35 protein-coding genes and 1 pseudogene (1 of these 36 running past the window's edge) are annotated in these 44,077 nt (G+C 55.7%); 10 read left to right on the forward strand and 26 right to left on the reverse strand.

The window, feature by feature from the left end; all coding sequences use genetic code 11:
* The 5 genes from NHF56_RS16905 to NHF56_RS16925 all read right to left on the reverse strand — a co-directional run.
* Window positions 1–225 carry the 5' end (the start) of a phosphotransferase enzyme family protein gene (locus NHF56_RS16905; protein ID WP_252806699.1) on the reverse strand. 714 nt of this gene lie to the left of the window's left edge, so only the first 225 of its 939 coding nucleotides appear in the window; the start codon lies at window positions 223–225; the stop codon falls past the left edge of the window.
* On the reverse strand, window positions 222–1,499 hold the full coding sequence (locus NHF56_RS16910) for an aspartate aminotransferase family protein (RefSeq protein ID WP_252806701.1): 1,278 nt from the start codon (window positions 1,497–1,499) through the stop codon (window positions 222–224). Before NHF56_RS16910 ends, NHF56_RS16905 begins: the two co-directional genes overlap by 4 nt.
* Window positions 1,499–2,989: a tripartite tricarboxylate transporter permease gene (locus NHF56_RS16915; protein ID WP_252806703.1), complete on the reverse strand. Its 1,491-nt coding sequence runs from the start codon at window positions 2,987–2,989 to the stop codon at window positions 1,499–1,501. The genes NHF56_RS16910 and NHF56_RS16915 overlap by 1 nt, the downstream gene beginning before the upstream one ends.
* A gap of 7 nt (window positions 2,990–2,996) precedes the next feature.
* Window positions 2,997–3,536 carry a tripartite tricarboxylate transporter TctB family protein gene (locus NHF56_RS16920; protein ID WP_252806705.1) on the reverse strand — a complete coding sequence of 180 codons (540 nt, stop codon included), beginning with the start codon at window positions 3,534–3,536 and terminating at the stop codon, window positions 2,997–2,999.
* Window positions 3,537–3,687: 151 nt separating this feature from the next.
* Window positions 3,688–4,623 (reverse strand): tripartite tricarboxylate transporter substrate binding protein, encoded by a 936-nt coding sequence (locus NHF56_RS16925; protein ID WP_252806707.1) that lies wholly within the window; start codon window positions 4,621–4,623, stop codon window positions 3,688–3,690.
* 121 nt (window positions 4,624–4,744) lie between these two features.
* Between NHF56_RS16925 and NHF56_RS16930 the strand changes: the two genes are divergently transcribed.
* The 7 genes and pseudogenes from NHF56_RS16930 to NHF56_RS16960 all read left to right on the forward strand — a co-directional run bounded on the left by NHF56_RS16930 (window position 4,745) and on the right by NHF56_RS16960 (window position 10,177).
* Window positions 4,745–5,542, forward strand: coding sequence for an IclR family transcriptional regulator (locus tag NHF56_RS16930; protein WP_252806709.1), 798 nt, complete (start codon window positions 4,745–4,747; stop codon window positions 5,540–5,542).
* Window positions 5,543–5,846: 304 nt separating this feature from the next.
* The gene (locus NHF56_RS16935) at window positions 5,847–6,041 is read left to right on the forward strand and encodes a transposase (RefSeq protein ID WP_373456332.1); all 195 of its coding nucleotides are present in this window, start codon (window positions 5,847–5,849) and stop codon (window positions 6,039–6,041) included.
* Between the two features lie 87 nt (window positions 6,042–6,128).
* Window positions 6,129–7,610 carry an aldehyde dehydrogenase gene (locus tag NHF56_RS16940; protein ID WP_252806711.1) on the forward strand — a complete coding sequence of 494 codons (1,482 nt, stop codon included), beginning with the start codon at window positions 6,129–6,131 and terminating at the stop codon, window positions 7,608–7,610.
* Window positions 7,610–8,257 carry an HAD-IA family hydrolase gene (locus NHF56_RS16945; protein ID WP_373456327.1) on the forward strand — a complete coding sequence of 216 codons (648 nt, stop codon included), beginning with the start codon at window positions 7,610–7,612 and terminating at the stop codon, window positions 8,255–8,257. The genes NHF56_RS16940 and NHF56_RS16945 overlap by 1 nt, the downstream gene beginning before the upstream one ends.
* Window positions 8,258–8,261: 4 nt before the next feature.
* A complete protein-coding gene (locus NHF56_RS16950; protein ID WP_252806713.1) occupies window positions 8,262–9,614 on the forward strand; it encodes an aspartate aminotransferase family protein in 1,353 nt (450 codons plus the stop codon).
* A 241-nt stretch (window positions 9,615–9,855) separates the two neighbouring features.
* A pseudogene (locus tag NHF56_RS16955) lies at window positions 9,856–10,041 on the forward strand (DDE-type integrase/transposase/recombinase); the annotation flags it as partial.
* The gene (locus tag NHF56_RS16960) at window positions 9,989–10,177 is read left to right on the forward strand and encodes a hypothetical protein (protein ID WP_252806715.1); all 189 of its coding nucleotides are present in this window, start codon (window positions 9,989–9,991) and stop codon (window positions 10,175–10,177) included. The pseudogene NHF56_RS16955 and the gene NHF56_RS16960, both read left to right, overlap by 53 nt.
* 95 nt (window positions 10,178–10,272) lie before the next feature.
* Here NHF56_RS16960 and NHF56_RS16965 read toward each other — a convergent pair whose 3' ends face one another.
* The 8 genes from NHF56_RS16965 to NHF56_RS17000 are packed head-to-tail and all read right to left on the reverse strand — an operon-like array spanning window position 10,273 to window position 17,491.
* Window positions 10,273–11,238, reverse strand: a complete 966-nt coding sequence (locus NHF56_RS16965; RefSeq protein WP_252806717.1) for a fumarylacetoacetate hydrolase family protein — start codon at window positions 11,236–11,238, stop codon at window positions 10,273–10,275.
* Between the two features lie 49 nt (window positions 11,239–11,287).
* Window positions 11,288–11,863: a cupin domain-containing protein gene (locus tag NHF56_RS16970; protein ID WP_252806719.1), complete on the reverse strand. Its 576-nt coding sequence runs from the start codon at window positions 11,861–11,863 to the stop codon at window positions 11,288–11,290.
* Between the two features lies 1 nt (window position 11,864).
* A complete protein-coding gene (locus tag NHF56_RS16975; protein WP_252806721.1) occupies window positions 11,865–12,680 on the reverse strand; it encodes a cyclase family protein in 816 nt (271 codons plus the stop codon).
* Between the two features lie 7 nt (window positions 12,681–12,687).
* Window positions 12,688–13,833, reverse strand: coding sequence for an MFS transporter (locus tag NHF56_RS16980; RefSeq protein ID WP_252806723.1), 1,146 nt, complete (start codon window positions 13,831–13,833; stop codon window positions 12,688–12,690).
* A 32-nt stretch (window positions 13,834–13,865) separates the two neighbouring features.
* Window positions 13,866–14,996 (reverse strand): FAD-dependent oxidoreductase, encoded by a 1,131-nt coding sequence (locus tag NHF56_RS16985; RefSeq protein WP_252806725.1) that lies wholly within the window; start codon window positions 14,994–14,996, stop codon window positions 13,866–13,868.
* The gene (locus tag NHF56_RS16990; RefSeq protein ID WP_252806726.1) at window positions 14,993–15,349 is read right to left on the reverse strand and encodes a Rieske (2Fe-2S) protein; all 357 of its coding nucleotides are present in this window, start codon (window positions 15,347–15,349) and stop codon (window positions 14,993–14,995) included. Before NHF56_RS16990 ends, NHF56_RS16985 begins: the two co-directional genes overlap by 4 nt.
* A 7-nt stretch (window positions 15,350–15,356) precedes the next feature.
* Complete coding sequence (locus NHF56_RS16995) at window positions 15,357–16,295, reverse strand: VOC family protein (protein WP_252806728.1); 939 nt, start codon at window positions 16,293–16,295, stop codon at window positions 15,357–15,359.
* 35 nt (window positions 16,296–16,330) lie between these two features.
* Window positions 16,331–17,491 carry a S9 family peptidase gene (locus tag NHF56_RS17000; protein WP_252806730.1) on the reverse strand — a complete coding sequence of 387 codons (1,161 nt, stop codon included), beginning with the start codon at window positions 17,489–17,491 and terminating at the stop codon, window positions 16,331–16,333.
* Between the two features lie 177 nt (window positions 17,492–17,668).
* Between NHF56_RS17000 and NHF56_RS17005 the strand changes: the two genes are divergently transcribed.
* Both NHF56_RS17005 and NHF56_RS17010 read left to right on the forward strand, forming a co-directional pair.
* Complete coding sequence (locus tag NHF56_RS17005) at window positions 17,669–18,583, forward strand: LysR family transcriptional regulator (protein ID WP_252806732.1); 915 nt, start codon at window positions 17,669–17,671, stop codon at window positions 18,581–18,583.
* 437 nt (window positions 18,584–19,020) lie between these two features.
* Complete coding sequence (locus NHF56_RS17010) at window positions 19,021–23,346, forward strand: galactose oxidase-like domain-containing protein (protein WP_252806734.1); 4,326 nt, start codon at window positions 19,021–19,023, stop codon at window positions 23,344–23,346.
* A gap of 69 nt (window positions 23,347–23,415) precedes the next feature.
* On the opposite strand, the gene NHF56_RS17015 is transcribed toward NHF56_RS17010, so the two are convergent.
* The 5 genes from NHF56_RS17015 to NHF56_RS17035 all read right to left on the reverse strand — a co-directional run bounded on the left by NHF56_RS17015 (window position 23,416) and on the right by NHF56_RS17035 (window position 32,367).
* Window positions 23,416–24,801 carry a TolC family protein gene (locus NHF56_RS17015; RefSeq protein ID WP_252806736.1) on the reverse strand — a complete coding sequence of 462 codons (1,386 nt, stop codon included), beginning with the start codon at window positions 24,799–24,801 and terminating at the stop codon, window positions 23,416–23,418.
* On the reverse strand, window positions 24,802–26,190 hold the full coding sequence (locus NHF56_RS17020) for an HlyD family type I secretion periplasmic adaptor subunit (RefSeq protein WP_252806738.1): 1,389 nt from the start codon (window positions 26,188–26,190) through the stop codon (window positions 24,802–24,804).
* The gene (locus NHF56_RS17025) at window positions 26,187–27,923 is read right to left on the reverse strand and encodes an ATP-binding cassette domain-containing protein (protein WP_252806740.1); all 1,737 of its coding nucleotides are present in this window, start codon (window positions 27,921–27,923) and stop codon (window positions 26,187–26,189) included. The genes NHF56_RS17020 and NHF56_RS17025 overlap by 4 nt, the downstream gene beginning before the upstream one ends.
* 492 nt (window positions 27,924–28,415) lie before the next feature.
* Complete coding sequence (locus tag NHF56_RS17030) at window positions 28,416–30,986, reverse strand: autotransporter domain-containing protein (protein ID WP_252806741.1); 2,571 nt, start codon at window positions 30,984–30,986, stop codon at window positions 28,416–28,418.
* A 178-nt stretch (window positions 30,987–31,164) separates the two neighbouring features.
* Window positions 31,165–32,367, reverse strand: a complete 1,203-nt coding sequence (locus tag NHF56_RS17035) for a hypothetical protein (RefSeq protein ID WP_252806743.1) — start codon at window positions 32,365–32,367, stop codon at window positions 31,165–31,167.
* Window positions 32,368–32,606: 239 nt separating this feature from the next.
* Here NHF56_RS17035 and NHF56_RS17040 point away from each other — a divergent pair, with 239 nt between their 5' ends.
* Window positions 32,607–33,521: a helix-turn-helix domain-containing protein gene (locus tag NHF56_RS17040; protein WP_252806745.1), complete on the forward strand. Its 915-nt coding sequence runs from the start codon at window positions 32,607–32,609 to the stop codon at window positions 33,519–33,521.
* A gap of 348 nt (window positions 33,522–33,869) precedes the next feature.
* Here the strand turns inward: NHF56_RS17040 and NHF56_RS17045 are convergent, their stop codons facing one another.
* From NHF56_RS17045 to NHF56_RS17080, 8 genes are all read right to left on the reverse strand, one after another.
* Complete coding sequence (locus NHF56_RS17045; protein ID WP_252806747.1) at window positions 33,870–34,844, reverse strand: TAXI family TRAP transporter solute-binding subunit; 975 nt, start codon at window positions 34,842–34,844, stop codon at window positions 33,870–33,872.
* A gap of 2 nt (window positions 34,845–34,846) precedes the next feature.
* The gene (locus NHF56_RS17050) at window positions 34,847–36,979 is read right to left on the reverse strand and encodes a TRAP transporter fused permease subunit (RefSeq protein WP_252806749.1); all 2,133 of its coding nucleotides are present in this window, start codon (window positions 36,977–36,979) and stop codon (window positions 34,847–34,849) included.
* Window positions 36,972–38,636 (reverse strand): sulfatase-like hydrolase/transferase, encoded by a 1,665-nt coding sequence (locus NHF56_RS17055; RefSeq protein ID WP_252806751.1) that lies wholly within the window; start codon window positions 38,634–38,636, stop codon window positions 36,972–36,974. The genes NHF56_RS17050 and NHF56_RS17055 overlap by 8 nt, the downstream gene beginning before the upstream one ends.
* Before the next feature lie 100 nt (window positions 38,637–38,736).
* Entirely contained in the window at window positions 38,737–39,651 is a 915-nt protein-coding gene (locus NHF56_RS17060) for a LysR family transcriptional regulator (RefSeq protein ID WP_252806753.1), read from the reverse strand.
* Between the two features lie 633 nt (window positions 39,652–40,284).
* Window positions 40,285–41,118: an SDR family NAD(P)-dependent oxidoreductase gene (locus NHF56_RS17065; protein WP_252806755.1), complete on the reverse strand. Its 834-nt coding sequence runs from the start codon at window positions 41,116–41,118 to the stop codon at window positions 40,285–40,287.
* 311 nt (window positions 41,119–41,429) lie between these two features.
* Window positions 41,430–42,308 carry an NmrA family NAD(P)-binding protein gene (locus NHF56_RS17070; protein ID WP_252806758.1) on the reverse strand — a complete coding sequence of 293 codons (879 nt, stop codon included), beginning with the start codon at window positions 42,306–42,308 and terminating at the stop codon, window positions 41,430–41,432.
* Window positions 42,309–42,406: 98 nt separating this feature from the next.
* Entirely contained in the window at window positions 42,407–42,970 is a 564-nt protein-coding gene (locus tag NHF56_RS17075) for a VOC family protein (RefSeq protein ID WP_252806760.1), read from the reverse strand.
* Window positions 42,971–43,244: 274 nt separating this feature from the next.
* Window positions 43,245–43,940 (reverse strand): hypothetical protein, encoded by a 696-nt coding sequence (locus NHF56_RS17080; protein ID WP_252806762.1) that lies wholly within the window; start codon window positions 43,938–43,940, stop codon window positions 43,245–43,247.
* Window positions 43,941–44,077 lie beyond the last annotated feature (137 nt).

A 44,077-nucleotide genomic window follows, 5' to 3' on the forward strand; every position in this document is an offset into this window, starting at 1 on the left:
CAGCGGCAATGGCACGTGAAGGCCGGACTTTTCCATAGCGTCAAGCCACTGGAGCTCAGAATTGAGTTCGCTCATCTCCCGATAGCCAGGCCGCTTGATCCGGAGCGCAAAATCACCTTGAGAAGTACGCACCCGATAAACGCGGTTCTCGCGGCCTGCGACAAACTCGCAGTCGTTGCCCGTCACGCCCCAAAGCGCCAGCGCCGCCTCTACAAGATCACTCATATTGACTTCACAGCCTCGCCGATGACCTCATCGAGAGCAGTAATCAAAAGATCCAGATGTTCTTCAGCAAACGGCATCGGTGGCCGAATCTTCAATGTATTCTTGTGCCGGCCTAATTTGGAAAGGATGAAGCCACGGTGCCGCATCTTATTGACGACACGGTCCGTGAAGGACACGGCCGGTTCCTTACTGTCATGATCAAGTACGAATTCAGCGCCGAAAACCATCCCAGACTGTCGGACATCGCCAATTACAGGATACTTTGCGGCCAGTTCCATCAAGCGATCGTATGCGAGTAACCCCATTTTGCGAGCATGATCCTGAAGCTGCTTCTCTTGTAGCTCTTCCAAAACGGCCATTGCGGCTGCACAGCTGACCGGATTTCCTCCAAAAGTGTTGAAGTAGCGGAATGATTTGCGAAACCGCGCCATAATCTCTGCGCTGGTGACCAGTCCTGCAACAGGATGGCCATTGCCCATTGGTTTGCCCATCGTGACGATATCCGGGATAACTCCCTGCTTTTGATGTGCCCAAAAGTGTGTTCCGCAACGCCCGAAACCCGACTGTACTTCGTCACAGATGACAAGGCCGCCAGCGCGACGTGCAGCCTCGGCTGCCGGCTTTAGCCAGCCTTCCTTTTGTGTCGGAAATCCCTCGTTCAGGAAGAGTGGGCAGACAATCAGAGCAGCAAATCCAATCCCGCTTTGTTCCAGATCGTCGATTGCTTCTTGCACTTTCGCTGCAAAATGCTGTCCGTCAGGATCGGAAATGCGAAGGCTGTCTGGAGCCTCAACGTGGCGCAGATATTGATCCAGGCCGAACCCGACTTCAGGAACATTGCTTTTTGAAAGGTGGCTCACCAGCGTAGTATTGCCGTGATAGGTGGCATCCGTTGCGATGATGCCGCGTTTTCCCGTCATGGCCTCAGCCATGCGAAGAGCGATGTCATTTGCTTCGGACCCTGTGCAGGTCAAAATCGCGGTTTTCAGTGGATCGTCAAAGGTCGCCGTCAGGCGTTCGACATAGTTGAGAATGCCTTCATGCAGATAGCGTGTATGCGTGTTCAGAGTGGAAGCCTGCTTGCAGATTGCTTCGACGACGCGCGGGTTGCAATGACCGACATGCGGGACGTTGTTGTAGCAATCGAGATATTTACGCCCATCAGCGTCCCAAAGCCAAACACCTTCTCCGCGTACAATATGAACCGGTTCATCGTAAAAGGTCGAGACGTTTGGGCCAAGGAGAGCGCGACGTCGAGCAACGAGGTCTTGCATCAGCTTTTTTCTCCGGTCGTTTTTCTATCTTTTATGACGGTCCAGATTTGCGCTCCGAGGGCGAGAACGATCATTGAGAAAAGGATGAAGGCAATTGGGCGGTCAATGAAGTCCCATGGCACTCGTACGCGTGCCATTGCGGTTCTCAACCGGTCCTCCATCAATTTACCAAGGACAATGCCCAAAATGATGGGTGATGTGGGAAGGTCGAGCCGTTTAAGGATGAAGCCGAAAAATCCAAATGCTGATGCTATAGCAATATCTGTCAGCGAGTTGCGCAGTGTGTATATGCCAATCAGACTGAAGGTGAAGATCATAATACCCAAAAAGCGATCGGGAATAAGCATCACTTTCATGAGTGTCTTGGTGGAAAAGAAGAGAAATGTCACCACAATGACGTTCAACAAGAACAGGCTGATATACAACGCGTAGATGAAGTCCAGATGCTGTGCAAAAAGTTGCGGACCGGGAATTACGTTATGAACGTAAAACACTGCCAACATCATGGCGGTCAGTTCCTCACCGGGAATTCCCAGTGCCAGAAGCGGAATCATGGCAGCAGCCGGAACAGAATTGTTCGCTGCTTCAGAGGCGACAATACCCTCAGGGTTCCCCTTGCCGAACAGTTCTGGCGTCTTGGAAGTACGTTGAGCATAGGCATAGGACATGAACTGCGACATGAACTCACCTACACCGGGGATCATGCCGCAGATAACACCAAGCGCAGACGCAACCGTTGCAATGCGTCTGAACACCCACAAATCACGCATTTGGGTGAAGAAGCCGATTTTTTCTACTTCAGGCAACTTTACCGGTTTGTCCTCACTCATAACCAGTACGAGCGCTTGGCTGATGGCAAAAAGCCCCAAAACAACGACAATCAGGTCAATGCCGGATTGAAGCCATGTCTGGCCGAAAGTGAAGCGTTGCGAATATGCGGAAGGTTCAATGCCGATGGTCTGCAGAAATATACCAAGGCAGGCAAGAATTGCCGCAGGTAAAACCTGCCCGCGATGGGTGACAATCACGAGGACTATACCGAGCAATGCCGCAAGGAAAATTTCGCGGGCACCGAACATTGGCGCAATCTTTGCGAGGACAGGCGCCAAAAGCAAAAGTGACACAATGGAAATGACCGCGCCGTAAAATGACGCCGAATAGGCCAGACTCAAGGCGCGCCGTGACTCTCCGCGTTTTGTCATCGGGTAACCGTCATAAGTGGTCAATGCATTCACGGGTGTGCCAGGTGTGTTGACCAGGATTGCCGGAATGGCGCCGCCAAACATGGATGAACCATAAATGCCCAGCAGCGCAGTCAGGCCAACGATTGGCTCGAGCGAAAAGGTGACCGGAAGGACGATTGCAATCGCCACGGCTGCACCAACACCTGGCATAGCGCCGACGAGAACCCCGCCAATCGAACCAATCAGAAGCGCAGCGATCACATCCCAGCGCGCCAGCATTTCTATACTTGAAAGAAGCGTGTCCATGGCGACCTCAAAAATAGCGGAGAAGGAAATAGCGGAACGTATCAGGCGCGAATTCATAAATCGCACCGCCTGGGATCTTCACGTTCATCGCCGTTTTGAAAAACAGAACCACAAACACGCCGAAGAGTCCGGCAACCATAACTGAACGTCCGCGATATCCCAGACGAAGAGCCATTCCTGTGGTGAACAACACGGTCGCAATTAAATAGCCAAGGAGTGGTATGGCTGCGACATAGAGCATGTACCACCCGACAAACTCGAGCGACCGCATCCAGACAGTTGCCTCCTGCCAACGGCCAGGTGTACGGGTAATGCGCATTCGCGATAATGCGTTCAACAATCCAAACAGAACCACTCCGCCGAGTGATAACATCGGCCAAAAGCGAGGTTGCGCCGCAAAGCCCTTGCCCGGCAACCACGTTGTTTGCCAGGGCGCCAGTGCAAGCAACGCCACGGCGACAAACATTGTAATGGTTACAAAAAGCATCTCTCCCGGCTTGCGGCTTTCTGGGAAAACATGCGGATGGTCATCTTCTTGATAGCTCATCTGGTCGGCTTCTCTCTCAAATTTGATCGCACCCGATTGCCGGCCGCGCAAAGCGCGATCGACGATCGGAATCCATGAAAAGTGCGGAGATACAGAATATCCGTGTCAGGTCCGCACGACAGCGCGGACCCCATCAATATGAGTGATTTGTTTATTGGCCGAGCAATTTGGAAACGCGTCCTATTGCCTCAACATCAGACTTGATACGTGCCGTGGCAGCATCAGCATCAGCCCAATAGACAATGGCGCCGGTCTTCTTGGCAAGCTCCAGAGCTCGTTCGGAAGACATGGTTTCCTTTGCCGAGGCGATGATTTTTTCGCGTACATCTTTCGGCGTGTCCTTGTGAACGAACAAGCCATTCCACAGCGAAATGTTCAATTCTGGCGCTATTGACTTCAGCGTTGGAGCCTCAGGAACGACGGCAATGGGCTCGTCTGTGATGGTTGCAAGAATTTTAACCTTGTCCAGGCAAGGAAGAAGCTGCTGGATCGTCGTGTTAATCACGTCAAAATCGCCGGATGCGATCGAGTTGCAATCAAGAGCCGCAGCAGACGCTTCTCCACCCCATTCAAAGCCAAGCACTTTTGCGGCCGCAAACGTCGCCTGCGTAGGAAGCAGGAAGGCTCCAAAATGACCGAGAAGCTGTGGCTGCGTTTTGGAATATTCAGCAAGTTCAGCCATGTTGGAATATGGAGACTCGATAGATGTGGCAACCACGAAGGGGTAGGTAAGGAAAATGCCGAGCGGCTCAAACGGATCCGGGTTCAGGCCTGGTACCCCGACTTCAGGTCCAACCACAGGGATATCGACGACAAAAGAGCCGATCGTGTATCCATCAGCTGGGGCCGAGGCGACTTCAGCAGCGCCAGGAAATGGACCGCCTTCTGAAGGCTTGTTTACAACGGCAGCAGCAACCCCATACTTTTTCTCGAAATCTTCTGCAATCATGCGTGTGAGAACATCTTCGAGGTCGCCAGGAGGAAACGGCACTACGAAGCTGACGGGGCGGTCCGGGTATTCCGCATGTGCCGGAGTGATGAAGCTGGCTGCGGCCAGCATGAGAAGCGCAATTTTTGATTTCAGCATTGACTTTTCCCTCTGTGGTTCATTATTATCACCATCGGTTTAAAGATAGCTCGCTGCTTACTTCTCGTCAACTAATTTCGAGGTGCGGCGCGCCTATTCTACGTCAGGATTGAAAACATACATGTCGACAACAGTTGCCAAAGCCCTGTCTCTTTTGAACTTTTTCTCGGAGGTGGAGCCGGAATTAGGATTGTCCGAACTTGCCCGCCGCTCGGGCTTAGATAAAGCCACTGTGCATCGGATGCTGGTTACGATGTGCGATCAAGGGCTTCTGGAACAGCGGGGTAATGCTCGCCTTTATAGACTGGGAGCTGGCGTTTTGCGTTTGGCGCGCATACGCGAAACGGCCTTCCCTATGACTTCGGTTTATCAGAATTCCATTGATGTTCTTTCATCAACAATTGGCGAGACCGCGCATGCATCTTTAATTTCAGGTCGGATACTCGCGACAATTGGCATTTCGGAAAGCAATAGGGGGAGCCGTGTCTCGCTTGTTGCGGGCGAGATATTGCCGATGCACAGTACGGCATCCGGGCTGGCTTTTCTGGCCTATGCCAAGCCGGATTTTGTGGAGCGTGTTTTGAGTGAGCCATTGAAGGGGAAGACCGCGCGAACGCTGACTGATCCAAATGTAATTCGTGCGCGGCTTCAGGAAATACGCCTGACTGGTTACGCCGAGGCGGACCAGACAAACGAAGACGATGTCTATGGCATTGCAGTTCCTGTTTTTGATGCGGACGGCGCTCCGGGGGGAGCTATTGCTGTTGCAACGCCCGCACATAGAATGACGAACGATTTGCGCACTAAGACCATTGCTGCCTTGTTCCGTGAAGTTGAGGCCGTAAGTAGCCAAATGGGTGGACACCCCCCGTCCGAATTTCTGCAGGCGGTTACCCGATTCACGCAATCTCGCGCCTAACCGAATAGCCGCGCTGACTCGCAATATCCAACAACGCGGATTGGGCAACGGACACGTGATAAACGCCTCCTTTGGGGGGGGGCACAGTCACTACAAACATTGAACGTGTTTGTAAGCAAATCGCTGCCTTCTCTTCTTGGCTAGACAATTTACTCTCTCAAAGGGGTGCTTGATTGAAGGCGCACATGTTGTCGCGACGATCCGCGTCGCGACCGTCAACGCTGGCCACTCATGCACGTCTGCAGTAGACGGCGCCGGCGGTGAAATCGAGCGCCCGCGCGAAGCTCAACGCAGCGGTAAGACCCTGACGCGCGGACAACCGGCACTGCGATCCATCTCCAAGGTCGTAAACTCATACCGTCAGCGCAATCTGGTGGAGCGTTTCTACCGCAAACTTAAACAATTCAGAGGCACCGCAACACGATGTGACAACGGTCCCGCAAGCTTTCTCGCTGTCGTTAAACGCGCAGCAACGAGAATTTGGATCGGGTCGCTATGAGTTTGCAGCCCAGTTGACAGAAAATCTCGCATAGAACATTATATAAACCGGTGGTGTAAATAATAAACCGTGACAGGTTGGGGATTCATGAATCAGGATCGTATCGACGCGCTTCGCGCGGTTCCGCTCGCGCCGTTTCAACATGTGATCAATGGTTGCCGCGTTTCAGCCTCGGACGCGGGCGTTCTTCCCGTTGTGTCGCCAGTTAACGGAACCACCATCACCACAATGGCGCGCGGCACCCGAAAAGACGCTATTTCCGCGATAGCGGCGGCTCGGGAAGCGTTCGACAACGGTTGCTGGTCTGAGATGGCTCCATTGGCCCGCAAGAAGGTCCTGCTAAAATGGGCGGAGCTGATCGAAGCGAACGCTTTGGAACTTGCGGTGTTGGGCGTTCGTGAGAACGGCACGGAAATTTCGATGGCCCTGAAAGCAGAGCCAATGTCTGCAGCCGCCACGATACGTTTTTATGCAGAAGCGATTGACAAGCTTTTTGGTGAAGTCGCACCGACAGATCCAGCTTTTCTTGGGCTTGTGCATCGCGAACCTGCGGGTGTCGTGGGAGCTATCGTTCCTTGGAATTTCCCTCTCATGATCGGAGCTTGGAAAATAGGGCCGGCTCTAGCTGCCGGTTGCACTATGGTGCTCAAACCCGCTGAAACGGCGTCACTCAGCCTGGTGCGGCTCGCAGAGCTGGCTCTGGATGCAGGCGTGCCGCCTGGCGTATTCAATGTTGTGACCGGTGAAGGGCATGTTGTCGGCGCACAGATTGCTGAATCCATGGATGTGGACGTGCTGGTTTTTACCGGGTCCGGAGCAACCGGGCGAAGGCTGCTTGAGGCGGCTGCACAGTCGAATATGAAACGGGTCTATCTGGAGCTCGGTGGCAAATCGCCGAATATCGTCTTTGCTGACGCACCTGATCTGGACGAGGCGGCAAAAGTCTCTGCCCATGGCATATTTCGTAATTCCGGGCAGGTCTGTATCGCCGGCTCCCGTATTCTGGTCGAGCGTCGCATTCATGAGCTTTTCGTGGAAAAGCTGACGGCCCACGCTGCATCCATCAAGGTTGGCGACCCGCTGGATGTGACGACCCAGTCCGGTGCGGTCAATTCAGAGAGGCAATTGCGGCAGAACCTGCAATTTTTGGAGGAAGCGCGCAGCTTAGGGCGCAAGGTTATCGGGGGGCAGCAAATCCTGCAGGAAAGCGGTGGATTTTATATGGCGCCTGCGATCGTCGCCGATACAGCCCGCGATGACAGGTTGTTTCAAGAAGAGGTTTTCGGTCCGGTTCTGGCAGTGACTCCGTTTGATAGCGAAGAAGAGGCCGTGAAGCTTGCCAATGATACGCGCTACGGCCTTGCTGCTGCTGTTTGGACGTCGAACTTGTCGCGGGCTCATCGTATGGTTCGCAAGATTCGAGCGGGATTGGTGCATATCAACACCTATGGTGGCTCCGACCTCACAATTCCTCTGGGCGGCGTTAAACAGTCGGGCAACGGGCATGACAAGTCCCTTCACGCCTTTGACAAATTTCTCGATCTCAAGACTGCATGGATAAAACTGTGATGCGCGCCCTCGTTCTCGATTTTGGTGGAGTGATCTCCAAGACTTTGTTTGAAACGCATGCGCTGTCTGAAGCAGCGCTTGGATTGCCATCCGGTACGCTCAAATGGCAGGGCCCTTTCAATCCCGAAGGGGATGACGCCTGGCGGGCGATGCAGGCGGGCGAGATGACAGAACGAGAATATTGGGCCTTGAGAATGCGCGAGACAGGTGCGCTTGTCGGAGAAGAATGGACCGAGTTTCCCCAGTTTGTTGGTCGCTTGCGCGGCGCGGAACCGGAGGCGGTTATACGTCCGGAAGCGCTTGATGCAATCCGGCAAGCCAAGACTTCGGGTTATAAACTTGCCATTCTGTCTAACGAGCTCGACCTTTTCTATGGCAAGGATTTTCGCAGCAGATTGCCATTTCTTGCTGATTTCGACCTGATTGTTGATGCTACTTATACCGGTATCCTCAAGCCGGACCCGCGAGCTTTCCAGTTCGTAACCGATGGACTGAAAATAGAGGCGGAAAACTGCGTATTCGTGGATGATCAAGCCAAGAATTTGGAGGGTGCCATAGCGGTCGGTATGCCTCATGTTCACTTTGACGTAACGCAACCAGGCGACAGCTATGCCAAAGCGCTCGGTATGCTCGCAGGAGTAAAATAATCAAATGAGAACGTCTAACTACCTGAAAGAAAACAATGCAAAGCGCCTTTGGCATCCAATGGCGCATCCTGCCGACAGCCTTGCCAATCCGCCGGACATCATTGTCGAGGGAGAGGGTGTGGAAATCGTGGATGTCGACGGACACCGGCTGGTCGATGCTGTAGGAGGTCTGTGGAATGTCAATCTTGGCTATTCCTGCGAGCCCGTAAAGCAAGCCATTTCTTCACAGCTCAATCGCCTGCCTTATTATTCGATTTTTCGCGGGACAACCAATGACAACGTCATTGAACTGGCTGAAATGCTGGCTACGTTCTTCGCTCCCGATGGCTTGTCGCGCGCATTCTTCACTTCAGGTGGATCAGACGGTGTAGAAATCGCCTTGCGTCTTGCTCGTCAGTACCACAAAATTCGTGGCGAAGCAGGCCGCGTCAAATTTCTCAGCCTGAAGAAGGGATATCACGGGACGCATACACTCGGCGCTTCGGTGAACGGCAACGCCAATTTCAGAACGCAGTATGAGCCCTTGATGCCGGGCTGTTTCCATACACCGGCACCATATACCTATCGAAATCCGTTCAACGAAACTGATCCTGAGCGCCTCGCGCAGCTATGCCTTGCAGCTGTTGAAGACGAAATCAAGTTTCAGGATCCCTCAACGATTGCAGCGTTTATTGTAGAGCCGGTACTTGGCGCGGGCGGTGTCATTCCTCCGCACAAAAGCTTTATGCCTGGATTGCGTGCAATTTGTTCCAAATACGGCATATTGTTGATCGCCGATGAGGTTATTACTGCATTTGGCCGCACCGGCAGCTGGACAGGTTCAAGGCATTGGGGCGTTCAGCCGGACCTGCTTTGCTCTGCAAAGGCCATAACCAATGGTTACTTCCCGTTTGGCGCGGTCATGGTGTCGGATGCTGTTGCCGAGGTGTTTGAAAATGACAAGTCGGGTAAGGCTGCAATCGGTTCAGGCTATACGTATTCCGGACATCCGGTTGGTGCAGCTGCCGCCATTGCATGCCTTAAAGAAACCGAGAGGCTGAATGTTGCCGCAAATGCGGCTGTGCGCGGTGATGAGCTGTTTGCCGGCTTGCAGGCCCTCAAAGCCAAGCACGACGTCATCGGTGATGTGCGTGGTGGTGAGGGACTTATGTGTGCATTGGAACTGGTCTCCGACCGCGTATCCAAGGCCCCGATCGACAAGAAGACAATCGGCAAAGTGCATCGTGTTACATACGAGGCTGGCGTTATGATTCGCGTTTCCGGTAACAACATCATTCTTTCGCCGCCGCTGATTATCTCTGCAGCGGATGTCGCAAAAATTCTTTCGGCGCTGGACAAGGGCTTTTCGGAGCTTTGAAGCTGTTTAAGCCACACTGTGTGTATTGAGGTTGCTCATTTGAACCGAAGGGGCCAACTCAGAGCAGCAGAACATGCCGTATTCAACAAGTCGCGGCTATCGCAGGGCAACTGAGCCAGCGATAGCCGAGCCTTCGACTTTAATGAAAATCTGCGACGGAACCCAAGAGCCACGATAGTTGCAATGTAACGGTGACCCAATCAGCTTGTAAGCGAGACGTTGGCTTCCGCGTTCTTGGGAGCGCGCCATCAACAACTACGGCAATCCGGTGGACTTTCTGCCGACAGCAAAGCGTGACCTTGGTGTCGCTAAGCGCTTCTTCCGCAAGATGTTGACGGACGAACCGTTGCCCTCACCCGGCAAGATCGGCACCGATGGCGGGGGAACGTTTCCGCCTGCAATCGGGAACCGTGTGGAGGACAGACTTCACAGGCGGCTGGACAGTCAACGGGCTTGGCAAAGAGTGCGTCCAGATATTGCTGGTCGGTCAGGTCACCGCAGCACCACTCGACCAGATCACCCGAAATGGCGCCGGACCGCAGGTCGGCGAGCACGAGCGATGATAGAGGCGTACCCAATGCCTTTGGGTTGCAGGCAAGGTGGCCGGCCAGTCCTTCGCCGAGAAAACCCTCGCCCCCCTAATGACAACCCGCATGGTTCAGGCCTTCACGACTTTCTGATCGATGGCGCCGAAAAGCGGTGTGCCATCCGGCAGCTCGGCTTCCATTTTCACGGTGTCACCAAATCGCATAAAGCCGGTTTTGGGTTCGCCCTGATCTATCATCTCGATGCCGCGCCGCTCGGCAATGCAGGAGGAACCGACCTCGCGGAAATTTTCATTTGAGACGGTGCCGGAGCCGATCACGGTGCCGGCGACGAGATCACGCGAATAGGCAGCGTGGGCGACCAGTTCGTCGAAGCCTACGCTCATTGCATAACCGTTGGCGGCTCCAAAGCGCACCTCGTTCCAATAGACCTTGAGAGGCAGATCGATGCGCGCATCGCGCCAATGGGCTCCAAGCTCGTCGGGTGTCACTGCAACGGGGGCCATGGAACTGGCCGGCTTGGCATGAATCCAGCCGAACCCGGTTTTCATTTCAATCGGTGCCAGTTTGCGGAGACTCCAGTCGTTGATCTGAACCAGAAGCCGGATATGGGCTCTTGCTTCCTCCGCCGACGTACTCATGGGCACTGCATCGACAATCACACCAAACTCGCCTTCAAAATCGATCCCGTCTTCTTCAGACGGAAGACGAACGTCTTGGCAGGGGCCATAAAAGCGGTCGGACATACCCTGGTACATCAGTGGTCGCCCGCCAGTGTCGTGGGGTGGCAGGTTGAAGACCTTCTGCATCAGTTCACCGTGGCTGTCATAGGCCGAACCATCCAGCCACTGCCATGCGCGCGGCAGTGGGGCCAGAGCATTTTGGCGGTTGAACACTTCGCCACCACCAGCATTCAAGCGCTCGTATTCGGTTTTCAATTCCGCCTCAACATCACGCCAGCGTTCAAGCGCTGCCTGCATCGTTTCGGCGGCCTTCGCAGGCATGCAGCGTGTGTGGTCACGGCTGACAATATGCAGGCGTCCGTCCGGCGTTCCATTGGGCAGTGTTGCAAATTTCATATTTCAGCTCCCGTCAGAGATGGTTGTTCCGACGTCAGTGTGACCAAGGTCACGGACCCAGTTTATTGGCGATATCCGGTGCGTATTGGCCGTCCACCAGAATGAATAACATTCGACAGGGTTTGCCGGAGCGGTTGGCCCATGCATGATTGGTGCCGCGTTGAATGACGACGCAGCCGGGTTTCAATTCCACCTCGCCTGTATCCAGAACCAGGGTCAGCTCGCCTTCCATCACAATGCCGTAGTCGATGCTTTCCGTGCGATGCATCAGCGGGTGCGGTGAATCGCCAGCAGCCGTTGAGGCTTTGGAGTCGCCGATTTCCGAGAAAGCGTCGTGCATTTTGGACGCTCCCGCTTTCAGGAAATCCTCGGTGTCCGGTGGAATGTCGACAAAGCGGATACGGGTGCCATTTGTTGGCGGCGGCAAGATGATCGGTCCTGCCGCTACGTCAGCGCCATTGTCGATGAGCGGATTTGATCCTTGCGTATTCCACACTTCGTGGAAAGTGGTGCCGGGAATAGCCTCGAGCTCTTTCACCACCGGCAGCGGGCCCATCGAGGCGACAATGGATTTCCCGTTCTCGTCATGGCCTGTCACGATCCGTTGTATTTTCGGAAATGTCATGTCACTTGCCCCAAGGATCGAAAATGGCGACGGCGCGAGTGGAGCCGGCGGAGCCGCCCCTCACCTTCTGCGGGAAACAGGCAATTGTGAAACCGGTCGGCGGCAGGGTTTCCAGATTGTGCAGCTTTTCCATGTGGCAATAGCCAATATCGCGCCCGGCCTTGTGGCCTTCCCAGATCAGCGAGCGATCGCCCGTTTCGCGAAATCTTTCAGCAGCAAATGCCGTCGGCGGATCCCAGCTCCAGGCGTCCGTGCCGGTTACGCGGATGCCGCGCTCCAATAGATACATGGTGGCTTCATAGCCCATCCCACATCCCGAATTGAGGTAGTCGTCATGCCCATAGCGTTCGCCGGCACGGGTGTTGATGACCACGATTTCCAGCGGGTTCAATTCATGGCCGATGCGTTTCAGCTCCGCTTCAACATCGGCGGCGGACACCCGATAACCATCTTCGAAATGGCGAAAGTCGAGTTTAACGCCAGGCTGGAAACACCAGTCAAGCGGCACTTCGTCGATGGTCATGGAGCGGCGGGGGCCGCCGATTTTGGCATCCATGGTAGAATGATAATGCCAGGGTGCATCAAGATGCGTGCCGTTATGTGTGGTCACTTCCAGCTTTTCGGCCGCTCCGGCCTCGCCATCGGGGAAATCCTCCGGCTTGCTGCCGGGATAGAGCAACATGAACTCGTTCAGTGTATCCCCATGTCCCTGATAGGTTATCTTTGGTGCCAGCGGCAGTGGATCGGACAAGACGTCGTTTTCGAGATAAATCGAGAGATCCACAATCCGCGGTGCAGGCGTGCCGCTATTCGACATTGTCACATTACTCCGCTGCTATGAGACTTTCTTGCTGCTTTGCCTGCGAGAACATCGCAACCGCGATCACTGCGACCACGCACGCTGCAAAGCCAATCGCCGGGTAGCCGGAAAACTTGATCAAGGTGCCGCCCAAAACGGGGCCAACGGCCGAACCGATCATGAGCATGGCAGGCGTGGAGGCCACAGCGCGCCCGCTGGGGTCAAGCCTGGAAAGCAGGCCGAAGGCAAATGTGTGGGTGAAGATCATCACCGCAACATAAACCGCACCGGCCAGCGCGTAGGGCATGAACGTGCTGCTCAGCATGATTACCAAAGCAAGCGCCGCCTGCACCACCGGGCCAGTCATAGCGACCTTTTGCGCATTCAACCGCTTTTCCAGAAACGCAGCCAACGGCGCCGGGAAAAGATTGACGAAGCCAAGCGCGACGAGAACGCCCGTGACGGCACCCAGTCCGAAACCACGATCTTCGCCCAGTTGCTGGAAGAAGGCAAAGACCATGGATTGGTTAATCGCCATCAGCGAAACACCAATAATGCCAGCCCAAACGGCCTTGCCAAATTTGGTTGTAGGTTCCAGCGTGGCCGTTTCGGCCTGAACGGAGGGCCGGGGGAAAAAAGCCAAACTCACCAAGGCGGCTATCGCCATGAGCCCGGCGAAGATGACAAAGAGGATTGACCCACCTTGTGCCTTAATCACCTGCGGCGCTGCGCCGAGAAACACAATGGCGAATACGCCAAGTGCCGTGCCAGCAATGGCAAACATTCTATGCGGGTTGAGGCTGCGGCCCATAGTTCCATGGACGAATGAGAGCGCGGAGCCAACTGAAACACCGGCCAACAGATGCGCAATCGCCAGTGGACCGAAAGCTGTTTGCGTGGAGGCAAGGCCCATCACCACTGCAGCGGCGACAAAGCCGATTGTAGCAACGGCGCGTCCACTGAAACGGTTGAACATGGGTGCCAGGATAATGGATGCGATCACTGCACCAATCAGAAATAACGTTACAAGCCCGCCCGCCTGCTGCGTGTCAAAACCGTATGTTGAAATCAGCGCGGCGATCCAGACCGGCAGGGCAACCAGATCAACCATCCCCGCCACATGGGCAACGGTCAGGGCAAACCGACCTGAAACCTTTTCTTTAGACGCCATTTCTCTCTCCTCCCCAAAGATTTGATCGCGTTTCAGACGGGCTGTGCCAATGCGATCATTGAATCCTTCATGATTTTTCCATGCTCTTCCTTATCGCCGTCGTTGATCTCGATTTGACCGAGGCGAAGCGAGTTCTCGACAACCATGCGGCAGCGTTCGAAACGCCGCTCCTGAAAGGCCGGCAACGCATCATCCAGGCTTTCGGCTTTCTCGATTTCCTCAGCCAGAACGATGGCGTCTTCGATGCCGATGCAGGCACCCGACGCAAGGTGTGGTGTGGTTGCATGAACCGCATCACCAATCAGAACCACACGGCCTTTGTGCCAGGGGCCACGAACCAGCATACTCTCAAGCGGCCTATAGACAATGGAACTGTGGTTGCCGATTTGCGCGCGCATGGCCTGGACGATCGGATCGGAGAAAGGCTCCATCAAGGCCTGCATTTTGGAAACAAGTTCACCGTCATCAAAACGCTGCCTGGCTGGCACGTCTTCCGTGATGAAGATGTAGGACTGTGTTTTTGAGGTTGGGTTAACGCCGACCTTCACATTGGGTCCGAGCCACATGATGGCTGTGTCGATACCTTCTGGCGTGTCAACCACCGCGCGCCAAACGGCCTGCCCGGTATAGGTCGGTTTGGGCGCATCAGGCATCACCGCCTCACGCATGGCGGAATAGAGACCATCAGCACCAATTACCAAGTCGTAGCGTCGTGTTTCACCGTCACTTGTTTCAACGCTCACCCCATCTTCATCCTGATTGATGGATCTGAACGTCACACCAAGGCGAACATCCGCACCTGAGGCGCGTGTCGCATCCGCCAGAATTTCAGCGAGAACAGGCCGCATGATTGCGCCGCTGCCGGGCACATCCGGACCCGCCACACGCGGCGTCGGGATTGTTGCGACTTGCACGCCATGCGGAAGCCTGATGTGCGCACCGTCTGCCGCGTTGCCGCGCTCCAGAAACGCATCAAGAATGCCGAGCGTGCGAAAAGCTCGAAGCGTTGCACCGCCGATCGTAATACCCGCGCCATAGGAGCGCCAACCGGGATCAATTTCCACGAGGTCGACATCGATATTGCGCTTGCGCAACTCGATTGCCGCCGACATGCCGGAAAACCCGCCGCCGACGATCAGAACCTTCTGAACTGCTTTATTCATGCCATCTCCTCCCGGCAATCATCAAACGCCACGTCTATGCCGCCATTCTCATTGAGGCGGACAGGAACGCGCGTCAGTGCCTGGCCAAGGCATGGACCAAGCACACATTCCCCTGTTTCAATTTCAAAAAGTGCACCATGCGAATGGCAGGCTATGTATTCGCCCTCGCCATCCAGATACCCATCCTTCTTCCAGGCCATCGGCGTGCCGCCTTCATAGTGCGGGCAGGAATCGAGGTAGCCGAATACCGCACCATTCTTGCGAACCAATACAACCTTCTGCGGCAGGCCGGGGACTGAAAATCCCCGCGCCATGCCTTCCGCCAGCTCCGAAAGCTTGCACAACTCCATCATGACTGCATCACTTGCCACCGGGACCCGGTCCGGGCGCCCATTTTTCGCGATACTGGAAATGCAGGATCTGCGAGGCTTCCGGCCCCATGGGTGCTTCGCGCGCAACCCATTCGTCGTCATGCTTGTCCATATCGGCGTCGTATTCGAAATGCGTGCCAAGCGGGCTATTGAAATACCAAAACCAGTTAGAGCCGAATTTGTGGCGACCTGGCCCCCAGAAGCTTTCATAACCGGCACGAACAAAGCGCGAGCCTGCAACCATCAACTCGGTGGGGCCGCCCATGTGGAAGGCAAGGTGTTCAAGCCCCTGCATGTAGTCGGGTGCGCGAATGAAGAAATGTGTGTGGTGGTCGTCATTGGCCTTGGGGCGCAAAAACGGCCCCGCACCTGTCAGTACATCCGTGATCACAAATCCAAGGCGCTTTGTGTAGAAGTCGATCATCTTTTCCATATCCGGCACGAACAGCACGTGGTGGCTGAGCGAGCGCGGCCGGGCGGGCATATCTTCCCAAACACCAATCTCGTTGGCCTTGCGCTGTGCCGGGGCACCAGGTGCATTGATCTTTTCAGCCGGCATCTCGAGCTTGCGGCGTTTGGTGACCTGAAACTTGAGGGCAAATCCCAGATCATCGACAGTTTCAATGGAACCATCCGCAAGGCGGTAGACCTTGCGGTCCTTGCCAAGCTCTTCGGCGATCGCGTCAATATCAGACGCCTCAACCACACCCAGCACCTGCTGGCGCAGCATGGTGGCCGTTGGCAGTGGGGGCGGTAGGTCCGGATGGTCCTTCGCACGGATAATCACGCCGGTACCGTCCAGCGCTTCAAACAGGCCGCCGGCCTCATCCACATCGACCGGCGTGAGGCCAAAAGCGGTTAGATATTCCGCAGACGCCTTCAGGTCGCTTACGCCAAACACCAGATAATCGGGTCCAATAATTTTCATGTCTTTCTCCGTATGCATCGCAGTTGCGCCTGTCGTCAGAATGCTGTTCGTCCACCCAGCATTTCGGCAACCCAGTCAGCGATGTAGGCGCCCGCATTGGCGGAATTGTCGAAACTGGAATGCTGAACGCCGCCCGTTGTCTCATCGAAAATTTTCAATTCTCGGTTCGGGCTGTTGGTTAATTGGTTATAGGTTTCGTGGGCCCATTTGAGCGGGATTTGGCTGTCTTTCTCCCCGTGGGTCACGAGGAACGGCACCTTGATGCGATCGAGCACACCGTTGAGATGCACGTACTCGGCAATCTCCATGAATTCATCCATGTCCTTGGCGCCCCAAACCCACATCACGTGGTTCCAGTAATGGGGAACCGGGAAATCGCCTTCGCGCTCAAGACGGCGTTTTTGCACGTCGCGCCAATCGTGGTTGGCACCCCACACAACACCGCAGGCAAAACGCGGCTCAAAGGCCACTGCACGCGGACAGTAGTAACCGCCGAGAGAGACGCCTTCCATGCCGATGCGCTTGGGATCAATGTCGTCGCGCGCCTCAAGCCAATCGACGACGCGTGAAGCCCAATGTTCTGAATCGTAACGTGCCTTCAGCCCCTGAAGACGAAGCGCCTCACCCGTGCCGGGCTGGTCAACGATCAACGAAGCAATGCCGCGCTTGGCCAGCCAATGGGGAAGGCCAACCCGGTATTTCATTTCCTTGGTACTATCGAGCCCATTGACCTGAACGAGGATGGGCATCGGCCCTTCCACATTTTCAGCCGGAACGAACAAAGCGGAAAGATGCGTACCTTCATAGGGAATTTCAACGCGCGTGCAGGGTTCGCCCGCGAGTTGGAGCCCCTTTTCAAAGGTCGCCAGAAAGGTCTTGTAGAGTTCGAGGCGACCCGGCGCATCATGGGCCTGCAGCCGCTCAGCCGACAGCAAATAGGTCGCGGCACGACCCAGCTTGTCACCAGCTGAAATCATGCGGCCACGGGCTTCATCCTCTTCCGCGAGTTTCAGGAGCTTCTCCGCACCTGTCTGCCAGGTTTTGCGAAAAGCGGCCACGCCCTCCTTGTCGGGCGATTTAGATGCCTCGATCAGCGGAGCGCACATTTCTTCGATTTCGCCCATGCGAGCGCCCATTTCAATGGCCAGATCGACGCCTAGGTTCCATGGATAGTTGGTGGGAAAATATTTGAACATATCGCCCTTTGCTTCATTTCAACGCGAGAAAAGAGGACGATCGAACGCGCAAGTTCCACTTACGATCCGTCACTCCTCCCATTTGTCAAAACGCTAGCGATTGATAATGCATTTGCAAAATTTCTTTTTTCAATTCTATATATTGATTTTGCAAATTCCTTGGATGTGTGAAAAGCCATGCGCTTCAAGAAACTCGACATGAACCTGCTGGTGGCGCTGGATATCCTGATCCGCACCCGCTCCGTCACGCGGTCGGCGAATGAAATCGGCATCACGCAGTCGGCCATGAGCAACGCGTTGACGCGGCTTAGAACCTTCTTTGACGATCCGCTTCTGGTGCAGGTTGGCCGCAGGATGGAGCTTTCACCTTTGGCCGAAAGTCTGGCGGATCCCGTGCGCGACATTATGGTGCGTGTGGAAAGCGCTGTGCTGGTCAACCCGACCTTTGATGCTACGCGTTCGTCGCGGGCCTTCTCCATCGTGCTCTCGGATTACTCCCTGCAAATGCTGGGCGCGCACCTTTCCGAGCTGGTGGCGCGTGAGGCGCCTAACATCCAGCTCAACTTCCGCCCACAACACATGACGCCTTACAAGCTGCTTGAAAGCGGCGATATCGACCTGCTGATTGCGCCCGAATTTGTCTGTTCGGACAGCCACCCGCGCGAGGCTGTCTTCAGCGATCCCATGCGTGTGCTGGCATGCATCAATGGTCCTTTTGCGCAAGAATTGACAGTCGATCAATTCAGGCAGGCACAGCATGTCATGATGGTTCCGCTGGAGGCACAGCAAAGCTATGCTGCGATGCAGCTTCGCCAGAAGGGCGTTGACGTAGAACTAGCAACCACAACCTACGCCTTTTCATCCATCCCGGCGATGGTCCGCAACACTCGCAGAATTGCTGTTGTTCAGGGCGAAATTGCACGGCATGCCGTTATCGCAGGCGGACTGGCGGCCCATGAACCACCCATTCCGATTCCACCACTCGTCCAAGCCATGCAATGGCACAAGATGCGTTCCCGTGACGCCGGCCTCGAATGGCTGCGGGCCGCCATTCGCAGCTGTTTCAAGACAATCGAGAGCGAGCGGAATTAACTGTGCCCGGATTTGGGTACAGCTAATTCCGCACGAATCTTGCCCTGGTTGTTGCAAAAAGCAAGTGCGTGTAGATGATCCGAAATTGGTGATACCAATTCCGTAGTGCCGCAAGATGGCCAGAACGGGCGTACTTGGCAACAACCGTCGCCGCCATCTGCGGCTCGCACAAGCCCCACCAAAACAAGAACATCCTCGAAAGCCTGATGTATTATATTTTTGGCACTGTAATTTAATCAAACAAAATCAAAACAGAAACGCTCAATTTTTAGCGGTTAATAGTTAACTCACCAATTTGTTGAACCTATTCTTTTCTTTCGTATTCTAAATCCCTGAATGACATCGTGCCTGAGGCATAAACTGGGACATCTGACAGGTTTTGGCGAGCCGGGGAATTAGGATGTCGCCCATGAATACTAATTGGGGGTGAGTTTTTAATGGCTGGTAATATGAATATGGGCAACGTTCAGTACAATACGGGTGAACGTGGTGCTGTTGTTATTTCTGATACAGATACCGAGGGTAATGGCGAGTGGAGCAATGTGGTCGCGCTCACCATCATCCCGCTTCATTCGATTGTTCTGCCGGATGGCAAGATCCTGTCCTTTGGCTCGACCGAAGAAGGCATGCAGGGCGGCGATTTCGTTTACAGTATTTTCGATCCGACAACCGGCGTTGAGAAGGTGCTGGAAAACACCACTGCGACCAATATTTTCTGCTCTAACATGGCGCTTGATCCCGAAACGGGTAATGTAATCATCTTTGGTGGCGATGGTAATCGCAACGGTGGCGGCGTCATTTCCGGCATCGATTCCGTGACGGTCTTTGATTATCGGACCCAGACGATGAGCGAAGCGGAGCCGATGGAATATGCTCGCTGGTATCCAAGCAATATCACGCTTGCCAATGGAGACATTCTGGTGCTCGGCGGTCGCGACCGTGACTATAACGGCTCAACGATTCCGGAAGTCTATGATGGTGCAACCGGCACATTCCGCCAGCTCACCGGCGCGGAAATGCCGGACCTTTTCGGTGGCGGCGGTTCACTTTATGAGAGCTGGTGGTATCCGCATGTGTGGCAGAACAGCAAGGGCGAAGTCATTGTTGTGGAAGCGCAGGGCGATGATATTTATCGTCTGAGCACCGAGGGTAACGGTTCGGTTGAAAAGATCGGCAAGACGGGGTTTGAATCCTACAAGCTCAATACAGGCAGCATGTATGACACAGACAAGATTGCCATCATTGGTGATGATGGCGGCATCTATGTAGCCGATATTTCCGATCTCTCGCATGCGCCTATCTTCGAAAAGGTGGCCACGCTTGAAAATGCACGCACCAATGCCGCGATGATTTCGCTGCCCGATGGCCGCGTTCTGATCGTGGGTGGATCGACACCTTATGGCGACAATACCGATCAGGGCAACGGCCTGACAAACGCGGTCTATACGCCCACCGTATGGGACCCCAGCGACAATTCCATCACCCAGATGGATGAGCAGGCGATGGCGCGCCTTTATCACTCATCCGGCCTGCTTTTGCCCGATGGTTCTGTATGGTCCGGCGGCGGCGGTGCGCCTGGCCCGCAGGTCAATACGAATGTTGAGTTCTTCAACCCGGACTATCTGTATGGTCCTGATGGTGCCCTCGCCGAACGCCCTGAGATCACCGGTGCGCCAAAGAATATCGAGGCGGGTGACACTTTCAGAATTACTGTTGACGACACATCCGATATCAGCATGGTGAGCGCCATTCGCTCCGGTGCAATGACCCATGCGCGCAACCTCGACAGCCGCTTTGTGAAGCTCGACTTCACCATCATTGACGGCACAACCATTGAAATCAGAACACCGCATGAAAACGTGATGGGGCCCGGCGCCTGGATGACTTATGTGGTTGACACAGCAGGCGTGCCGTCCGAAGCCTCCATCATCGGCGTCAACATGGTGGAGATTTTTGACACGCCGCCGATTGAGCAGACCACACTCACCTATTTCGATATCGATCAGGAACAGATCAACGGTGCGTTTGAACTTACCGTGGATGCCCGCTTTGATGATCTCGGCGCCGGTATCTGGCAGCGTGTTTTCGACTTCGGCAATGGTCCGGCAAGCGACAATATTTGGCTTGGCCAAGCGGGAGGCAGCAATGATATGCGCTTTGAAATTTTCGTGGGCGACACCGCCTACGCCATCACAGCCCAAAATGCCATTGAACAGGGCGTGCGCGCCGAATGGAAAGTGTCTATCGACGAAGATGGCATGATGCGCATGTGGAAGAACGGTGCACTCGTGGCCGAGGGACAAGGTGCCGTGCCGCGCGATGTGGAGCGTGTACAAAACTATATCGGTGATTCCAACTGGGTGGCCGATACGCGCCTTGTTGGCGAGGTGCGTAACCTTGAAATCGAAAACGCGCCCGAGCCACTCACCGTTTACAACATTGAGGAAGAACAGATTGACGGCGCGTTTTCCATCACCGTTGAAGCGCGCTTCGATGACCTTGGTGCCGGCAACTGGCAGCGCGTGTTCGATTTCGGCAACGGCCCACAGCAGGATAATATCTGGCTCGGTCAGGCCGGCAATAGCGATGATATGCGCTTTGAGATCTTCGTTGATGGCCAGCGTTATGAGATCACCGCAGCCGATGCCATTGTTGAGGGCGTCCGTGCCGAATGGAAAGTGGCCATTGACGATGCTGGCATGATGCGCCTTTGGAAAGATGGTGCGTTGGTCGCTGAAGGCCAAGGCGTGGTGCCTGCCGATGTGGAACGCACGCAAAACTATATCGGTGATTCCAACTGGGAGGTCGACACCACCCTTGTTGGCGAGGTGCGCAATCTTGTGATTGAGAACCACAAAGCAGAACCAGAGCCGACGCTCGTCATCGAAAATATCGAGGATGAGCAGATCGATGGGGCGTTTTCCATTACCGTTGAAGCGCGCTTCGATGACCTTGGTGCCGGCAACTGGCAGCGCGTGTTCGATTTCGGCAACGGTCCGCAGCAGGATAACATCTGGCTCGGTCAGGCCGGCAATAGCGATGATATGCGCTTTGAGATCTTCGTTGATGGCCAGCGTTATGAGATCACCGCAGCCGATGCCATTGTTGAGGGCGTCCGTGCCGAATGGAAAGTGGCCATCGACGATGCTGGCATGATGCGCCTTTGGAAAGATGGTGCGTTGGTCGCTGAAGGCCAAGGCGTGGTGCCTGCCGATGTGGAACGCACGCAAAACTATATCGGTGATTCCAACTGGGAGGTCGACACCACCCTTGTTGGCGAGGTGCGCAATCTTGTGATTGAGAACCACAAAGCAGAACCAGAGCCGACGCTCGTCATCGAAAATATCGAGGATGAGCAGATCGATGGGGCGTTTTCCATCACCGTTGAAGCGCGCTTCGACGACCTTGGTGCCGGCAACTGGCAGCGCGTGTTCGATTTCGGCAACGGTCCGCAGCAGGATAACATCTGGCTCGGTCAGGCCGGCAATAGCGATGATATGCGCTTTGAGATCTTCGTTGACGGCCAGCGTTATGAGATCACCGCAGCCGATGCCATTGTCGAGGGCGTCCGTGCCGAATGGAAAGTGGCCATCGATGACGCTGGCATGATGCGCCTTTGGAAAGATGGTGCGTTGGTCGCTGAAGGCCAAGGCGTGGTGCCTGCCGATGTGGAACGCACGCAAAACTATATCGGTGATTCCAACTGGGAGGCCGACGCCACCCTTGTTGGCGAGGTGCGCAATCTCGTCATCGACAACACCGTGCCGGATGTTGAAATCCTGCCGACGCTATCCATTGCCGCTGATGGTGATGCGAATGAAGGCGATGCCAATACGCAAGGTGCGCTGTTCTACACCCTTACACTGGATCAGGCATCTGATGCCGATGTCACGGCAGATGTGACGATTTCGGGAGGCGCAACGGGTCCATCCACAATCACCATTCCTGCCGGTCAGACCTCCGGTCAGATCGAACTTACCTTTAATGGTGACGATGATGTGGATGGTAATGAGACTGTGGTCGTTTCGCTTGTCAACCTCGTTGGCGCGACAGGCTCGAACCTCAGCGCAGCTGCGACGATTATTGATGATGATGAAGCCCCGACGGGCTTGGTAATCTATGCAGGCGATCAAGGAGGCCAGTTCTATGGCACCACGGGGGATGATGTCTTCAATGGCGGTGCCGGCCTCGATGTGTTTATCGGTGACGGCGGTAATGACTATTATGATGGCGGTGGCGGCTATTACAATCAGGTCGACTATTCCGGTGCCGCTGCAGATTATTCATTTACCCGCAACGTAGACGGCACGGTCACCGTTTCGCACCCAAGCGGAGGCATCGACACACTAAAGAACATCGACGGCCTCTGGTTTGCCGGTGAATCCAAGTGGTATGCGCTGAACGATCTCGTGCCGGTGCCCCCGGACAGCAATGGCGATGAAGAAGGCTATGTGATCGATGCCGGCGACAATGGCGGCTACTTTTACGGCACCACTGGCGATGACATTTTCAATGGCGGCGCCGGCGTTGATGTCTTCCATGGCGGTCTCGGTGATGACACCTATGACGGTGCGGGCGGCTACTACAACCAGGTCGATTTTGACGGCAACCGCGCGGATTACCAGTTCACCGAAAACGCCGACGGTACGATTACGGCCATTCACGCAACCTATGGCGAAGATGTTCTGAAGAATATCGACGGCGTTTGGTTCACGGGCGATGAGGCCTGGGTATCTGTTGATGACCTGACATCCAGCAGCTAAGCGCGCCTTGAGGACCATTCCAAAATAGTGAGGAAACGCCACGCATTGCCGTGGCGTTTCCTGTATGGCTCAATGCCCCGTCAGCATGCCATCGTGAAATTTGCCGGAAACCAGAAGCAGCTGGGCTGCCGTAATGCTCTCGCGCACGAAAAATTGCAGGGCTGTTCGTTCAGCGCTCGAAAGTGCGGTTTCCGCGCTGATCGCATCTTCCAGCGAGCCGAAGCCTTTTTCAAACCGGTTGAGCGTTGAATTCGCGCTCTTCTTGCGAGCATCCACCTCGCGCTCGGCCTCACGACGGGTGCGCAGCGTCGTTTGGTAATCGCTCCAAAGATCATCGATCTGTGTTTCAACGGCGTTCAGCGTGGCCGCTTCACGATAAAGGGCCGCATCCGTGCGCGCCTGCTGTGCGGAGCTTGCGGCGACCGAGGAGAGGTCAACCAGCGGTACATTGAGCTTAATACCAACCCGCCAGCCCTGATTGCCCGTCGAGCCCGGTGATCGGTTCATATAATGGCGAAACTCGCCCGAGAGGCTTACGGAAGGCAGGAACCGGCTCATGGAAGAGCTGGTTGAGTAAAGCTCGGTGCGATATTGTGCGGAAGCGGCGCGCAATTGCGGATTGTTCCTATGTGCGCTTTCTATGAAGGCCTGCTTGCCGCCCTTCAAATAATCCGCAAACCGGTTGAGTGTTGCCCCGCTAGCGGGCTTGCTGCCCGCCTTGCGGACGAGCTGGTTACCAAGCTTTTCAATCATGCCTTCAATCGAGACCAGCGCCTGGCGCGCCGCTGCAATATCAGCGTCAATCTGCGAAATATCAAAGACGCTGGCAAAGCCTGAATTCTGGCGGGCAACGACTGCGCGTCTTAGGCGTTGAAAGCGCTCGACAGCGCGGCGGGCAAGACGCCGGTCTTGCAGGGCGGCCACGGCTTGTGTCCAGGTTTCAATGAAATCCATCTTCGCCTGGTCGCGAACAGCCAGGGCCTCATATGTCATCATGTCACGATGGCTGCGCGCGGCTTTCACGCCATAATATCGCCCGCCGCTCGTCCAGACCGGGAGTGAGGCCACAACCGCCAGATAGCTGTCGCGGTTTTTCAAATCCAACCCGGAACTGCCCGCTGGCGAATAGGCATTTGTTTCCACACTGCCGGTAATGACCGGCGCATATTTCAAAAGCGCACTCCAGACCTCGCGGTCCGCTGCTGTCACATCGCTCAGTGCAGCATGCCAATTGGCATTGCGCTCTACGGCGGTTTCAAGCGCACCGCGCAAGCCGGGCGTCGGGCTCACAAAGCTCTGCAGGCCCGCGCGCAGTTCATAGGATTCAATTGTGCTGGGGCTGCTGACGGTCGTGCGCAGCGCCCAGCCATCTTCCGCATAGGCGTTGCCGCCCAGCGCCATTGCAGATGCCAGGCTCAAGGTCGCAATGCGCGAGAGGAAGGCCAGCCCGTGCATCTAGTGCACTTCCCTGAATGTGCGGGCCAGGCCGTCGAGCAAAGGTTGCAACATATAGGTCGCAAAGGTGCGCGTTTCGCCTTCAATGAAAAGCTCACCGCTCATTCCCGGCAGAAGCGCAACCTCTAGATTTTGAGTGGTGGTTTCATCGAGCTTCGCATGCACTTCAAAGAAGCGCTCGCCGGTTGCGTCATCTTGGCTTGCGTCTGCGGCCACATAGGTGATTGTGGCGTTGATTGGCTCGTGGACGCGCGGATTCAATGTGCTCAGTTTCAGTTCCGCGCTTTGGCCCATGCGCACGGCGGAAATCTTGTCCAGCGCCACACGGGCCTTCACCTCAAGCGGTGCATCGGCGGGCACGATTTCACCCACCACATCGCCCGGTTTCACAACACCGCCGAGTGTCTTGGCCGAAAGCCGTACCAGATAACCGCGTACAGGCGCGCGCAGTGCTGCATTGTCCATGGCGCTTTCAGCAGCCGTCAGTTCATCACTGATCTGTTCCAGTTCCGCCAGCACATCCGTCAGCGTACGTGATGTTTCCATGCCGTCGGCCATGCGCACGCGGTCCATTTCGGCTTCGGTCTCGCCAATCAGGCTCTGGGTGGAGGTCAATTGGGAATGCAGGTCGGTGAGGCTGCTTTGGGAATCGAGAAGCCGCGTTTCGATCTCCCAAACCTGATTGCGGGAAATATGGCCTGCCTTGGCGAGGGTCTGTGCGTCGCTGAGTTGGTTCTCTAGCAGCTCGGTTCGCCGTTTGGCATTTTCAATCTGCGTTGTCAGCGAGGCGAGACGCTGGCGCTGCCCTTCGGCGCGATCGGAAAGACCTCTCAGTTGCGCGCCAATTGCAAGTCGCCCTTTTTCATATTGCCGACCCTGTTCCGCATTTAGCGCTTTGGCAATCGTCGTTTCGGCAATGCTCGCAGTCGTGTTGAAGTCAAGAGCCTGGCTGCCGCGCAACGCGAACGCGGTAACATTGATCCCAGCAAGGTCCAAATCGGCTTCTGCCAATCCGCCGGCTTTTTCGGCCTCGAGCCGCGTGCGCAGCGCCTCCAAGACAGCATGACGGGCCTGCAACCGTGTCAAATTGGCCTGATCGATAGCCGGATCGAGCGTCACGACCACACTGCCCTCTGGCACCAGATCGCCTTCTTTTGCAAAAATGCCGGTCACCATGCCGCCGCGCACATGCTGCAGTTGTTGGTTGTGACCGCTTGAGGCCAGTGTTGCGGGCGCAATAACCGCTGAACCAAGCGGCACCAGAAAGGCCCAGGCCAGCATGATGGCGAGCGCAAACAGGATGAACTTTCCAGAAAGGCCGGTCACGCCACGCACCGAGGTTTCGACTGCGGCCAGCGGATCGGCTTCGTTCAGCTCCGACGCGCTCATAACGCCATCTCCGCTTTGTCTTTTGTACGTGGCTCGGTGGGGCCGGAGGTTCTGATCGCCTGCCCGCGTTTGGGAAGGTCGGCAGCTGTTACAACCCCGTCTTTTATCACCACTGCACGCGTCACAATGCGCATCATCATTTGTGACCGGGTTGCCATCACCACCGCTGCACCATCCTTCAATGCATCGGCAAGTGCATTTAGCAAAGCGCCCTCACGCCGTTGGTCGAGAAATGTGGTGGGTCGATCAAGCAGGATGACCTTCGGGCTTCCGTAGAAAGCCCGTGCCAGAGCAATCTGCTTGCGCACACTGGCAGGGATGTGATCAGCGGAGTTGGAGATCACGGTTTGATAGCCTTGTGGCAGCTCCATGATCAGCTCATGCAGGCCAAGCATCATGGAGACGCGATAGACCTCTTCGAGTTCACCTGCCGGGTCGAAACGCGAAATATTCTGCGCAATTGTTCCAGTCAGAAGGCCTGCCTCTTCACCGCAATAGCCCATGGAGCGACCCCATTGTGCCTGTGGCCAGCGTTCGCGCGGCGCGCCATCCAGCGCCACGAGGCCGTTTTCGGGCAGACGCGCGCCTGCCAGAATGGAGATAAATACGGATTTGCCCGCTCCCGGCGCACCATTGACGATCACCGCCTCACCGGGCTGCACATCAAATGACGCGCCCGCCAGCACCAGACGCCGCCCGTAGTCTCGGAAGACCAGGTTGCGCGCCTGCAAATTGCCCTTTGGCGCCGGCAGATCAGGACGTCGTTGCAGGCCCTTGTCCGCGCCGGTCAGCTCTTCAACATTGTTGAAGGACTCGATAGAGCGCACAATTGTTTCCCAGCCGCCAATAGCCTGTTCAATAGGGGCAAGCGCACGGCCGGAAATCATGGAGGCGAGAAAGATCAAGCCGCCCGACATATCGCCTTCGAGCACCAGAAACGCGCCCCATGCCATTGTGATCACCTGAATGGACTGGCGAATGCCTTTGCTCAAAGCATAAAGGGCGGACGATACCGCAGCTGCCTCTTCCGCAGCACTCAGCGCTTCCGCCATGCGCTGGCCCCAGGTCGTGAGCAAATTGGGCACCATGCCAAGCGAGCGCACCTCGCCTGCGCGCGCAAAGGCACTCTGGGCAAAGCCAACCGCTTCACCCTCGGTTTTGCGGCTGGCGTCCCTGCCAGCACCCGTGAGTTTGTAATTCATGTAACCCGCGATTGTCATAGCAGCCAAACCTGCAATGGTCAGAAGGCAGATTGTCGGGTGCACAAACAATAGCAGGAACAGGTAAAGCGGCACAAAAGGCAAATCAAACAGACCGACAAATACACGCGATGCCAGAAAATGCCGTGCGGAGGCAAAGTCACGCAGATAAGAGGCCGCACCGCTTGCCGCTGTCGGGTCGCCCAACCGGGCAAAAAGCTTGCGCGACACCGAAACGGCGTAAACGGCGGAAAGTCGCTGCGCCACCTTGCCACGTACCATTTCGCCAACCACGAAAACGCAAAGCACGAAAAGAACAATGGCCGTGATGGCAACCAGTGTGCCTTCAGAACCGGACGAGAGCACGCGGTCATAGACCTGCATCATATGAAATGAAGGGGCCAGGGCACACAGGTTCACAATCAGGGAATAGGCAAAGAGCGTTCGCGCATGTTCAAAGCCACGACGTCTCAAAAAACCCGCCATGCCCGACAGAAACCCGCCAAGCGCCAAATCGGATTTGCCGGCTTTCAACGCACCGCACCCCACACTGACTCAATACTGATCAAGTACTATACGCATCTGCATTAAATTAAGGTTAAGTCTATGTTTTAACCATTCATAGACATTGAATACGGTGGGATGAGATAGGCAAATCCGATGCGTTGCATATCTTCTGTGTTCACGCTCGAGAAATCTCTAGGGCATCGCCGATAACAGTTGTTTGTTCAACAGATGGCTGCTTTCGGGGCTCAGATTACAGACCACTAACGTCCCAAATGGTGTGGCCGAACCGATCATCGTCAGGGGCGTCGTCGTTATGGGCAAGCTTCAGCCGCGCCGTACACTGCAACGAGCGTACCACGCTCACCGGCCGTTCTATGTTCTAGAAAATCGCCACGAGAAGAACCAAAGCCTGATAATCAGCGCGCGTCCCGTTTTGAGCGACCCAGAACACGAAAACGATTTGCGCAAACTCCAGCACCATATTGGCGGAGCACGGGAGATCCTGGAGGGGAAGCTCTTCTAAAACGCAAGCCTGAGCTTTGCCGTTGCAGTGTGCTCGCGCGCGGTTGCACCGAACCGGCCGCCATAACCGATGCCAAGTGTTGCCGATGGTGAGAGCGTGAAGTCGAGCCCTGCTTCGATGACCATCGCCTCTCTGTCGAAGGGTGTGTTGGTGATGGTGAAGCTGTTGCCGCTGGCAAAGCGTGCGGTGGATTTCGTGGCCATATCCCCGAAGCCGTGCTGCCAGCCGACCATGCCGCGCGCGACCCCCGTCGCACCGCCAATGTCAAAACCCGCGGCTGCCCGCAGGCCGAGCGTGGTCAAGGTCGCATCATTGCTCTGGCCGGAGACGGTAAGCGCTGCATTGCCGCCGGTTTCCGTAAATCCGTCGGTGTGGGTGTGCACATGCGACAGATTGAGAAAAGGCTCAAACTCAATCCGACCTGCCCTCATTTTATAAGCGAGCTCACCGAACAGGGAGACGTTTCCGGCCTTATAATTTGCCTCGAGCCTTTGGCCGAGCGTGGTGACGTTGCGGACAGCGTCGATTGCAGAAAACGTGTAACCGAGGCCCGAGCGGAAGGATAGCGGGCCGAACTCGCGCCCTCCATAGAGGCCGAGATGATAGTTTTTGCTCATCGCCGATTCTGTTTCGGTGCCGACCGAGGCACCCGAATAGCCGCCGTAAAAGCCGACCACCCAGTCGCCCGCCATGCCATCAAGACCGATCAATGTGCCCGCGGAGCGGAGGTCGCTGCCGCGCATACCGCCGGAGCCGTCTATGCTGCCGCGTGAGCCAAAGCCGCTGGCCCAGAAGCCAAAGGGGCTGGGGTCGGAAGCCGCCGAATTGTCAAAATCGGAAAAGCGTTCGGATGCCACATTCTTTCGTTCCGGCGCATAGGCAGAAGCGACCCCTGCCCGACGCTGTAACGAACCACTAGCATTGCCACGCAAGCGCGCCCCAAGCGTGCCATTGATCGCCTGGGTCCCTGCGGTTAGAAGCGGCGCTGTTGAGGCATAGACCTCGCCGGAGAGTTGACGGAACGTCGTTCGGGCGTTTTCCGCATTCATCGGCAGCACGCTGTTATAAAGTGCCAGCGACGCGCCGGATTGCTGCAAACTGTCAAGAGAATGCGCTACGGCGCGCTCGTTGCCCGTCTCAGCAACCTTGGAAAAGGTGCCGCCATGAGAGTCGCGATTGACTCCAACAGTAAGCCGCACATCGTTGCCTGAGATTCCGGAGGCAACGTTGAGGAAGGCAGACTGCGAGTGCACGTTGGCAAAGTCGCCGGTAATGCCGCCAGCGGCGCTGAGCACGGTATAGGTCTGGCTTTCCTGATAGCTGGTGGCGGCATCGAGCGCCATCACCTGCATCGTCGCGCCGTTGATCGTCGCAGTGCCCGCCACATTGGTACGGTCCGCCGCCGTGGTCGAAACATCGACGGCATAGGTCGAGCCCGCGTCAAGCACCAGATTGCCGGCGATTGTCAGTGTGCCGGACGAAAAGCCCGGCGCCAGCGTGCCGCCGCTGCCGATGGTGACGGTGCGTCCCGCCGTGCCGAAGGTGCCGGTGCCGCCGAGCAGCGCGCCGCTCGTCACATTGATTGCGCCGCCGAGCAGCGCGCCGTCCGACAGCATCAGCTTACCGCCGGTCACATCCGTGGTGCCGGAAAAAGCGGAATTGTCGGCTTTGAGCGTGGTCGTGCCCGAAAGTTGGCGGATCGCGCCATTGCCTGAGATCGCGGGCCGGAAACCGTAATCGACATCGGTGTGATTGAACACCAGCGTGCCGTGGCCGGCCCCGAACACCAGCCGCGCCGCATCGAGCGTCCCCGCCGCAACCGCCGCGTCCCCCTCGGCCGCGCCGATCGACACGGTGCCGTTGGAACCGCTGCTATCCGCAACCGTCGCCGTGCCGTCATGGCTGCCATCGCCAAGCAGCGCCCCGACCGTCACCAGTCCGCCGTCGCCGATCGTCAGCGATCCACGAGCCTGGTACCCGATTTTGAGGTAGTTGCTGTTGTTCCAGCGTGAACCGTCGCCGGTGACGCTGGCAAAGCCCGTCGCCGCCGAGATCTCGCCAATCCTGCCGAAGTTGCTGCTGACCGTGCCCCCATCGGCAATGGTAAGCCTCCCGTTTTTCGAAAACCCGACGATGATGGTATAACTGTCAACCCAGGTGGATCCCTCACCGGTAACGGTGATGCTGCCGGAAGCAAGATCGGAACGGCCAATAACTGTGCCAGCACTGCTCATAAAGCCACCATTGGCGATCGTCACGATGCCTGTACCATTGGCGCCGACGTAAAGATATCCGTTGCTCTCCCAACGCGAGCCATCTCCCGTGACGGTCACCTGACCTGTACCGCCCTGCACACCGACGTACGCGGCTCGATTCACCACACGCCCGCCGTCCGAAATCGTGAGAGAGCCTGGCGTATTGTAGCCAACGTTGATCAATGTCGATGAGGTCCAACTCGTTGGAGGCAAGGGCGAGACGCTGCCAGTTGCCTCGATCGATTGTGCGGCAGCCATCGAGGGCAGAAGGGAGAGGCTGGTTGTAAGGAGGAGATATGATCGAATTTTCATCACGCGTTCAAACGGGTAGAAGGTCCAATATGCCTAATCGAGGTGTAGCGTTCGCGGCGCTCTCTACGCAGATCAGCCTTTATTGATGGAGGCGCAAAAATGCTGCTGAAATACACCCATAATGGCCGCCTTGTCGGTGGCACGTGCCGCAAGGACAGCCCAAATCGGGAATGAAATTTCATCGGTAAGTCCCTAGAAACAATCGACCAGCCTCTGCTTTCGCGGCTCTATCGAGAGATGCTGCGGCGGCGTCCTTGTCACCGAGTTTTGTTTGAAGGCTGGCGCGCTGAAGATGGAGCGGCGCCCATTCCGGGTCCTGCTCGATTGCCTCTGCCAATAGCTGGTCTGCCTCTTCCAATTGAAAAGCGAGAACAAGCAATTCGGCTTGTGAGGAGAGCACGGCACTGTCTTTGGGCGCGATTTCCAAAGCGTCCTCGACAAGGGCTGCGGCTTCCTGCAGATCGCCGCGCCGCCGCATAATGTCGGAGAGCAGAGCCATCGCTCTTGCTTTCAACATCCCCGGCTCACTCTCTATCAGTGATCGAAGAATGCGGACCGCCTCGGTCTTCTGATCATTCTTGGAAACTAGTATCTGCGCAAAATAGAGGCCGGACCAATCGTCACTGAGTTCCCAGCCGATGCGATAATGGGCGGTCGCTGCGGCTGGATCGACCGGCAGACCAAAGGCGCCATCACGATAAAAATGCCCGAGAATGCGATGGGCAAAGCCTATCCCGGCGTCAGCTGCCTTGACATAGGCTTCAACGACGGGAGCTGGATCATCTCCCTCTCTCCAGGCATGCTGAAGCGCCTCCGCCAATCCGCCTGCAGCTTTCTCATAGCCCGCGTCAATTGCCTGGCGATAGAGCTCGGCGGCACGCACAGGGTTTTCCGGCACACCGACACCGTCAAGATAAAAGCCTGCAAGGTTGAAAAGGCCGACGCCAACACCTTGTTCGGCCGCCAATTCATAGTGCCTGCGCGCCTCTTCCAGGTTCTGGCCGACGCCCAACCCTCTTTCAAACAGAATGCCGAGCCCGACTTCCGCCAGCGGATAACCATTCTTGGCAGCTTCGGAAAAATGCACCCGCGCCGCGTCATAATCTTCAAGCCTTTGTTCTGCGCGCGCAAGCTGGAAGGCAAAGCGGGGTTCGTCAGGCGCGCCCTCATAGGCCTTGCGGCAGGCGTCAAGCGCGGCAGCACCCTTGATGTCAAGCTGCTCGACGCCCTTGGAACCGAACAGCGGATCGTTTGGACTTGCCGCCAGGCGATCACAGGCGGCCCTGCTTTCATCGCTGGCAATAGACACTCCCACGAATACAAGGATGCAGCCACTCAGAATCGTAAACACTTTGAAGCTCGTCGGCGCAGTGAAGAACATAGCGGCCTCCCATTTATTTAGCGTCGGCAAAATTAGCCGCTCGCCGCCACCGCGCGTTAACGTTTGCGTTTCGCAAGATCGCGAACTTCTTGCGTTTTTGTCCCAATCAGTGGAAATGTGCGCGCGATGGGAGAATTGATGATCCGATGAACCATTTGACAAAACGCGTTCAGACATTTTCGACGGCGGTTTTCGCAGCGGAAGAACAGTTCGAGCTGTTCAGCATGCGGATTGGGTCGATGTTTGATATGGAGCGCTCCAAGGTCGTCGAGGCGTTTGACGCGTCCATTGAGAGCATCAATTTCGGCTCCATGCTGGTGAGCCGGATGCGCACCCAGCCATTTGTCTACGAGCGCGTGCGGCGCCGGATCTCCGGTGATTTGATGGATCACTTCATGATCCGCGTGGATCTGGAAAATGTCGAGGCACGAAGCGCCCGGCCATCAGCAATTGTGGTCATAGACCTTGCGCAAGTCTCCGAGCGCAACATGACCCCTTCTCACAATATTTCGGTGGTGCTGCCGCGGCGTGTATTTGGCAAGGATGCTGACGCACTTGCCCGGCTGCATCAGTTACCGCTGACGCACGCCAGTGCCCTCTTTCTGGCGGACCACCTTGTGTCTGCCATGCAGCACGGCGCGCATCTGGACGGGGAAGTTCCCCGCGCGATCGGCGCCATGTTGCCGACGCTGGTCGTCAACTGCCTTCTTGACGAGCGTCGATTCGCCGACGAGGAACTCAAGGCGGACCGCGACCTTATGTTGTTGTCGAAGGCCAAACAGATAATCAACGACCAGCTCTGTTCACAAAAGCTGAATCCCAACAATCTGGCGCGCCAGCTCGGTCTCTCCCGGTCATCGCTTTACCGTCTGTTCGAGCCTGCTGGCGGCGTGGCCAAGATCATTCGTGAATCGCGGATGCGCGCAGCCGCAAGGGCGATCGCCGAAGGCGATATCCACGTACGAATTGGCGACGTTGCCGATCGCTATTGTTTTTCAAGTGACGCCCAGTTTTCCGCCAGCTTCAAGACTTATTTCGGCTGCACACCGTCCGAGTTTCGTGCTTCCACCTTGGAGACCAACCCAGCAGGGCCAGCAAGAACCCGCCAATCAAGCAATGACCGGGTTTTCCCCGTGTGGCTCGCCAATCTTTAGCTTTTCAATCGCCACCTTTGACGTTCATCGAACCAAGCCGCGTCGTGCAAAAGACAATAGCCGGCATTGCACCGACCGAATTCGCTCGAACCAAAGAACCGCTACGTGATGCAATGCCGCATAGCCGAAATGACTCCGCATCGTAATCCGGCGCTTAGCAATCAAGTCTTCTGCCCTGCGCAGGCGTGACCTTGGCCGAAAAACGGCGGCGTCTATATTGAACGGAAGCATCTCCAGTCATGCCAATAAACTTTTGCCTGACCCGATCATCTGGTTAAGGCGACGCTTACGTTCATACTCTTGGGGGTTGGCTGCTGCAGGGTAGCTTACCCGTTGGCTAGGGCATCCTTATTGCAGTACGCCCGCTTCTCGATAATAGCGGGCCGCGCCTGGATGGAGCGTGATATCGCCGAGCTTCTGGACGGCATATTGCTTGCTTAATGCCTTTGCCCAAGGCGCTTCCGTCGTAATTTTATCGACATTCTCCCAGAAGGCCTTGGTTATGCTGTATACGGTTTCTTCGTCCAGATTGGCACGCACGCCAATGCCGACTGCTGTATCATGCGACATAACCGGTCCATCATTGACCTGGTTTTTGTACATGCCAGCAGGGACTTCCGACAGTTGTCGGTAGTTGCCGAGGAATTCCGTGACGGCATCGCCCGAGTAATCCTGCGGACCTATGAAACGAAGCTCTTCGGTTTCGGAAAACTGGATAAACTGCTGACACGGATCAAGGCAGCCGTTTGCATACATGTCGATCTTACCGTCGAGGAAAGATTGAAAACCGGTCGCCCAGTTGGATGTGATCGCCTGATAGTCTTCTCCGGCAACAAGGCCGGTTGTTGCTTCAATCCAATCCTTGGCCGTGCTGAAGGCACCGCCACCAGCAGGACCGAGGAAAACCGTGGTGCCCTCCAAATCGTCCAGTGTGCGAATGCCGCTGCCTGGCCGCACGGTGTAGTGATACTGTCCATACGGAAACCACATCAGCAACTGCACGTTTTTAGACAGTTCGGCGGCGTCGGGTTCGTTCGCATACATGCCCTTGCCCGCCTTCATGAACTGATAAACCGTGGGCGATACCATCGCCATATCCAGATTTCCACGCCCGACTTCCAGCATGTGAAGCGTGGCGGCTCCCCCTCCAGCCACCTCGATTTGGATGTTCTTGAGTGTTTCGCTAACCAGATTGGCGAACGTCGCCATAGTAATTGCCTGGCCCAGACTTGGTTCAATTGTTGCCATTTTGAGGGTTTCTGCATGAGCGGTTGTCAAGCCTAAACCCAAGGCTGCTGCCGCCGCAAAGCTACTGTATTTCATGGTCATTTTCCTCCCATTTCGAATTTTATCTGCTGTGCGTCCATCGTGCCTTGGCGCGCCATCATCCACTCGCGTGCAACCAGAGCAATTCCAACCAGCGCTGCCGGCACGGCAATGAACATCTGTGGAACAAGGCAGACAAAGCCGACAACGACTCGCAAGATGCGTTCTGTCGGCACAAGCCTTCCGCGGTCAAACCCGGCAATCCCCGATGCAATGAGCCACATTGCAAGCGCGAATGCGGCGATGATCCAGAAAAAATCACCCCAGCCAACCGTGGTGATGTCGATCATGGCGCGTGAGGTGACGGGCGCTTCACCGAACCATTCGAAAAGCACCTGCAACTTGTACAACACGGCAGGGTGGTAGACGAAGACGAAAGGTATGATGAAGCCGGCGATCGCTATTCGTGCCGCTTGAAAACCCGTCTTGATCGGGTCGGCGTTGGCGATCGGAGCCGCAGCAAAGGCCGCCAGCGCCACCGGTGGCGTCACCGTTGACATCATGGCAAAGACGACCACGAAAAGATGCAGCGTCAGGGGCGCGATGCCGACCGTATCGATGCCCGAGCTGAGCGCAATTACGATGATGAAATAGGTAGCGCCGGGTGGCAGTCCCATGCCCAGAATGATCGCGCCGAATGCAACAACAAGCAAGACAATGGGCAGCGGCCCTGCAGCGATCTGCGCCAGCAGCAGGGACAGTCTTCCGGAAAACCCGGACGTCTGGATCAGCCCGACAATGAGGCCGATGGCCGTCACGATCACCACAATGGAGGCTGACATGCGACCGGCGCTGACAAAAGCACTCCAGAGTCTTTTCGATGAGCGAAACTCGGGAAACAGCACCAGCGATGCTGCGAGCGCAGCGATCAGGCCATAAAAGCCAGCTTTTGGCACCGAAGGCTGCGCAAAGAGGAAATAAGACAGCGTGCCAAGCGGAACGATGAAAACCAGCGTCTGAAACCACTCGATACGCGTCAAATTTCCGCGCTCGCTTGCAGGCAGGGCACCAATGCCAAGGCGCCGCGCTTCGAAATAGACCGTCAAGAAGGTGCCGAGGTAGTAGAACGCCGCGGGCAAGATCGCGGCGACAACAATGTAGCGATATTCAAGACCGATCTGACCAGCCACGAAAAATGCGACAACGCCCATCACCGGCGGCATGATCTGGCCACCCGTCGAGGCCGCAGCCTCCACGGCAGCTGCAAATGCAGGTTTGAAGCCCGATTTGCGGATCACGGGAATGGTCATGACGCCGGTTGATACGACGTTGGAAATCGCCGCTCCTGACAAAGTGCCGAAAAGTGCGGAACTCGCGACAGCTGCGTGTGCCGCGCCGCCGGTCAGCCCGCCAGTCAATCTGTTGGATATCTTCATGAGCAGGTCGCCCGCGCCAGACGCCATGAGAATGGCGCCGAAGACGATGAAGATCAGCACATTCCCGGCCACAACCTGAACCGGCTGACCGAACATCCCACCGGTCTGCGCCCAGAAATTGAGGATCATGCTGCGAAAATTCTGTTCCACAGTTGCTTCCGAGCCCGCCAGAATGCCAGCCCATTCCGGCAACCAGCCGCGCACAAAGAAGTAGACAAGCCAGAAAATGCAGAAGGCCACAATGAAGCCACCAAACATCCGGAATGTGAGGTAAAGCGTTATCAGTGTCGCCAGCGGAAATGCGACATAATCGATGTCATTCGCTACCGGCAAAGCGCCTGCATCTGAGGCAAAGATTTTGACGATCCAGATGCCGAAAACAATAGCTGCAAGAATGGCAATCGACACGTTGAAAAGCGTTGTTTTCCAAGATCCAACACCTTTTGAAGGACTGAGGCTCAGCGCGGATATGGCAAAAGACAGGATGATCGGCAGGCCAATGATGAGGCCGGTCGGCAGCAGGAAGCCTTGCTCGAAGCTGCGGTAAACGCTGCCAAGCCAATGTTCGCGCAGGAGAATGCGCTGATCGCGGCGGGAAAGCTCAAAGAAGCCATCTGTGGTATTGGCAATGATCCAGTGAACAAGTTCTCCTATGGGACCCGACGCGGCATAGAGCGCGATGACCAACGCAAAGACCACCGCCAGACCATCAGAGGTGCGCCAAACGGACCTTTGCACTGGAGCCGCGTCAGACATGTTCACCACCCCCTGTTTTCAAGAAGTTCTGCCGGGCTGGCCCACGGTATTTCTCGGTCAGTTCCTCCGGCACTTCCGAACCGTCAACCAGGAAGGGCAAGATGCCCTTGCGCAGCGAAGCACCACGCATAGCGTTCAAATCAGCCTCTGAACGCGTCACCCGCTGCGCATCACGCCGGCCCCAGCTAGCCAGCATTTCATACAGCGAAGCGCACACCTCCGCATAGGCATCATCAGCACCAAGGTCGTGAAATTCGTCCGGATCGTTTTGCAGATCAAACAGCATGGGCCGGAAGCCGCCTTCTGCATGGATCATCTTATACCGACCGTCAAAGACCATGAACAGGCGGGCGTCTTTAGACGACACACCAAGCGCGGTGCGCATTGGCGTGATCGAATAGTTATATTCACTGATGACGAATTTGCGCCAATCCATCGGTTGTTCGCCTCTGATCCAAGGCAAGAGCGAACGCCCTTCTATGATGTGGCTCTGCGCCTCGCCTCCGGCTGCATCCACAAAGGTTGCCGCCAGGTCGATCGCCTCCACAAGCGCATCGCATGTCGTGCCGCGCGTTGCATCAGCCGAGGCGCGGGGGTCATAGATGATCAATGGGACCTTGACGGACGGATCGTGAAACAGGTCCTTGTCGCCCAGCCAATGGTCACCCAGATAGTCGCCGTGGTCAGACGTGATCACGATCATCGTGTCTTTCAGACGATCTTCCGCTTCGAGATAATCGAGCAATCGGCCCAGTTGATCATCGGCCTGTTTGATGAGGCCCATATAGGCCGGGATGACCTTTTCGCGCACATCGTCGCGTTGAAACGCCTGACCAAACTTGTTGCCCATGAAGGCGCTGTAGACCGGGTGCGCATCAATGCGCTCGCATTCGTCGCGGCGCACGGGCTTGATATGCTGAGGCCCGTACATATTGTGATAGGGGGCAGGCACGATATAGGGCCAGTGCGGCTTGATATAGCTGACATGGGCCAGCCAAGGGCCTTGCGTCGCCTCCATGAAGCGTATTGTTTCGCTTGTCAGCCAAGGGGTTTCGCTGTCTTCCTCGCGTATATTGGCAGGCCTGTCGGCATTCTTGAACATCCAGCCGGTGGCCATGTTGTTGTTGTCGTCAATGCCCGCATTGGCATAGTCCGCCCACGGGTTTTCACCGTCATAGCCCTTGGATTTCAGATACTCATTGTAAGGCGAGCGCCTGGTATCGTAGAAGCCATCGGGCCCCTGACCCCAGAGACCATCGTCGCGCGCCCAGGCATCAAAGCCGCATTCAGACTGGCGCGCGCCGATCACGCTGTCCGGACTCAAGCCGAGACGCGCCATGCCTTCCGCATCCACTCTCATATGCGTCTTGCCAAGCAGCCAGGCGTCCATGCCGAGCTTGCGCAGATGATCGCCCAGTGTCACTTCGCCCACCCGCAATGGGAAGCCATTCCATTGGGCACCGTGTGAGGAACTATAGCGTCCGGTATAGTAACTCATGCGGCTTGCGCCGCAGATCGGCGATTGCACATAGGCATTTGTGAAGCGCACGCCCATGGCGGCCACGCGATCGAAATTCGGGGTGTGAAGGTGCGGATGTCCCGCGCAGCTGAGATAATCAAATCGCAGCTGATCGTACATAACGAACAGAATATTCAAAATTTCCTCCCATGCGCAGACGTCCTGGCGGCCGCCTCTGCATAAGGAAGAATATCAAGTCCGTTTATAACCGAAAAGAAATTAAACTTTATAGATATAACTAGAGGATATCGGAGTATTCCTGTTGCAACGCCTTCGCCCGGTTCACAATGGCGTCGGCGAGAGCCTGTCCAGCGGGGGTCAAGGGACGGTCAGCAGCAAGCGTCAAACCGAGCTGCACCGGTTTAATCAAGTCGAGGATCGGAATTTTCCTGATTTGCCAGCGCGGCAGGATTTCGTCCAACATCAGTGATGGGAAAGAACAGACACGATCGCTGCCCTCGATCATTGCCAGAAGTGAATTGATTGAATCGGATGTCGTGATGGGTTCCGGAGGCTTCAACCCTGCGGCCTCAAAATCTTTGGCAATGCCGAAACTGCGCCTGCGCTGACCGATCATGATCCATTCGGCATCGACCAGCTCTTTGAGTTGCTGTGCACCGGCATATCGCGAGTTCATTCCGGTGATGATCGAGATCGGCGTTTTCAAGAGCGGCAGCACCGTCAGTCCCGTCCTCTCTTCCGGCCCCGGAACCGGGCCAACGAGGAGGTCGGTTTCGCCCGAGCGCAAATCCGAAAGCGCCGCCGGTGACTGGCCTGCAGACACTTGCAAATGGACCAGCGGAAACTGTCTCCGGAAGCGGTCCATGATGTTGGGAATGATCCTGACTGCCGCCATGGGGGAGACTGTTACATGCAATATGCCGGTTTCTTCGCCCTGCAACTGACGGACATCTTCATTCAGCTTGCGGAATTCCGAATGAATGGCGCGTGCACGGTCGATAATGCGCTGGCCGATCTCCGTCGGTTCGACCCCGCGGGCTGCACGCGTGAAGATTTTCGCGCCGAGTTCACTTTCGGCCTGTTTGAGCAGTTTTGTCAGCGCGGGCTGCGATTTTCCCAAGGTCTCTGCCGCAGCGCGCAGGCTTCCCATATGGGCGATAGCCACAATCGCTTCAACATGATGAAACTTCATCTCGCCGACTCCAAAATTACAGTGAGAAATAGCATAGGGGCTTGAAATACTACGTGGCAAAGTTTTTCAGGGGAAAGGCTGTGCAGCCGTCAGCGTCCTAAAGCCTCGCTCAACGGACTGGCTCAGTTCCAAATTTCAGAATACATGTTACAGCTCCTCAACAAACCAGGATGTGTTCCTATCATTTGGGACTCGGTATGAGAGCCAGTCTTCCTGCGTGAAGAGCAGCGCGTGATATTTTCTTCTGCCCCATCGGGTACCGTCTTCGCTCCAACTCTCCAGGCGCTTTTCTCTATGTTTTGGTGAAGAAGCATGCTCAAGTCGGTGCTCGCGCCGCAAGAGCAAACCATGTTGCACATTATCGCATCGGCGGTTCTCGTTAATCTCCTCAATCCAAAGTTTTTGATTTTCTTCTTCCCTCCCCGCCTCAAATTATCGAGTCAATATCGCCTGCCTACGCATTGAATACGTTTGGTTTAAGCTCGGCCTTCGTGGGGGCTTACTTTAGCGGTATTCGTTGCATACGGTCTGATTGCAACCCTATGTCGAGGGTACGTCATTTCGTCCGTGGAGAATACGCGGTTTCGCGTCAGCGTTTGCCGGGCTCGCTTCGAAGCTTTCGCTTACCCAACGTTAGACTCTTTGCTGCAATGCTGAACAAAGCTTGTGCAGATCCTCCGCCAAGCGCCAGATGGCGAGATGGTCAAGTGCCTGGGGTGCCAATGGCTTGGGTCGTCCCCGATACCAGTTGCTTCCGCTCGTTTCCATGAGGTCACCTGTTAGCAGTAGTCTCAATACATCTTCTGCGACGTCCTCCGGTCTGCGCATAAAGGGCCGCCAGATCACCGACATCATGCGATAGAACCCGCAAAAATGACGCGCAAACGCGGTTCGGGTCATGCCCGGTTCAAGAGCGTGGACTGGAATCCCCTTGACTTTCAGCGTTGATGCAAAATAGCTCACAAGCTGCATCTGACACAGCTTGTTTGCATAATAGGTTTGGTTCGGATCGAAGTCTTTTCCGGACGCAAGAGCTTCGAATTCATAGTTGCCCCAACGATGTACCAGCGAACCGGTAACCAACACCAAGGGGTACTGCGAACTGGCCAACCACGAGGTTAGGCCGTCGATCAACAAATAGGTGGATACCACCTCTGTGGCAAAACCGAGTTCCAGTCCTTCAGGCGTTATCTTGCGGTCCCAGGGCTGAACACCAGCGTTACAGAAAAGAACATCGAGCGATCGGTGTTTTGCGCGCACGCGCGCGATCAACTGCGAAACGTCGTTGGGTCGCGCCAGATCGCAGTACTCGAACGAGACCGGACTGCGCCAGCCTGTAGGGCAGTCTGCCCCGGGCCGGAGCACAAGAACGAGTGAAAAGCCCTCCGCATCGAGCCTACGGGCTGTTGCCAGGCCGATGCCCGAACCTGCGCCAGTGATCAATACCGTTCGCGTTCCAAAATCCATTTGCGAAATCCTCACAAATGACTGCAAAAGTCCCAAAGCCCAAGTGCGTGCGCCTCATCGTCTTTGGGCCCACCACTTATGCAAAGCAGTTCATCTCTTCGCATGAATTGAGCCGAAGATCCGCACCGTCAAATTTACCAGCCCTGGACAAAATTGCCCCACCGGAACAGCCGTCGGACAAACGCAGTGAACCGAGCAATAACGACCGTGGCGTTCTTCGGCCTTCCGCTTCAGTCAGAGCCTCGATCACAAAACAGAAAGTCCATTTGACCTCCTTTTGATAATTCAATCAGTCAACATGCCTGGCATGTTCACGCTGCGGCAAGTTTCGGCAGAATCGATAGCTGGACAAACTCTTCAAGTGTGGTCGGTGTCGGGTTCCTCGGTTCCATCCGGCGCACCATGCCGGAGCGGATGCCGGCATATAGTCCGTTAACCAGCTTTGCCATCTGTTCAGGCATGCCCGTTGCCACCATTGCGCCAACCATTGTTGCGTCATCAACCTGAACAAAGCGGACCGGTTTTCCGATAACCCTGCCAATGATGGAGGCGGCTTCGTTGTAGCTGACATCTGCCGGCCCGTGCAGCCCGATTACATGGTGGCCGCTCCAAACGGTATCCATTGCCACGCGAGCGGAAACTTCCGCGATGTCGCGCGTCGCGATCATCGGGATAGGCTGATCGGCTGCGTGCGAGCTGTAAATCGTACCTTCAGCTTTGATGGTCGGGAGACTGAAGAAGAAGTTCTCCATAAAATGGCCGGGCCGCAGGGAAACCATATCAGGAAAGGCTTCACGGAAGCTCTTTTCGATCGCAGGAAGGCAGGCAATTGGCCCCACGCCGCTGTCGTGTTGCGCTCCCACGCTGGAAAGCAGGATCGCGCGCCGGACCCCGGCGTTGCCTGCGATATCTGCTATCCTTTGCCCACAGTCACGGGCCCATTTCAGGAAATCAGGCTGGTCGAGTACCAGTGGAGGAAGCCAAAACAGGAGATCCGCCCCGTCCACCGCTTTCTTCAACACATCGGGATCGTCTATTGATCCTTCCACAAGGCGTGCGCCCCTCGCAACGAAATCCGTTACCTTTGCCGGATTGCGGCTTATCATGGTCACGTCATCGCCATTTGAGAGGACATGCTCCACGAGCGCGTGACCAATATTTCCGGCAGGCGTATTAACGATAATGCGCATAGAATACCTCTTGAGGTTCCCTGAAACCGTGAAGCATCGCGAAGGCGCGCTCCTAGCCAGTCCTGAATCTGAGTTGATTGCGTTGAAAGTGGTAAGGGTCAGAGCTTGTGGCGCGTCTTGTCTGCGTCAAACGACACAGCAGTCATGACTTCAAAAGCCAGCCGACCCGCTGCTACGCCGGGATCTTCCGCCAGGATTTCCGCGACTTCCTCACGGCTGTCCGCCAGCATAAGACCAAAACCGAGTATGGACGCCCCGCCAGGCAAGGCGCTGACATGGGTGAGCTTTCCCTCGCGCATCAAATTGAACATGTTGCGTGCATGCTCCCATTGAAGATTCGCAAGTTCAGGATCCTCGAAACGCGGTCCCCGCGTCAGCACAAAGGCGAAGCCGGGTTTCTGTCCTGCCAGGAGACCTTGCATCGTCTGGTCGGAGACGGGACCGGTGACGGGACGCTGCAGGGGGGAATGCAAACCGAGGCGGTTGCCCTCTGTATCCCGAAAGAGGACGATTTCTCCGCCTTCTTCGGACACATAGGTTCGGGGCAGTATTATTTCTCCGCCAAGCGCCTGCAACTCGGCTGAAAGCCGGTCCAGCTTGCCCGTTGCGTCAAGGTATACCAGAGGGCCGTCGCTCGAAGGAGAATAACCATCGCCCTCCACCAGCGCCGTGTCCGCTAAAATCGTTTGACGGGAAAACAGCGTAATTTATGCCGTTGATTGCAAATGGCTGAAGTTCGACGGACAGCAATGATTGATAGAATTTCTTGGCACGAGCCATGTCGGTAACCGGTATTTCGACCCAATTAAAGAGAGCTGTCATTGCTCATATCTCCTGTTGTTCCAATAGAAGAATAGGGGATCGGAAGCGTGGATGATTGAATGAAATTGCAGCGAGCGTCTGCACTGCCTGGCTGGTATTGCTTTTCGCGGAATCTCATTTCGCCAAGCGAAGGACGCTTTCAGGATCAGGAGGGTCTTCGACAAGTTCCATGAAACTTTTCTCCCTCAGCAAAAGTTCAACCGCAAGCTGGTAACGGGTATACAAGCCGTTTTTCGGATCCATCTCCGGGGCACCATCCTGCAGCGCCTTACGGCTGTCGCCAATATCGAGATTTTTGCCTTTGCCAATATGATCGGCATATCCTTCAAGCAGCCATGCCGGCGTCTGCAAGTAGCGTAAGACACCGATGAACTCGACCTGCTGGATGTGCGTAATTTCATGAGCAATGAAATAGGAAAGCGGACGATCGGCCATCGAAAACCGCCACGAAGCCGGTGGAAGAACGGAATTGCGGCGAATATCTGCTGGGCGAATATAGATATTCCGACTTAAGTATACGTCCGAGACTCCTCCAAAATTTGTTGAGGTCCTTCGACCAAAAAAGCTGAGTTTCCAGGTCTTGTTGCAAATATAAACCTTATAAGGTCCGTCTAACGGCAATGCCGAACGCTCCAGCCGCCGCTCGACGTCCTTGAGAACATTTATCGCTTCGGGTGGGATCGGTTCGTCAGAACGCAAGATAATATTCTCATCCCTGAAATCGTAGAAAAACAGGAGGTCGGGCCAGATTGTCAAAGTGAACAAAACTGATGCCACCAGTACCGCCAGAGTTATACCAAGCTTGAACATTTGCATTTTCAAATCGTTTCTGAAGATCGAGATGAACCTTAGGTCACGGACTCATAAATGAGGTTGTTTTGGTAAGCCAAATTTGGTCAGCAACTAGGCGCAAGGGCGCAGGAAATGCCGATCATTTTCAAGCCGTT

Origin of the sequence: Rhizobium sp. L1K21 (assembly GCF_024055895.1) — a bacterium.
In the GTDB taxonomy this organism is placed as follows: domain Bacteria; phylum Pseudomonadota; class Alphaproteobacteria; order Rhizobiales; family Rhizobiaceae; genus Ensifer_A.

What these genes read in the sequence shown, in the direction of transcription:
- NHF56_RS16910 (WP_252806701.1), bottom strand. Translation starts at nt 1,499, where the DNA reads ATGCAAGACCTCGTTGCTCGACGTCGCGCTCTCCTTGGCCCAAACGTC.
- NHF56_RS16915 (WP_252806703.1), bottom strand. Translation starts at nt 2,989, where the DNA reads ATGGACACGCTTCTTTCAAGTATAGAAATGCTGGCGCGCTGGGATGTG.
- NHF56_RS16920 (WP_252806705.1), bottom strand. Translation starts at nt 3,536, where the DNA reads ATGAGCTATCAAGAAGATGACCATCCGCATGTTTTCCCAGAAAGCCGC.
- NHF56_RS16925 (WP_252806707.1), bottom strand. Translation starts at nt 4,623, where the DNA reads ATGCTGAAATCAAAAATTGCGCTTCTCATGCTGGCCGCAGCCAGCTTC.
- NHF56_RS16930 (WP_252806709.1), top strand. Translation starts at nt 4,745, where the DNA reads ATGTCGACAACAGTTGCCAAAGCCCTGTCTCTTTTGAACTTTTTCTCG.
- NHF56_RS16940 (WP_252806711.1), top strand. Translation starts at nt 6,129, where the DNA reads ATGAATCAGGATCGTATCGACGCGCTTCGCGCGGTTCCGCTCGCGCCG.
- NHF56_RS16945 (WP_373456327.1), top strand. Translation starts at nt 7,610, where the DNA reads ATGCGCGCCCTCGTTCTCGATTTTGGTGGAGTGATCTCCAAGACTTTG.
- NHF56_RS16950 (WP_252806713.1), top strand. Translation starts at nt 8,262, where the DNA reads ATGAGAACGTCTAACTACCTGAAAGAAAACAATGCAAAGCGCCTTTGG.
- NHF56_RS16960 (WP_252806715.1), top strand. Translation starts at nt 9,989, where the DNA reads ATGGCGGGGGAACGTTTCCGCCTGCAATCGGGAACCGTGTGGAGGACA.
- NHF56_RS16965 (WP_252806717.1), bottom strand. Translation starts at nt 11,238, where the DNA reads ATGAAATTTGCAACACTGCCCAATGGAACGCCGGACGGACGCCTGCAT.
- NHF56_RS16970 (WP_252806719.1), bottom strand. Translation starts at nt 11,863, where the DNA reads ATGACATTTCCGAAAATACAACGGATCGTGACAGGCCATGACGAGAAC.
- NHF56_RS16975 (WP_252806721.1), bottom strand. Translation starts at nt 12,680, where the DNA reads ATGTCGAATAGCGGCACGCCTGCACCGCGGATTGTGGATCTCTCGATT.
- NHF56_RS16980 (WP_252806723.1), bottom strand. Translation starts at nt 13,833, where the DNA reads ATGGCGTCTAAAGAAAAGGTTTCAGGTCGGTTTGCCCTGACCGTTGCC.
- NHF56_RS16985 (WP_252806725.1), bottom strand. Translation starts at nt 14,996, where the DNA reads ATGAATAAAGCAGTTCAGAAGGTTCTGATCGTCGGCGGCGGGTTTTCC.
- NHF56_RS16990 (WP_252806726.1), bottom strand. Translation starts at nt 15,349, where the DNA reads ATGATGGAGTTGTGCAAGCTTTCGGAGCTGGCGGAAGGCATGGCGCGG.
- NHF56_RS16995 (WP_252806728.1), bottom strand. Translation starts at nt 16,295, where the DNA reads ATGAAAATTATTGGACCCGATTATCTGGTGTTTGGCGTAAGCGACCTG.
- NHF56_RS17000 (WP_252806730.1), bottom strand. Translation starts at nt 17,491, where the DNA reads ATGTTCAAATATTTTCCCACCAACTATCCATGGAACCTAGGCGTCGAT.
- NHF56_RS17005 (WP_252806732.1), top strand. Translation starts at nt 17,669, where the DNA reads ATGCGCTTCAAGAAACTCGACATGAACCTGCTGGTGGCGCTGGATATC.
- NHF56_RS17010 (WP_252806734.1), top strand. Translation starts at nt 19,021, where the DNA reads ATGGCTGGTAATATGAATATGGGCAACGTTCAGTACAATACGGGTGAA.
- NHF56_RS17015 (WP_252806736.1), bottom strand. Translation starts at nt 24,801, where the DNA reads ATGCACGGGCTGGCCTTCCTCTCGCGCATTGCGACCTTGAGCCTGGCA.
- NHF56_RS17020 (WP_252806738.1), bottom strand. Translation starts at nt 26,190, where the DNA reads ATGAGCGCGTCGGAGCTGAACGAAGCCGATCCGCTGGCCGCAGTCGAA.
- NHF56_RS17030 (WP_252806741.1), bottom strand. Translation starts at nt 30,986, where the DNA reads ATGAAAATTCGATCATATCTCCTCCTTACAACCAGCCTCTCCCTTCTG.
- NHF56_RS17035 (WP_252806743.1), bottom strand. Translation starts at nt 32,367, where the DNA reads ATGTTCTTCACTGCGCCGACGAGCTTCAAAGTGTTTACGATTCTGAGT.
- NHF56_RS17040 (WP_252806745.1), top strand. Translation starts at nt 32,607, where the DNA reads ATGTTTGATATGGAGCGCTCCAAGGTCGTCGAGGCGTTTGACGCGTCC.
- NHF56_RS17045 (WP_252806747.1), bottom strand. Translation starts at nt 34,844, where the DNA reads ATGAAATACAGTAGCTTTGCGGCGGCAGCAGCCTTGGGTTTAGGCTTG.
- NHF56_RS17050 (WP_252806749.1), bottom strand. Translation starts at nt 36,979, where the DNA reads ATGTCTGACGCGGCTCCAGTGCAAAGGTCCGTTTGGCGCACCTCTGAT.
- NHF56_RS17060 (WP_252806753.1), bottom strand. Translation starts at nt 39,651, where the DNA reads ATGAAGTTTCATCATGTTGAAGCGATTGTGGCTATCGCCCATATGGGA.
- NHF56_RS17065 (WP_252806755.1), bottom strand. Translation starts at nt 41,118, where the DNA reads ATGGATTTTGGAACGCGAACGGTATTGATCACTGGCGCAGGTTCGGGC.
- NHF56_RS17070 (WP_252806758.1), bottom strand. Translation starts at nt 42,308, where the DNA reads ATGCGCATTATCGTTAATACGCCTGCCGGAAATATTGGTCACGCGCTC.
- NHF56_RS17080 (WP_252806762.1), bottom strand. Translation starts at nt 43,940, where the DNA reads ATGTTCAAGCTTGGTATAACTCTGGCGGTACTGGTGGCATCAGTTTTG.